The sequence below is a fragment of the [Flexibacter] sp. ATCC 35208 genome (genome assembly GCF_001975825.1).
Taxonomy (GTDB): domain Bacteria; phylum Bacteroidota; class Bacteroidia; order Chitinophagales; family Chitinophagaceae; genus Chitinophaga.
The window spans coordinates 1-57671 of the sequence record NZ_MTKN01000050.1 but is presented as its reverse complement, the minus strand read 5'-3'; the positions used below and the strand labels follow the sequence as shown (position 1 = coordinate 57671).

50 protein-coding genes and 1 riboswitch (1 of these 51 running past the window's edge) are annotated in these 57671 nt (G+C 41.6%); of the genes, 26 read left to right on the top strand and 24 right to left on the bottom strand.

The features are described 5' to 3' along the window. A protein-coding gene (locus BW716_RS25765; RefSeq protein WP_083727500.1) for an alginate export family protein crosses the window boundary here: on the top strand, positions 1-26 show its 3' end. The gene continues 1357 nt to the left of window position 1, outside the view; the window shows 26 of its 1383 coding nt (coding positions 1358-1383); its start codon lies off the left edge, out of view; it ends in the stop codon at positions 24-26. Positions 27-90: 64 nt separating this feature from the next. Here BW716_RS25765 and BW716_RS25760 read toward each other — a convergent pair whose 3' ends face one another. Continuing rightward, positions 91-990, bottom strand: coding sequence for an AraC family transcriptional regulator (locus BW716_RS25760; RefSeq protein WP_083727498.1), 900 nt, complete (start codon positions 988-990; stop codon positions 91-93). A 168-nt stretch (positions 991-1158) separates the two neighbouring features. On the opposite strand from BW716_RS25760, the gene BW716_RS25755 reads away from it, so the two are divergent. The 4 genes from BW716_RS25755 to BW716_RS25740 all read left to right on the top strand — a co-directional run bounded on the left by BW716_RS25755 (position 1159) and on the right by BW716_RS25740 (position 5244). Further along, positions 1159-2649, top strand: a complete 1491-nt coding sequence (locus tag BW716_RS25755) for a UbiD family decarboxylase (protein ID WP_083727496.1) — start codon at positions 1159-1161, stop codon at positions 2647-2649. A 63-nt stretch (positions 2650-2712) separates the two neighbouring features. Next, complete coding sequence (locus tag BW716_RS25750) at positions 2713-3432, top strand: DUF554 domain-containing protein (protein WP_083727494.1); 720 nt, start codon at positions 2713-2715, stop codon at positions 3430-3432. A 137-nt stretch (positions 3433-3569) separates the two neighbouring features. Continuing rightward, positions 3570-4148: a UbiX family flavin prenyltransferase gene (locus BW716_RS25745; RefSeq protein ID WP_083727492.1), complete on the top strand. Its 579-nt coding sequence runs from the start codon at positions 3570-3572 to the stop codon at positions 4146-4148. A gap of 28 nt (positions 4149-4176) precedes the next feature. After that, on the top strand, positions 4177-5244 hold the full coding sequence (locus BW716_RS25740) for an L-dopachrome tautomerase-related protein (protein WP_083727514.1): 1068 nt from the start codon (positions 4177-4179) through the stop codon (positions 5242-5244). A gap of 331 nt (positions 5245-5575) precedes the next feature. Here BW716_RS25740 and BW716_RS25735 read toward each other — a convergent pair whose 3' ends face one another. The 4 genes from BW716_RS25735 to BW716_RS25720 all read right to left on the bottom strand — a co-directional run bounded on the left by BW716_RS25735 (position 5576) and on the right by BW716_RS25720 (position 9891). After that, positions 5576-6466 carry a dienelactone hydrolase family protein gene (locus BW716_RS25735; RefSeq protein WP_083727490.1) on the bottom strand — a complete coding sequence of 297 codons (891 nt, stop codon included), beginning with the start codon at positions 6464-6466 and terminating at the stop codon, positions 5576-5578. Between the two features lie 33 nt (positions 6467-6499). Next, positions 6500-8836: a TonB-dependent receptor gene (locus tag BW716_RS25730; protein ID WP_143709032.1), complete on the bottom strand. Its 2337-nt coding sequence runs from the start codon at positions 8834-8836 to the stop codon at positions 6500-6502. A 178-nt stretch (positions 8837-9014) separates the two neighbouring features. Further along, a complete protein-coding gene (locus BW716_RS25725; RefSeq protein WP_083727486.1) occupies positions 9015-9593 on the bottom strand; it encodes a TMEM175 family protein in 579 nt (192 codons plus the stop codon). A 43-nt stretch (positions 9594-9636) separates the two neighbouring features. Beyond that, positions 9637-9891, bottom strand: coding sequence for a DUF5616 domain-containing protein (locus BW716_RS25720; protein ID WP_083727484.1), 255 nt, complete (start codon positions 9889-9891; stop codon positions 9637-9639). Between the two features lie 755 nt (positions 9892-10646). Here BW716_RS25720 and BW716_RS25710 point away from each other — a divergent pair. The 7 genes from BW716_RS25710 (at position 10647) to BW716_RS36275 (ending at position 20727) form a co-directional block, all read left to right on the top strand. Next, the gene (locus tag BW716_RS25710) at positions 10647-13043 is read left to right on the top strand and encodes an outer membrane beta-barrel family protein (protein WP_083727480.1); all 2397 of its coding nucleotides are present in this window, start codon (positions 10647-10649) and stop codon (positions 13041-13043) included. A gap of 465 nt (positions 13044-13508) precedes the next feature. Continuing rightward, positions 13509-13811, top strand: coding sequence for a hypothetical protein (locus BW716_RS36280; protein ID WP_143709031.1), 303 nt, complete (start codon positions 13509-13511; stop codon positions 13809-13811). Between the two features lie 64 nt (positions 13812-13875). Beyond that, positions 13876-18189, top strand: coding sequence for a CusA/CzcA family heavy metal efflux RND transporter (locus BW716_RS25695; protein ID WP_083727474.1), 4314 nt, complete (start codon positions 13876-13878; stop codon positions 18187-18189). A gap of 1 nt (position 18190) precedes the next feature. Further along, positions 18191-19336 (top strand): efflux RND transporter periplasmic adaptor subunit, encoded by a 1146-nt coding sequence (locus BW716_RS25690; protein ID WP_235643949.1) that lies wholly within the window; start codon positions 18191-18193, stop codon positions 19334-19336. A 28-nt stretch (positions 19337-19364) separates the two neighbouring features. After that, positions 19365-20141 (top strand): Crp/Fnr family transcriptional regulator, encoded by a 777-nt coding sequence (locus BW716_RS25685; RefSeq protein ID WP_235643948.1) that lies wholly within the window; start codon positions 19365-19367, stop codon positions 20139-20141. A gap of 2 nt (positions 20142-20143) precedes the next feature. Further along, positions 20144-20410 (top strand): MFS transporter, encoded by a 267-nt coding sequence (locus BW716_RS25680; protein ID WP_083727472.1) that lies wholly within the window; start codon positions 20144-20146, stop codon positions 20408-20410. Then, positions 20383-20727, top strand: coding sequence for an MFS transporter (locus tag BW716_RS36275; RefSeq protein ID WP_143709030.1), 345 nt, complete (start codon positions 20383-20385; stop codon positions 20725-20727). Before BW716_RS25680 ends, BW716_RS36275 begins: the two co-directional genes overlap by 28 nt. On the opposite strand, the gene BW716_RS25675 is transcribed toward BW716_RS36275, so the two are convergent. Then, entirely contained in the window at positions 20669-21022 is a 354-nt protein-coding gene (locus tag BW716_RS25675; protein WP_083727470.1) for a helix-turn-helix domain-containing protein, read from the bottom strand. The genes BW716_RS36275 and BW716_RS25675 overlap by 59 nt on opposite strands. Before the next feature lie 99 nt (positions 21023-21121). Between BW716_RS25675 and BW716_RS25670 the strand changes: the two genes are divergently transcribed. After that, the gene (locus BW716_RS25670; protein WP_083727468.1) at positions 21122-21865 is read left to right on the top strand and encodes a glucose 1-dehydrogenase; all 744 of its coding nucleotides are present in this window, start codon (positions 21122-21124) and stop codon (positions 21863-21865) included. Between the two features lie 208 nt (positions 21866-22073). Here BW716_RS25670 and BW716_RS25665 read toward each other — a convergent pair whose 3' ends face one another. Continuing rightward, the gene (locus BW716_RS25665) at positions 22074-22364 is read right to left on the bottom strand and encodes a hypothetical protein (protein ID WP_083727465.1); all 291 of its coding nucleotides are present in this window, start codon (positions 22362-22364) and stop codon (positions 22074-22076) included. A 128-nt stretch (positions 22365-22492) separates the two neighbouring features. Between BW716_RS25665 and BW716_RS25660 the strand changes: the two genes are divergently transcribed. Further along, on the top strand, positions 22493-22855 hold the full coding sequence (locus BW716_RS25660) for a DoxX family protein (protein ID WP_083727463.1): 363 nt from the start codon (positions 22493-22495) through the stop codon (positions 22853-22855). A gap of 127 nt (positions 22856-22982) precedes the next feature. Then, positions 22983-23705, top strand: a complete 723-nt coding sequence (locus BW716_RS25655; protein WP_083727461.1) for a metallophosphoesterase — start codon at positions 22983-22985, stop codon at positions 23703-23705. 151 nt (positions 23706-23856) lie between these two features. Here the strand turns inward: BW716_RS25655 and BW716_RS25650 are convergent, their stop codons facing one another. From BW716_RS25650 to BW716_RS25600, 11 genes are all read right to left on the bottom strand, one after another. After that, on the bottom strand, positions 23857-25200 hold the full coding sequence (locus BW716_RS25650; protein ID WP_083727459.1) for a PepSY domain-containing protein: 1344 nt from the start codon (positions 25198-25200) through the stop codon (positions 23857-23859). Position 25201: 1 nt separating this feature from the next. Next, positions 25202-27298: a TonB-dependent siderophore receptor gene (locus tag BW716_RS25645; protein WP_235643947.1), complete on the bottom strand. Its 2097-nt coding sequence runs from the start codon at positions 27296-27298 to the stop codon at positions 25202-25204. 154 nt (positions 27299-27452) lie between these two features. Beyond that, a riboswitch (cobalamin riboswitch) is annotated at positions 27453-27640 on the bottom strand. Positions 27641-28103: 463 nt separating this feature from the next. Further along, the gene (locus BW716_RS25640) at positions 28104-29414 is read right to left on the bottom strand and encodes a dipeptidase (RefSeq protein ID WP_143709029.1); all 1311 of its coding nucleotides are present in this window, start codon (positions 29412-29414) and stop codon (positions 28104-28106) included. A 224-nt stretch (positions 29415-29638) separates the two neighbouring features. After that, the gene (locus BW716_RS25635) at positions 29639-30277 is read right to left on the bottom strand and encodes a hypothetical protein (RefSeq protein ID WP_083727453.1); all 639 of its coding nucleotides are present in this window, start codon (positions 30275-30277) and stop codon (positions 29639-29641) included. 3 nt (positions 30278-30280) lie between these two features. Continuing rightward, a complete protein-coding gene (locus BW716_RS25630; protein ID WP_083727451.1) occupies positions 30281-34777 on the bottom strand; it encodes a DEAD/DEAH box helicase in 4497 nt (1498 codons plus the stop codon). Positions 34778-34795: 18 nt separating this feature from the next. Further along, entirely contained in the window at positions 34796-35518 is a 723-nt protein-coding gene (locus BW716_RS25625) for an HNH endonuclease (protein ID WP_083727448.1), read from the bottom strand. Continuing rightward, the gene (locus BW716_RS25620; protein WP_083727446.1) at positions 35515-36828 is read right to left on the bottom strand and encodes an AAA family ATPase; all 1314 of its coding nucleotides are present in this window, start codon (positions 36826-36828) and stop codon (positions 35515-35517) included. Before BW716_RS25620 ends, BW716_RS25625 begins: the two co-directional genes overlap by 4 nt. Positions 36829-36840: 12 nt before the next feature. Beyond that, complete coding sequence (locus BW716_RS39070) at positions 36841-37005, bottom strand: type I restriction-modification system subunit M N-terminal domain-containing protein (RefSeq protein ID WP_083727444.1); 165 nt, start codon at positions 37003-37005, stop codon at positions 36841-36843. Next, complete coding sequence (locus tag BW716_RS25610; RefSeq protein ID WP_083727442.1) at positions 37002-37295, bottom strand: helix-turn-helix domain-containing protein; 294 nt, start codon at positions 37293-37295, stop codon at positions 37002-37004. The genes BW716_RS39070 and BW716_RS25610 overlap by 4 nt, the downstream gene beginning before the upstream one ends. Before the next feature lie 714 nt (positions 37296-38009). Then, positions 38010-38549 carry a YdeI family protein gene (locus BW716_RS25605; RefSeq protein WP_083727440.1) on the bottom strand — a complete coding sequence of 180 codons (540 nt, stop codon included), beginning with the start codon at positions 38547-38549 and terminating at the stop codon, positions 38010-38012. A gap of 38 nt (positions 38550-38587) precedes the next feature. Continuing rightward, complete coding sequence (locus BW716_RS25600) at positions 38588-40081, bottom strand: alpha/beta hydrolase-fold protein (protein ID WP_083727438.1); 1494 nt, start codon at positions 40079-40081, stop codon at positions 38588-38590. Positions 40082-40125: 44 nt separating this feature from the next. On the opposite strand from BW716_RS25600, the gene BW716_RS25595 reads away from it, so the two are divergent. Together BW716_RS25595 and BW716_RS25590 are read left to right on the top strand one after the other, a co-directional pair. Beyond that, positions 40126-40689: a Crp/Fnr family transcriptional regulator gene (locus BW716_RS25595; RefSeq protein WP_083727436.1), complete on the top strand. Its 564-nt coding sequence runs from the start codon at positions 40126-40128 to the stop codon at positions 40687-40689. Positions 40690-40849: 160 nt separating this feature from the next. Further along, complete coding sequence (locus BW716_RS25590) at positions 40850-41428, top strand: NAD(P)H-dependent oxidoreductase (protein WP_083727434.1); 579 nt, start codon at positions 40850-40852, stop codon at positions 41426-41428. A 15-nt stretch (positions 41429-41443) separates the two neighbouring features. Here BW716_RS25590 and BW716_RS25585 read toward each other — a convergent pair whose 3' ends face one another. Beyond that, a complete protein-coding gene (locus tag BW716_RS25585; RefSeq protein ID WP_179091266.1) occupies positions 41444-41881 on the bottom strand; it encodes an SMI1/KNR4 family protein in 438 nt (145 codons plus the stop codon). Positions 41882-41964: 83 nt separating this feature from the next. On the opposite strand from BW716_RS25585, the gene BW716_RS25580 reads away from it, so the two are divergent. Beyond that, on the top strand, positions 41965-42939 hold the full coding sequence (locus BW716_RS25580) for an SDR family oxidoreductase (protein WP_083727432.1): 975 nt from the start codon (positions 41965-41967) through the stop codon (positions 42937-42939). Between the two features lie 64 nt (positions 42940-43003). Here BW716_RS25580 and BW716_RS25575 read toward each other — a convergent pair whose 3' ends face one another. Then, complete coding sequence (locus BW716_RS25575; protein ID WP_083727430.1) at positions 43004-43201, bottom strand: hypothetical protein; 198 nt, start codon at positions 43199-43201, stop codon at positions 43004-43006. A gap of 646 nt (positions 43202-43847) precedes the next feature. On the opposite strand from BW716_RS25575, the gene BW716_RS39065 reads away from it, so the two are divergent. From BW716_RS39065 to BW716_RS25540, 6 genes are all read left to right on the top strand, one after another. Continuing rightward, positions 43848-44042 carry a transposase gene (locus BW716_RS39065; protein ID WP_083727506.1) on the top strand — a complete coding sequence of 65 codons (195 nt, stop codon included), beginning with the start codon at positions 43848-43850 and terminating at the stop codon, positions 44040-44042. Between the two features lie 259 nt (positions 44043-44301). Further along, on the top strand, positions 44302-44484 hold the full coding sequence (locus tag BW716_RS39060) for a transposase (protein ID WP_083727504.1): 183 nt from the start codon (positions 44302-44304) through the stop codon (positions 44482-44484). Positions 44485-44875: 391 nt separating this feature from the next. Then, positions 44876-45976, top strand: a complete 1101-nt coding sequence (locus tag BW716_RS25555; protein ID WP_083727426.1) for an AAA family ATPase — start codon at positions 44876-44878, stop codon at positions 45974-45976. 17 nt (positions 45977-45993) lie between these two features. After that, positions 45994-48240 carry a S8 family peptidase gene (locus tag BW716_RS25550; RefSeq protein WP_083727424.1) on the top strand — a complete coding sequence of 749 codons (2247 nt, stop codon included), beginning with the start codon at positions 45994-45996 and terminating at the stop codon, positions 48238-48240. 183 nt (positions 48241-48423) lie between these two features. Then, a complete protein-coding gene (locus BW716_RS25545; protein WP_083727421.1) occupies positions 48424-52530 on the top strand; it encodes an RNA-binding domain-containing protein in 4107 nt (1368 codons plus the stop codon). 202 nt (positions 52531-52732) lie between these two features. Next, positions 52733-53842: a serine hydrolase gene (locus tag BW716_RS25540; protein ID WP_083727419.1), complete on the top strand. Its 1110-nt coding sequence runs from the start codon at positions 52733-52735 to the stop codon at positions 53840-53842. Positions 53843-54011: 169 nt separating this feature from the next. Here BW716_RS25540 and BW716_RS25535 read toward each other — a convergent pair whose 3' ends face one another. Beyond that, a complete protein-coding gene (locus BW716_RS25535; protein ID WP_083727417.1) occupies positions 54012-54560 on the bottom strand; it encodes a hypothetical protein in 549 nt (182 codons plus the stop codon). 111 nt (positions 54561-54671) lie between these two features. On the opposite strand from BW716_RS25535, the gene BW716_RS25530 reads away from it, so the two are divergent. Then, positions 54672-54848 carry an SDR family NAD(P)-dependent oxidoreductase gene (locus BW716_RS25530; RefSeq protein ID WP_083727415.1) on the top strand — a complete coding sequence of 59 codons (177 nt, stop codon included), beginning with the start codon at positions 54672-54674 and terminating at the stop codon, positions 54846-54848. 58 nt (positions 54849-54906) lie between these two features. Here the strand turns inward: BW716_RS25530 and BW716_RS25525 are convergent, their stop codons facing one another. Genes BW716_RS25525 through BW716_RS25515 form a run of 3 tightly spaced genes read right to left on the bottom strand, consistent with a single transcriptional unit; the run spans position 54907 to position 56889 of the window. Continuing rightward, positions 54907-55482 (bottom strand): DinB family protein, encoded by a 576-nt coding sequence (locus BW716_RS25525; RefSeq protein WP_083727413.1) that lies wholly within the window; start codon positions 55480-55482, stop codon positions 54907-54909. A gap of 45 nt (positions 55483-55527) precedes the next feature. Next, complete coding sequence (locus BW716_RS25520; RefSeq protein ID WP_235643946.1) at positions 55528-56019, bottom strand: DinB family protein; 492 nt, start codon at positions 56017-56019, stop codon at positions 55528-55530. A gap of 60 nt (positions 56020-56079) precedes the next feature. Then, a complete protein-coding gene (locus tag BW716_RS25515) occupies positions 56080-56889 on the bottom strand; it encodes a helix-turn-helix transcriptional regulator (RefSeq protein ID WP_083727409.1) in 810 nt (269 codons plus the stop codon). Positions 56890-57077: 188 nt separating this feature from the next. Here BW716_RS25515 and BW716_RS25510 point away from each other — a divergent pair, with 188 nt between their 5' ends. Further along, positions 57078-57467: a VOC family protein gene (locus tag BW716_RS25510; protein WP_083727407.1), complete on the top strand. Its 390-nt coding sequence runs from the start codon at positions 57078-57080 to the stop codon at positions 57465-57467. Positions 57468-57671 lie beyond the last annotated feature (204 nt).

Here is a 57671-nt window from a genome sequence, read left to right as displayed (position 1 = left end):
ACCTGTATAGTGTATTCAGATTCTAATTTAACCATTACCCAAAAGCCGCTGCTTATCCTGCAGGGAAAAGCAGCGGCTTTTAAAATGATCTCAATCCTGTTCTATTTTAGCCAGCGGAATTTGTTTGCGATACTCATTAGGTGTTAGCCCGGTATGTTTTTTAAAGAGCCTGGTAAAATAAGAAGGATCATCAAAACCCAATTCATAAGCAATCTCAGAAATATTGGAATTGAAATGATACAAATGTGCCTTTGCTTTTAGTATCAGTTCCACCTGTACCACCTGTAGTGCCGACATTTGTTTGAGTGAGCGGCAGATTCGGTTCAGGTGTTTGGCGGTAATGTGCAGGTGATCTGCATACACCTGTAAACTCATGAACGGACTCCTGGAAACCTTAATGAGGTGCTGAAATTTCTTGAAATAATACAAGTTATTATTGTGCCCGGATTTGAGCGAAGGCTGTTCGTTGGAGTAACGATAGAATTGCAATACTAATAAGTAGAGCATGTGTTCCAGGATAATCTCTTTCCCTACTTTAGACTCATTGAATTCATTATGAATTTTATTGAATGCCTCCCTGAATGGAGGCAATGCATCTCCTTTCAATACAAAGATGGTTTCCAGTGCATGCAGAATATTCGGATACCTTTCATGCAGTGTCTCTGTATAAAAATCAGAGAAGGTGAGAATACGGCCATCTATATGTGCACCGAAATGAAAACCGTGAATACTCAGTGGAGGAATGAAACACATAAAAGGTGCTTCTAAACAGATTTGCTCATCAGCAGTATAAAAAGTAGCGTACCCACTTTCGACAAAAAAGACCTGGTACAATGAACTGTGAAAATGTGCGTCTACTTCCCAGTTGAAATCCTTACTTCTGTTTTCAATTGTTTCACAAAAAATATAATTCTCTTTGTGCGTGTTCTTTTCCCTATATAGCCCGGAGTAATTGATGAACTCATGGTGCTGAATGCTGTTCGCGTGCATAGCATACGTTTGAAATTCAAAATTAAGTGCCCCATGCGCCTTCCATCCTGACCACGGACAGTCAATGGACTGATTTTAATCCGGTTCGAATTGTCCTATTTAATAAGTCAATAGTGCAAGCATGGCGATTTTTGATGGCTGACCTTTGTTTTATAAAACAATAACACAATGAGTCAGGAAAACAAACCAATAGCAATTGACGACTTGCGGAGTGCATTGGAATTACTGAAAACAATTCCACAGCAATATCATGAAACAGATGTACTGATCGATCCAAATGCCGATATGGCAGGTGTATACAAACAAATAGGTGCAGGTGGTACCGTACAGCGTCCTACCCGCCTTGGCCCTGCCATGATGTTCACGAATGTAAAGGGTTATCCTGGTGCGAAAGTACTGGTGGGTCTGCTGGCTAGCAGAGACAGAGTAGCGGCTATGCTGGGTGCGCCAAGCGTAGAACTCGGCAAATACATGGGTCAGGCAGTCAAGAATTACATTGCCCCGGTAGTGGTACCCAATGCAGGTGCTCCCTGCCAGGAAGTAGTGTACAAAGCTACCGACAAGGATTTTGACCTGAGAAAGATCCTGCCGGCTCCAACCAATACACCTGAAGATGCGGGTCCTTATTTCTGCGAAGGACTGGTATTAGGCTCAGATCCTGAAACAGGCCACAGTGATGTAACTATTCACCGCCTCTGCGTACAGGGCAAAGATTCCATCTCTATCTATTTTGCACCAGGCAGACACATTGATGCCTTCCGTGAAAAAGCAGAGAAAGCTGGCAAACCACTGCCTATTACCATCAACATGGGCCTTGATCCTGCTATCATGATCGGCTCCTGTTTTGAAGCGCCTACCACACCATTTGGCTTTGACGAACTGTCCATCGCCGGTGGTCTGCGCAAGAAACCAGTAGAACTGGTAAAATCCCTTACCATCAACCAACATTCTATCGCGAAGGCCGAAATCGTAATCGAAGGTGAAATTCTGCCAAACGTAAGAGTCGTAGAAGACCAGAACACCAACACGGGTCACGCTATGCCTGAATTCCCAGGTTATAACGGTCCTGCGAACCAATCACTGCCACTGATCAGGGTAACAGCGATCACCACCCGCAAAAACCCGATTATGCAAACGTTGATCGGTCCTGGTGAAGAACATACCAGTCTGGCAGGCATTCCAACAGAAGCCAGCATTTACAACGCTGTAGAAGCTGCATTGCCTGGTCTGCTGAAAAACGTGTATGCACATACCTCCGGTGGTGGTAAATTTATGAGCATATTGCAAATTCAGAAAACCAAACCAACAGACCAGGGCCGTGAAAGACAAGCTGCGCTGGTAGCCTTTGCTGCTTATTATGAATTGAAACAGGTGATCCTGGTGGATGACGATGTAGACATCTTTGACAGCAACGACGTATTTTGGGCAATGACTACCCGTTACCAGGGCGATATCAGCACCATCTTTATTCCAGGTGTTCGTTGTCACCCACTGGATCCTTCACAGGACCCTTCATTCGATCCTAAGATTCTTGGTAAGGGTATTTCAACCAAGACTATCTTTGACTGTACCGTTCCATGGAATTTGAAAGACAGATTCAAACGTGCGCAGTTCAAAGAAGTAGATGCAACGCCTTATTTACCTGAGTGGTTTAAATAAACGGATGAAAAAAACCGGGCTGGCTGAAGGTGCTCCTTTGGCCAGCTCACTAAAAAAAATCATATGCTAACCGGACCAATTATAAATTCCGTCGCAACATTAACCGGCTCCATCATCGGGGCTACCATGGGAAACAAAATTCCTGAACGTCTCCGTCTTGCACTTCCTATGACATTTGGTGCTGCTTCTATGGCATTGGGTATTAATTCAGTGGTCAAGGTGAGCATGCTGCCACCAGTGATCCTGGCGCTGCTGGTAGGTAGTGCGATCGGTGAACTGCTGAAAATTGAAAAGGGGATTGAATGGGCGGCTATCCGTGTCAACGGACCAATTCAGAAGATCTTCCCAAGACAAAAAACGGATGAAGATCCGCAGGCTTTCCTGCAGAACTTTGTGGCTGTACTGGTACTCTTCAGTGCAAGTGGTACAGGTATATTTGGGGCATTGAATGAAGGTATTACACATGATCCAACCGTATTGATATCCAAAGCGATGCTGGACTTCTTCACATCCGCCATATTTGCTACTTCTCTGGGCTTCATAGTGACCACCACTGTCATTCCGCAATTCATCATTCTCTGCGGACTTTACCTGCTGGCTGGTGTGATCCTGCCTTTGACCACTCCACAGCTGATTGCTGACTTCTCTGCCTGCGGCGGCATTATCATGTTCGTAACAGGTTTCAGGATCTGCGGTATTAAGAAATTCCCTATAGCTAATATGTTGCCCGCGTTATTGCTGGTAATGATATTCTCACATTACTGGAGGTTACTCTTCCATTAATTTATTTATGAGGGTGTATCATACATAAATGAAACTCCTGAGAAACGCATAAAATAGAATCTGGCTCCATATCAGGTATCCGAATTAAAGAAGGGTGTATCTCACTTTTGATACACCCTCTTAAAAAAGAAAGCATAATGAAAAAGAGAATCATAATAGGTATCAGTGGCGCTACCGGTCTGCAATACGGTATCCGTGCACTGGAACTGCTCAAAGAACAGGATGTGGAAACACACCTGGTGGTAAGCAAAGCGTCGGAACTGGTAAGAACCTACGAAACCGATATGAAGCATGAAGAACTCATGTCTATGGCCGATGTAATTTATCCTACAGCCGATGTGGGTGCCGCTATTGCCAGTGGCTCTTTCAAAACCCTGGGAATGCTCATAGCCCCCTGTTCTGTAAAAACGATGTCAGAAATTGCCAGCGGTATTACCAGCTCCCTCTTATCCAGAGCGGCCGATGTGGTACTGAAAGAAAGAAGAAGACTGGTATTGTTATTCAGGGAAACTCCTTTACACCTCGGCCACCTGAGGAGCATGACACAGGTAACAGAGATGGGAGGAATTATTATGCCTCCTGTGCCGGCCTTTTATCTGCGACCACAATCGGTCGATGAAATTGTAACCCATACAGTCGCAAGAGCACTGGATCTTTTTGGATTTGATATTGATGTGCCAAGATGGAATCATGATCATAAGGCACAACTTCATTAAATTTGCTGCATCAATAAATGCAGAACATATGTCGAAATTGAATTTTCTGTTGCTGGGAATGTTCCTGGCAGCGTGCAACAGTGGACAAACGAATAAAAATACCACCGATACAATTGCTACTTCATCCGCACTGCCACAATTGGAAGAAGTATTCGCTGACTCCGCTTACCAGCTTACTGGCGTAGCGGTGGCCAAAGATGGCCGGTTATTTACCAATTATCCTTACTGGGCCGAAAAACACGCTTATTCCGTGGTAGAAGTGGTGAATGGTAAGCTCGTACCTTATCCTGATACCACCTGGAATAGTTTTAAGAAAGGAGAGGATGGACAGAACAAATTTGTCTGTGTACAGTCCGTCGTAACAGATGATCAGGGGTTTTTGTGGGTCGTAGATGCCGCAGGTATCAATTTAGGACCTGTCTATCAGGGAGCCAATAAAGTGTTGAAAATAAACCTGGCTACAAATAAGATAGATAGGATCTATCATTTCCCCGAATCAGTGGCTGGTAAGGATAGTTACCTGAATGATATCAGGATTGACAATGTGAATGGTTATGCATATATGACTACATCTACCAATGGTGGAATTGTAGTGCTGAATACGAAAACAGGAGATTCCAGGCTGGTATTGCATGATCATTATTCTGTGCTGGCAGAAAAAGGGTATCACTTTGAAATGAATGGTAGAACGATGGTTGTGAATTCAGATGGTATCGCCCTTACCGCAGATCAGCAATGGTTATACTACAAACCATTGACGGATGATAAACTGTACCGTATTAATACCAGTCTGCTGCGGAACTTTAAGACATCTATGAAGACCTTGCAGGACAGTGTAAAGGACCTGGGTAAGTTTGTAACCACAGATGGAATGATCTTAGACAAAGCCGGCAATCTCTACATGGGTGACCTGGAAAAGAGCGCCATCGTGAAAATCACACCAGATCTGCAGATGCATTATATCGCACAGGACAAAAAGCAGTTATTATGGCCGGATAGTTATAGTATCTCTGCTGATGGTTATTTGTATATTTCCTGTTCTCAGATCACTTATCCTCCCACATTACCATATAAAATATTTCGGTTGAAATTATAAAGAGATTTTCCCACTCTTAGCCAGATAGCTTATGCCGCTTGTAGGTGTAAGCTATCATAAAAAAGAGGCCGTATCATAAGTGACCCGATGGCGCTGAGAATTTCTTATACAAAAATTTTCTCCATCAGGTACCCGGGTAAATTTGGGGTGAAAGTTATTTATGAGTGGTTATGTTTGAAAAAGGAAACATGGCTTCGAGATGAAATGTAACTTTAACTACAAAATCTCTGAGCCATGTTTACAGCCTCCTTTTTATTCGGAAACCTGATGGAGATAGTCAATCCCTGCAGTAATTCTGAGGAGGTTTATTTATTTTTTATACAACTACTTTTTATGATAGCTTTGCTTTGAAAAAATCTATCGTTCGCTTCCACGCCAACTCTGCCGCAGTCTTGTCATACCTCGGCGTCGTATCATTATGGAACCCATGATTCACCCCCGGATATACATAAGCCGTATACTCTTTCTTTTCCTCTTTCAGTGCTGCCTCATAAGCCGGCCATCCTTCATTCACATGAGTATCTAACTCACCAAAATGCAATAAAAGCGGCGCCTTGATCTGCGCTACCTGATCGCGTGAGGGCTGTGCACCATAAAAAGGTACAGCAGCTGCCAGGTCGGGTACCTTCACCGCCATCATATTCGCAATCCATCCCCCAAAACAGAACCCTACCACACCCACTTTGCCATTACAATCTTTATCGCTCTTCAAATACGCAAAGGCAGCAATAAAGTCTTCCAGCATTTCATTCTTATCTCTCTTCGCCTGCAGTTCACGTCCTTTATCATCAGCGCCCGGATATCCGCCTAATGGCGTCAATGCATCCGGTGCAATAGTAATAAACCCTGCCAATGCGGCACGCCTCGCAACATCTTCAATGTAAGGATTCAATCCCCTGTTCTCATGCACGATAACTATACCACCCAATGGCTTTTTTGCATCTGCTGGTCTGGACAAAAGAGCTTTGATACTACCGCCTCCCTTAGGAGAGTTGTAAGTAATATACTCCGTCTTTAGTCGCGGATCATCTGGTTTTACCTGTATATTATCCTGGTAGTTAGGCATCAGAAAGCTCATCAGTGCAGGCACTGTGATGCTCCCTACTGCAAATACAGAAAGCTTGTCGATAAAGTCCCGTCTGCTCAGGCGATTATGGGCATAGTCGTCATACAGATCAAAGACTTCCTGTTGAATATCCTCTTTCTTGATGTTATTGCTCATATGGATGAAGGTTTATCCTTTAAATTTAAGATATTATCTGAACTTAAAGGCGACCGTCGTACTGAATCTGCGTGGCATCATCTGACTTACATAGCTACCCCAGTATACTTCATTGGTGAGGTTGTCCATTTTCAGGCTGATACGGTAAGCAGAACGCTCATAACTTAATACGGCATTTAGTACAGTATAAGCAGGAAGATAGAACTCACCGGAAGAACGGGACTGCGTTATATACGCCTTACCGTTATAGTTACCGCCGATCCCTAATCCAAGGCCGCGTATTGCTGTGTTTAAAAAATGATAGCTTACCCACAGATTCGCCATCTGAGCAGGACCAGTCCATTGATGAAGGCCATCTACATCAGCATTTGTATTGATGGTATAGATATCATTGTACGCATACCCGGCAATGATGTTCAGTCCTTTGACCGGATTGGCAATCAATTCCGCTTCGTATCCCTTACTCAGTTGACCACCATCCTGTACAGAATAGCTATCAGCATTCGTACGGATCACGTCATCCACCTTGATGTGGTAGTAGCTGAAGGTGCCATTCAGTTTGCCATTAAAGAACTCCATTTTTACACCGGTTTCCCATTGGTTTGCATGACTTGGTTTGAAAGAACTGAATTTACCATCAGGTTGTTGAGTGGGTGCATTATTGCTGAAGCCGTTCATATAATTACCAAATACTGACAGGTGTTTAGGCACCAGCTGATATACCAGCCCTAACTTGGGAGAGAGTGCAGTCTGGTTATATTTGCCGGTAGTGGTATCGTTATTGGCATCGTAGGTACCATTGTTTACAAAGTGGTCTACGCGCAGACTGGCCATTACCAGCAGTGCATCAGTAATGTTCAGTACATCGGATGCATACGCGCTGTAGATGCTTTGTTCACTCCTGCTTTTAGAACTCGGAACGGTTGCCAGTGCCGCCTGTAACGCAGGTACGGTCAGCTCATTATACCTTGGATCATGACCTGCAATTGTCACCTGGTCAAAACCATATACGCTGGCAGAAGTAGCGTTCGTGACACCATTCAGGAAGTCCAGCCCTATTACGAGGCGGTTGCGGAGTTTACCTATTTTAAAATCACCATTAAAGTTTTGCTGTACTTCGGTATAATTATATTGGCTGTGCTCATAACCTGGATTGCGGGAAACGGCGGTATCACCTAAAATACTGTTCCAGCTCCAATAGCCCTCTACTTCAGAATTGGTATGAGAGAAGTTCGTCTGTGAGGTCCACTGATCATTGATTTTGTAGTTTACCCCACCATTTAAACTTACAGAAGGCGTTTTCCCATAGATGTCGTTGCTGCTGTAAGATCTTTTCCAGTTTACACTCAGCAGTCGTGGATTGGTTTTGGTAAAGGAGGCCTGCGGAAACAAACGGTTGAAGTCGTTTGCTTTCTGGTTATATATTTCTGCATCCAGTGTTACAGTAAGTCTGTCACTGGCTTTATATACAAGGGATGGCGCAATGAACAGGCGCTTTGTAAAGCCTGCATCCTGAAAACTACCTTCATCGTGGTAAGCGATATTGGTGCGGAGTAGCAGGTCTTTTTCCTTGTTCAGTGGCGTGTTGAAATCGGCTGTTACCCTGCTCAGACCAAAGCCGCCGAGGGTATAAGTGATTTCCCCATTAAAGGTCTCATACGGCTTCTTTGTCACCCTGTTCAGCAGACCGCCAAAAGAAGTAAGGGAACTACCAAACAAAGTAGCGGAAGGACCTTTCAGTACTTCGATACGTTCGATGTTGGCAATTTCAATACTGTTAGCTTTGTAATCCTGCAAGCCGTTGCGCAGGTAACTGGTGGTAAAGAACCCTCTCAGGTTAAAGGAGTTGGAACCATTGACCAATGCCTGGCTCACGCCGGTTACATTTTTCAACACATCATTGTAGCTCACGATCACCTGGTCCTGTAGTAATTCCTTTGGTACTACATTGTACACCTGCGGATTCTCCAGGTTCTTCAGGGGCATACGGGCGATGTTTTCAGTTTCCTTCTTTGCAAATTTATTATAGCCTGAAGAGACGGTGATTTCCTGCAGTGTGTGATTATCTTCTGAAAGAGAGAAGTTGATCGTCACGGTTTGATCATTGGCTACTTCTACCTGTTGGAATTGTGCTTTCAGTCCTGTAAAACTGGCCACTATTGTATACTTACCGGTTCTGATATTATTCAGCTGATAATGTCCCTGCCGGTCAGCAGAGGTGCCGGTATTACCGGGTTGGAGGGTGATGTCGACGAAAGGGGCGGGCTTACCGTCGGCAGTTTTTACTTCACCTGTGATGGTGCCATGTTGGGCCATGACAGTGAGACTGCAGACAGAAAGTACTGCCACAATAATTGTGCTTTTAAGCATGGATGTAGTATTATAGATAATGGTATATAATGCGCTCAAAATTAGGTTGGTCAGAATAGTTGCATACAAATCTGGCGGTGCCAAAATTAGGCAATAGGGTGTCTGCCGGTTTACGCATTCCGGAAAAATTAAGGAGAAGAATAAATCGCTTTTGAGCGAAGAAATTTGTAGAAATTGATTAATGCTCTTTTAATTTATTTTCTATTCTCCTGTCAGGGATGAACCAGATAACGGCTATGAGCACATAAAAGAAGATACTGATAATGGGGTAGAACCAGGCTACAGTGATACCAGAAATATACAGCGCAATAGAGAGATAGGTTTTGTAATCGCTTTTATAGGCATCTTTGAGCCGGGAATCAGGTCCTTCATGTTTGATAATAATAATTGTCAGCAACTTCCACGAGGCGCCACACATCAAGAGAATAAATCCATAGAATGCTACAGGTAGCGAGGCAAAATGGTTCTCATCCATCCATCCGGTAGCAAAAGGTAGCAGGGAGATCCAGAAGAGCAGATGTAGATTACCCCAAAGGATAGCACCATTTACTTCTTTAACAATGTGGAAGAGATGGTGGTGGTTATTCCAATAGATGCCTACATAAATAAAACTGAATAAGTAAGAGAGCGCGATGGGGAGGAGGGGAATAATGGCGGCGAGGTTGGTGCCGTGGGGGATCTTGATTTCCAGTACCATGATGGTGATGATGATGGCGAGGACACCGTCACTGAATGCTTCAAGCCTGCTTTTATTCATTGTGGTTTCTTACTAAATTACAGATATTTATCCTAATACCGGTTTACCGGGCAGATACAATATGCTTACCAGCCAAATAATCCTGTTGTATCATATACGCACTCAGATTAAACCATGCCGTACATTCATTCAATACAAATGCATCGGCACTACATGCCCACACCTTGTTGTCAATCAGGTATTGATCGGGATGTTGATGCAGTATAATCTCCCAGTGAAATTCATGTTGTGCCGCCAGCTCATAACAATACGTTTTTAACTTTCCACTATTGGATACGGGTGAGTCAAAAACCCACACTACCTTTCTTCACGAGTTCATACCGGTTGCCTACCAATGCAACAGCTGCCTTGGCAGGGTAATATCTTGCAAAAGAGCCAGGTGGCTGCGGATGCGATGATGGAATTATTATTAAAAAGTTGTAGTATCAAAAATAAATAAACCTTCTTAGAATTACTTCAAGGATTAACTATCTCCATCATGTAGCCGAATAAAACATTCATGAAAGAGGAAATTTACCAACGGGGAATGAAAACCATTTTCGGATACAAAGAGGTCGTATCATCTACTTATGATACGATCTTTTTTTATTGCGGCAGATCTTTTGTATATTCTATGAAGGGGGTAAAAAAGGGTTTGCAGAATATCCAACTATGGATAAAAACTGTATCTTTTCAGAGTAATGAAATTTTTAAACAGCATATTACGTCTTCCATTCTTCACAGCGTATTATTATTATATTCCTCTTCGGGAGAGGTATGCGTTGATGCAACAATCAGTTCTTTGAAAATATTGTCATCATCTTCTTGTTTAAAAAATAATTTTCATGACGAATTGTCCTTAAATGTCTCTTGTTTGACAATAAAGTACGATGAATTTTATATTGTATATGCCGATCCGTTATGTAAAAAAATAAGTGTAGAAATTTCAACATTTATTTTTAAGTTTATTGGTAAGTTCAAATGATAAGTGCAACAGGTCCTATACATCGACCATGAGAGTTTGTTTTCCTATTGCCAAGAGCGAAAAATTAATATCAACCATTTTTAATAAATATGTTTTGCCGCAGATTACGTATAGTTATTGTAATTCTATTTTTCTTTCATGTTAGCTTATCATATGCACAAATTACACTTAAAGGAAGGATTTTAGATAGTTCAAGTAATGCAAAAATTGAATTGGTAACTGTGAAGCTAAAGTCTGCTAAAAGTGCTACAGCCATTATTTCAAGTGATAGTATGGGCAATTATTCATTTTATCAGCTAGTTGCTGGTAATTATATGCTTACATGTTCATTCCTCAATTATACAGAAAAAACCATTGCTTTATCATTATCCAGGGATACGGTGATCGATATTACATTGACACAGGTTTTAAAGCAATTGAAGACTGTGAATATTAATGGTAGGAAACCGATTGTAGAAAGAAAAATAGACAGACTTGTATTTAATGTAAGCGACAATATGAATGCTATAGGGTCGGACGTTCTTGAATTATTATCAAAGACTCCTCAAGTGAAAGTGGAGGGGAATCTCATTTCAATTATTGGTAAAGATGGCGTTACGGTAATGATCAATGATCGTCCTTTGCAGATGTCCGCAGAGGTGCTGGCTGCTTATCTAAAATCCTTATCGGCGGAATCCGTGGAGAGTATTGAAATAATGACAAATCCTCCATCTATTTATAGTGCAGAAGGTAGCAGTGGAATCATCAATATTATTTTAAAAAAGAAAAAGGAAATAGGATATACGGGTGTAATGAATGGAAATTTCCGGAAAGGTAGATCAGAAGGAGGGCGTATAGGGCTTAATATGAACTACAACCGGTCAAAATTTAGATACTTTGGGAATTTTAGTCTTTCCAGGGGAGCTCAGGTATCCATTAGTACCAGTGCAACTTATTATTCGGCTTTAACAGAGAAGGATAGCAATAAAATAAAAGAGTTGTCACAATATGTAAATACCCAGATTGGTTTTGATACTGATTTATCTCCTAATGATCAATTGGGAGCTTCTGCTGGAATGTTTTTTTCTTTCCCTTATCAAACGAGTGTTGCGAGATCTGTTTTTTATAATAATGAAAGTTTTAAAACGGATTCAGTTAGTAATCAATACAATAGTAGCAAGGTGAGTTATAAATCTTTTTTAGCCAATATTCATTATGTAAGAATACTGGATACCATTCATCATAGCAAAATAGTAATTGATTGGGATTGGAATAAGACTATTTTTGATAGGCCCAATATTATAGATAATACGATGTATGATTCTACTGGTGAACAAATGTCTGATCGATATTCCAGAACTATCTCCAATAATAATGAGTCGTCAGATTTTTATTCTCTTAATGGGGTAGTATTTTTTCCTGGAGATGGGCGAGAGCTTTCATTGGGAAGCAGGTTGAATTTTATCAATAATAACAATGATGTTTTATTAATCATTAGCCATCCATCATTCAATACTAGTGATATTTTTAGTTTTACTGAGAATACGCAGGCGTTATTTATCAATTACAGGAAGAAGATTAGTGAACATTGGACAATACAATCAGGTTTGAGGGGAGAGAATACGCAAACGAAGGGGCATTCTTATGGAACAATTGATAGCATAAATACCAATCATTATTTTAAGCTTTTCCCAACTTTATATATTCAGTATACGGTTAATGATAAGAATGTTATTACCGTTGATTATGGCAGGAGAATAAGCAGGCCTTCCTTTAGTGCATTGAATCCATATTTGCGATACTTTACCCAATATGAAGCGATAGAAGGTAATCCCTTACTAAAGCCTTCCATTTCCAATAATTTTTCTCTGTCTGAGACTTTTAATAATAACCTTATACTAACGGTACAATATAGTTATACAAATAACAAGTATGACATGATAAACATTGTACAGGAAGATACAAGGTATAAAGCTGGCAAGTTTTATAATTATTTATCAAAACGATATTTTCAGGTAAGTGCTAGTTATTCTGTTGATATGATAAAATGGTTACAAAATCAGAATGAGATGAATGTTTATTATGAACATTCAATATCTCATCTGGCACTTACTGCACCAATAACAGCGGGATGGGGTGCTACATTCAATAGCCATAATACTGCTTTTTTAAATGGCAAAAGGACTATATCTGGCGGCTTTGATTTTACTTATCAGTTTAAGGATGTGAGTGGAATTGACAGGAGTGGCAGTTATTATTTTTTCAATGTCTCAGCGAGATATTTGTTGTTGAAGAGTAAGTTACAATTGGCACTTGATATATACGATCTGTTTAAAACAAAAATTGTTACATATAGTGAGATCGTGAACGGAATTTTGACCACCAATAAGATAAATAGTGATAGCCGGAGGGTCGGAATAAATGTGAGATACAATTTCGGCAATAATAAACTAAAGAGGGGCCAGGCACATTCGGAGGAAAATAATAGCGGTAGGATCGGGGGATAGGCCTTAAAAAATACACACTTAATCAACCAAATTATTTGACCTGCTGTCATGTCATATTTTTATTATGACGTATATTGAAAAGGATAAAATAGTTACGTTTACATTGCCAGCTAAAGATTATCATTTACAAAAGCAATACCGGCAGGCATTAACCGATATTAAGTGTGAATTGATTGTAATAGAGAGAGCAGGAAGTGCTGTGTACTTTACAGTCGTTGGCCGGACCTTGAATTGCATGAAAAACTTACTATCGTTGAAGCAATTACAGATGAAATAGTGGTAGGAGAGGAGGATTTTTATGTTAAATTGGCATACTTACCAAAGCATTCTTTTTTTGATAAAAGCGGAACAAGGCAACACAATCACACCCATGTGTGCTTTCACATAACCATATAATACCGTAACCTACACCAATAAATACTTCAAACTACCCCAATAATAAGATTTTTACCTATATTTACCCCCATGAAATTCTTGCTGGTTTTCATACTATCTCTCATCGTTCTCTGCGAAACCATCATACCTTGCTGTGTATGGGATAGCTGTGCGCAGGAAACCACCACCACCAGCAACTCAAAAAAAGACAAAGGCGAATGCTCCCCATTCACCGCTTCCTGTTCCTCCTGCACATCAGGTGTCATATTAGCAAAAGTAACCACACCCGAATTCTCCATCACCATACCTCTCGTTAAGCATATTGCTGCTTACCAGTCTATGCGGGCTACTCCTTACACCCGTTCATTATTACAACCTCCCCGGCTGGCATAATCACCCTCCCACATTATACAATTTAATGCTGCATGGCACCCTGCCATGAGACAAACTATTTATTATGTTAGATAAAGTCATCAGGTTTAGTATACACAATAAACTGGTGATTGGATGCCTCACGGTCATACTCATTGTATGGGGTGTGTGGAGCGCACTGCGCCTGCCCATCGATGCCGTACCAGACATTACCAATAACCAGGTTCAGATTATTACAAATGCTCCTACGCTCGCCACCCAGGAGGTAGAGCAATTCGTATCATATCCCGTTGAACAAAGCATTGCCAACCTTCCCGATCTGATCGAAATCCGTTCTATTTCAAGATTTGGTTTATCGGTCGTGACCGCCGTGTTCGACGATAAAGTAGATGTGTATTTTGCCAGGCAACTCATCAATGAGCGCCTCCAGGAAGTAAGGAACCAGATACCCGAAGGTGTCGCCATGCCCGGGCTGGCGCCTGTAAGCACCGGTCTGGGACAAATTTATGAATATGTATTACGCCCTAAAAAAGGGAGTGAACATAAATACAATGCCGCAGACCTCCGTTCTATGCAGGACTGGATTGTAGCCCGCCAACTCTATGGCACACCGGGCATTGCAGAGGTCAATAGCTTTGGCGGTATGCTAAAGCAATATGAAGTAGCTGTAGATCCTGCCCGCCTAAAGGCCATGAATGTAAGTATCTCCGAAATCTTTACCGCCCTGCACCAGAATAACCAGAATACCGGTGGTGCTTATATTGATAAAAAGCCCAATGCCTATTTCATCAGGGGTATTGGGTTGGTGACTTCGCTGGAAGACATCGGCAATATTGTAATTAAGAATCCCGCAGGCATTCCTGTCTATATGAAGGATGTGGCGAATGTGAGATTTGGCAGTGCTATCCGCTATGGGGCCATGACCCTGAATGGAGAGGAAGAAGTAGTAGGCGGCATTATCATGATGCTGAAAGGAGCAAATAGTGCAGAGGTAGTAAAGCGGGTAAAAGCAAGAATGGAGCAGATTAAAATGGCCCTCCCCGAAGATGTGATCATTGAACCTTATCTCGATCGTACGAGTCTGGTCAACCGCGCTATCAGCACCGTAGAACGCAACCTCGTTGAAGGCGCTTTGATTGTGATCTTTGTACTGGTATTGTTTTTAGGAAATATACGTGCAGGTATCATCGTCGCATCTGCCATTCCATTATCTATGCTTTTTGCATTGGGATTGATGAATGTATTCCATGTATCTGCAAACCTGCTAAGTTTGGGTGCCATTGATTTTGGATTGATTGTAGACGGTTCGGTCATCATTGTTGAAGCGACCCTGCATCACCTGGCCCGGCGCACCAGCCAACAAAAACTGACACAGGTAGAGATGAATGAGGAGGTATTTATTTCTGCTTCTAAGATCAGGAACAGTGCCGCTTTTGGAGAGATCATCATTTTGGTAGTATATATCCCTATCCTGACACTGGTTGGCATTGAAGGCAAAATGTTCCGTCCCATGGCACAGACTGTCGGCTTTGCGATATTAGGTGCCTTGCTGCTTTCACTGACTTATATTCCTATGATGTCGGCGTTGTTTTTGCCAAAACAAATTTCACAGAAGGTCACCTTTGCCGATAAGATGATCGGGTACTTTCAGCGGATATATAGCAGGGCATTGGACAAGGCTATCCGGTTTAAGTATGTAGTGGTGAGTGTGGCAGTAGCGCTGACAGTGATGGCGGTGATCTTATTTGCCAGAATGGGCGGGGAGTTCATTCCGCAATTGCAGGAAGGCGACTATGCTTTCCATTGTATCTTACCACCGGGATCTTCTTTGAGTCAGAGTATTGAAACCTCTATGCAGGCCTCCCGGCTATTGAAAACGTTTCCCGAAGTAAAAGAGGTGATCGGTCGTACCGGGAGTGCGGAGATCCCTACCGATCCAATGCCCCCAGAAGCGACTGACCTGATCGTAGTGCTGAAAGAAAAATCAGCATGGACCACCACGAAAGATTACAATGAACTGGCCCACATGATGGAAGAAAAGTTAGCACAGATACCCGGTGTGTTTTTCGAAGCCAACCAGCCTATTCAAATGCGTTTTAATGAGCTGATGACGGGCATCCGGCAGGATGTAGCGGTGAAGATATTTGGTGAAAATATAGACACCCTTGCTGCAATTGCACCTAGAGTAGCTGGTGTGATACAGGGCGTGAAAGGGGTATCCACCCCGCAGATAGAGCAAACGACAGGTTTGCCGCAGATCACCATTGAATATGACAGGATCCGTATTGCCAATTATGGATTAAACATCGCTGATATCAACAGGATAGTCAGTGCTGCCTTTGCAGGTGAAGTAGCTGGTTCTGTATTTGAAAATGAGCGGCGGTTTGACCTGGTTGTAAGACTGGATAGTGCACACCGAAGCAGTATTGATGATGTGGCCAATCTCTTTATTCCATTGCCAAATGGCAACCAGATCTTATTGAGTCAGGTAGCAAATGTATCATTCAAAGATGGTCCGGCCCAGATAAGCAGAGAGGCGGCAAGACGCAGGATCGTGATTGGTTTCAATGTAGTAGGCAGAGATGTGGAATCTGTAGTGGAAGAGATACAGGACAAACTCGCAAAGTATCAATTGCCTACAGGGTATTACTTTACCTATGGTGGTACTTTTGAAAACCTGCAACAGGCATCTGCCAGATTAAGCATAGCAGTGCCTGCGGCGTTGCTGCTGATATTTGTATTACTCTACTTTACATTCCATTCTTTCAAGCAGGCAGGATTGATCTTTACCGCCATCCCGATGTCTGCCATTGGTGGTGTACTGGCCTTGTTGACACGGGGAATGCCATTTTCTATATCAGCAGGTGTAGGTTTCATCGCCCTGTTTGGCGTAGCCGTATTGAATGGAATTGTATTGATCGGCACCTTTAATCAGCTGGAAAAAGAGGGCGTGACAAATGTATTGGAACGAATAAAGAGAGGCACGATGGAACGATTACGACCTGTGTTGATGACAGCCACCGTAGCCTCTTTAGGGTTCCTGCCAATGGCATTATCATCCGGCGCAGGAGCGGAAGTACAGAAACCACTGGCCACCGTGGTGATTGGAGGATTGCTCTCTGCGACAATATTGACCCTGATCGTATTGCCTTTATTGTATATGATCACTATGAAGAAAAAGGCCCTGACCATATTGCTGTTAATAGGTTGTACATTTTCCATGAAAGTAAATGCGCAATCACCAATGAAAGTAAATACGCCATTAGGGATCACCCTCCATGATGCGTATAACAAAGCATTACAGCAAAACCTGCAAATCAGATCTGCTGACCTGCAACTGCAAAAAAGCCTTACGCTGAATGCCACCGCTGCGACCATTCCGAATACCGGGATCTTTGCAGAGAATGAAGACCTGCGTCCTACCGATTCAAAAGGGATCCTGAAGATAGGGCTTTCTCAAACCCTGGATTGGCCAGGGCTGTATAAAGCAAAAAGACAGTTGCTGAATGAACAGTCTAAATCAGTTGCATATAATCGCACGATTAAAGCACTGGAAATAAAAAGAGAAGTACAAAGTACCTGGTACGCGCTCTGGTATTATCAAAGCAAACAGGCACTGTGGACAAGGCTGGATAGTATTTATACATCGTTGTCAGCCGCCGCTGTATTAAGAGTAAAGACGGGTGAAAGTGCCGGATTAGATAGTATTGCGGCCATTGCAAAAGCAAGAGAAACCACTGTACAGTTACAACTCATAGATCGTGATCTGAAAGTACAGCAGGCGGTATTAAAAAAACTGTTGAATACAGATACCGCTTATGTAGCAAAAAGTACCGGCATTGAAAAGGTCGCTGTCGATTATGGTGACAGTCTGGATGTAACTCATCCTTTTATTCAACAACAGGAACAGAATATTGCCATTGCCAATGCAGAGATCAGGGTAGCCCGTCAAACCCGTATGCCCGATTTTCAGGGACGTTTCTTCACACAACGCCTGTATGGCATGCGTGATCCTTATTCAGGTTTTTCATTTACTGTCGGTGTTCCTTTGTTTGGAAGAGGTGCGTATCATAACAGCATCAAAGCGGCACAGGTAGAAAAACAATACCAGCAATCCGTACTCGACTATCAGCAACAGGCATTGCAAACAGAGCGTCAGCAGGATGTACAACAGTTGCAAAAGAATAAAGAGCTACTGGATTATTATGAATCCACTGGTTTGAAACAGGCGGATCTGATCATCAAAGCCGCCAACCTGAGTTATCGGGCCGGTGAAATCAGTTTTGCAGAGCTATCGCAATTCCTGACACAGGCCATCGATATACAAAGAAATTACCTGGATGTATTGAATCAATACAATCAGTCCGCAATTCAATTAAACTTCTATTTAAACAGATAAAATGAAGAAAGTATTTTTCTTAATCATATTGACGATATCCGCCTGTGTCCAGCCAAAAGCAACGCATGAAGAGGAGGACACCGCTGAAACGGAAACCAATGTAGCGGCCATCACTCCGGAACAAATGAAAGCCGTCGGCATTGAATTGGATACTGTCAGCCAGAAAAGCCTGGTAGATGCGATCAAGTTAAGCGGCATGCTCTCTGTGCCTAATCAGAACAAAGCATTAGTAACCGCACTGACCAGTGGCATTGTGAAAACGCTGACCGTACTACCCGGTGATTATGTAAAGAAAGGACAGGTGATTGCAACACTCGTCAACCCTGAATTGACAAAGGTGCAACAGGAATTACAATCCACCATTGCCCAATTGAACCTCGCAAAAATAGAACAACAACGCCAGCAGGAATTAGTAGCCGGCAATGCAGCGCCATTAAAAAACCTGCAAAGGGTAGAGACAGAAATCGCGACCCTCACTGCTACGCGAAATGCTTTGCAGCAACAGCTGTCTGCATTAGGGATCTCTGCCTCCGCAGTGTCTGCCGGCAAGATCACCACAATTATCGCCATTACAGCACCTATCAGTGGCACCATCAGCAATGTGAAGGCAGAGATAGGAGCGAATGTAGATGCAGCTACCCCTGTAGCGCAAATAGTCAATAACTCTGAATTACACCTCGACCTGTTTGTGTATGAGAAGGACCTGTCTAAATTGAAACCCAAACAGGATATTACCTTCACATTGACAAATAATCCCGGCAAGACGTACGAAGCAGCGGTGTTTTCCATAGGCACTGCATTTGAAAATGACACCAAGACAATTCCTGTACATGCTGTGGTGAATGGAGATAAATCAGGATTGATAGAAGGTATGAATGTAACAGCAGTAGTCAGTACTGGCGCCGTTAAAGGCCCTGCAGTACCTACTTCCGCTATTGTAAGCCATGCAGGAGAGGATTATATTTTTGTGATGATAAAAGAAACAAAAGAAGGCTATGAGTTTGAAAAGTGGCCGGTAGCAAAAGGTGTTTCTGATGTGGGATATTCCGCTATCACTCCTGTCAGAGAATTGCCTGCGCATGCCAAAGTGGTGACCAAAGGGGCTTTCTTTGTGTTGGCAAAACTGACGAATAAAGGGGAAGAATAGTATGTTGTAAATTTTTAGCATGTAGCCCATGCTAAAAATTACCCTATTATTATGCTGCACCGATGCTTCTTTAAGAAAAGCAATATATGCCCCGCCTCCCGCAGGTTTGCAGATACTCATTGGCAAACCGGCGGTGACTGGGCGTATCACCCCGGAACAAGCCTCACTACTGGATAAAAGAATAAGTTGTCAATTGGTAATACAGGTTGTCTCTGCTTACCCTAACTTTGCAGGAATGGAACTACTCATTACGTACCTGCTTCAATTTGGGTACCTGACTGAACAACAGATCGCGCAAATCAAAAGTAAAGCACAATGGAAAAAGCTGCCCAAAGGAGCCAGTTTCTCCGAAGCCGGGAAAGTATCCGAAGAAATAGGTTATGTAACCGAAGGGGTCTGCCGTATTTGTTATTATAACAAAGCAGGAGAGGGGCTCACCCGATATTTTGTATATGAAGACCGTTTTGCGGCCGACTTCAGTAGCTTTCGCGATGAACTGCCTGCCTCAGAATATATAGAGGCTGTGACCGATTGTGAATTGCTCGTGTTCTCAAAAGCAGATTTCAATTACCTCGACAAAGTGGTTCCCGGCTGGAAAGATATCTTTGCAAGGATCACAGCATCCGTGTTGGAAAGTAAGATGAAAGCCGCCGGCAATATGTTGGTACAGGATGCGCAATCCCGTTATTTACATTTTATAGAATACTACCCGGGGTTAGCGAACAGGGTGCCACAGGCAATGCTCGCATCTTATCTGGGTATTACTCCCTCGTCGTTAAGCCGTATCAGAAAATCCCTCCTTTGATCATGACCGCCAGTAATAGTTTCAGATGGATCATGGCTGTAACCAGCCTTGCTTTCGTAGTTGCACAATTAGATGTTTCCATCGTAAATATCGCCTTACCCGAAATCGCAAAGACATTCAAAGCTGATATGAGCATACTGCAATGGGTGATTGATGCCTATGCATTGGCCTTTGCAGTATTGATGTTGTCAGCCGGGAACCTGAGTGATTTGTTTGGCGCTAAACATGTATTTCAGTGGGGATGTTCATATTTTGCGCCGCCTCTGTAGGCTGTGGATTTGCAGGTACAGCAGGAATGCTGATCGTATGGAGAGTATTGCAGAGTGTTGGCGCAGCTACCATGATACCCAGTTCGCTGGCCATTCTGAATCAGAGCTTTGCCCATATGCCGGATATTCGTGCAAGGGCGGTCGGTTTGAGGACGGCAGGGAGTGCCATCCTGCATGCGATCTCACTGAGTGTGTATGTGGCAGTGGCGGGTACATTTGTTTTAATCGCCCTTATTTACCTGAAGCTGAAAGCGGTCATTAAACCTTACCCATTACCTGTATTCTGTGGGTATTGCCCCAGTGAGATAATTCTTTGATCACAGTTTCCAGGGTAAGACCATATTCAGTAATGACATAGTTTACACCCACCGGTTTATTATCAACCACCTCTCTGCGCACCAGGCCATTCAGCTCAAGTAATTGCAGCTCTTTAGAAAGCATTTTAGGGCCTATTCCTTCGATGATCATTTGCAGATCGACAAATCGTTTTGGTCCAAAAGTCAGGGCTGCCATGATCCTTATTTTCCATTTTCCGTTTAGAATATCAAGGGCATCCTGGATGCCTTTCATGCGTTGCATACATGCTGATAATACGGGTGCGCACTTTTCCATATCTATTGATTATTAAGTAGTTGATACTTCCCTTTGGGAAAGTACTGTATTTTGTAAAGATACAGCATCTACATTTGTCTGCATAAAAACGTAGTACAAATGGAATTATCATTGAAAGGAAAAGTAGCCGTGGTAACGGGTGCATCCAAAGGTATTGGCGCAGCCATCGCGAAAGGATTAGCAGCAGCCGGCGCAACAGTTGTCGTGAATTATGCAAACAGCGCTGCGGATGCTGAAAAAGTAGTGAGGGAAATAGGTACTTCGGCCCTGGCTATTCAGGCAGATGTGAGCAAACCTGCTGATGTGAAAAGGTTGTTTGAAGCAACACAGCGTGCTTTTGGGAAGGTCGATATTCTCATTAACAATGCCGGTATTTACAAATTTGCGCCCATTGAATCAGTAACCACAGATTTCTATAGAGAACAGTTTGACATTAACGTATTGGGACCTGTGTTGACTATACAGGAAGTATTGAAATACTTTCCTGCAACAGGGGGGAATATCGTAAATATCAGTTCTTCTGCCAGTGAAAATCCGATGCCCACCACCAGTATTTATGCCGCATCAAAAGCGGCACTGGATGCATTGTCTGTTGCCCTGTCCAGAGAACTCGGCCCTCGTAATATCAGGGTGAATACCATTGCTGCAGGGCCCACGGTAACAGAAGGCGTAAAATCCCAGGGTATGCTGGGTACCGATGCAGAACAATTTATGATCAGGTCTACGCCGTTAGGACGATTAGGGCAACCGGAAGATATTGCTGGTATTGTGACATTCCTTGTTTCTGATGCGGCCAGGTGGATTACGGGAGATAGAGTTAAAGCTTCAGGTGGGTTGCAATAATTTGAGATGCATTAATTTGGTTTGCAACAATTTGGTTTGTAATAATTAGGTATGCAATAATTAATAAAGAGCAAGGACATTCAACCCCTTGCTCTTTATTTTCTGAAAATGATTTTCATCTCCGTTGGTGAAATTCCGTCTTCATGAATGTTTTTCTGAAAATGATTTCATCCCTATCGGTGAATTGCCTTTTTCATAAATAATTTATTTACAGATTATTCAGTAATTCCCTCGCCTGGTTCAACTCCCAATCCAATTCTTCCGCCTCCTCATCTGTCAGGATCGCTTCTATCGCACGTTCCAGGTTCTTGCCGGCAGCTTCCTCATCACCTATATTGAAGAAATATTCACCCAATACCACACTGCTCCTGACCACATGTACCTGATCATCATTTTGCATACTGTTCAGCAGTACTTTTTCCAGCAGTTGCAGGGCTTCTTCTTCCCGGCCCTCATCCAGCAGCCGTATGGCTTTGTTATATTCTAAATTTAGTTCCATGGCACAATTTTACTTAATTTTTATGAAATGAAAATGCCCGGTTCTCCCTTCATTTTGTCTAACCCAGGGGAATGATCCTTTCCTTCCGTCACTCTTTGCCCACCTTTTGATCATAAAACAATAACGACATGAATCATAAAGTAGTAAACGCCATCTATTGGACAGGCATCGCCCTCACATCATTATGGTTTGGCACCAGTGGTATTTGTGAACTCACAAACAATCCGCTGGTATGGAATATCACCTTACAACTGGGCTATCCACCACATTTTATTTATATACCGGGTGTAGCAAAATTATCTGGTATTGCGGTGCTCCTCATTCCCAATAAGTTGAACAGGTTGAAAGAATGGGTTTTTGCAGGTATGTTTTTCGATATCATTTTCGCCTTCGGATCTAAATTAGCTGTGTTGGGGGCGGCTGCTACTGTGGATGCCGTCATCGCATTTATAATGGTCGGGGTCACGTACCTCATGTTTCGTAAAAGATGAGGGGGTATCAAAAGTTAGATACACCCTTCTTTAATTCGGATACCTGTTGGAGCCAGATTCTATTTTATGCGTTTCTCAGGAGTTTCATTTATTTATAATACACCCTCTTTTTTTATACCTTTAAACTATGAAAGCATATATCACAGATAGTCATTTAGGACAGGAATTGCAGACAGGGAATGGCATCAGTTATATCAATAATCCTACGGCGCATACAAAGAACTTTAAGATGATTTTAGATGATGTAGCAGAAAGAGGAATTAAAGAGATTGTATTTGGAGGGGATATCGGGTCCCTTGAAATGAATAAATGGTTCTTTGATGTAATTGCGCAGAGAGGATTTTCATTGTGGATGGTATTGGGCAACCATGATACCTTTGCAGCAGTGAGTCAATATTATCCTGAGCCTGCAAATTATATCAAAGAGGATGCAGCTGTCAGGTATATTATCTTAGATACTTCTGATAATAAAATTGATGTGGAGCGTTTGAGTTGGTTAAAAGAAATGTTAAATACAGACAAAGAAATAGTTCTTTTTTTACACCATCCTGTGTTAGCGATCAATACGCCCATAGAAGGATTAGGTGCTGCGCTGAAAGGTCGGGATGAATTGAAGGATTTACTAAAAGGGGCGCCTAAAAAAATAACAATTTTCTGTGGCCACTACCATATGATAGACGAAACTGAAGAAGATAATATTTACCAATATACAACACTAGCCGCCTCTTACCAGATAGGAAAAGAAACGGCTGATGTAGAGATTGATCAAAGTGTATGTGGATATAGAATAATAGATACGACTGGTGGAAATATTACTACAGAGATGGTGTTACTTTTGACACTTCCGTAATCTCACCCGTAGAGGAAATGGAGTGGTCAATTGGGCATACCGTGAAGTGATCGGGTAGACATACAATGGAGTGGTCAATTGAACATACCATGAACTCGCCAATTGGAAATATTAATGAAATAGTCAGTCAGACATATTAAAAAAGCAGGGATCATCTAACCCCTGCTTTCCTTTTTAACCATTTCCATGTCAATACCGCCCCTGTCACACTGACCATTGTTCCACCCAGCATTAATATCCACACGACTACATCCCACAATGGTCTTTTATAAACCAAAAAACTAAAATCAAGACTGTGTAAACCATGATACAACCACCGCTCCACCCTTGCGCCATTATCCTGTTGCAGCACCAGCTGGCCGTTGCTGAGGTCTATATAAGACCAAATCTCACCATCTTTGACCCTTAAAACAGGGAGTCGCTTTTCATATTTACGTGAATAGTAATAGTCATCGTAAGTAGTCAGTATTTCCTTCTTACCTTTTATATGAAAGATACTGCTATCGAATCGTTCAAATGGTCTGCTATCCGTTTTGCCAGCATCCAGCAGCTGTGTATGCTGGCCATCTTTCCAGCCAAGGTAATAAGGTTTTCCTTCCACCTCTATGAGCTGGATTTCTTTTACATCCGAAAATTTTCGGGGCAATACAACAAAATTATCCTGGATAGTAGTCTTTGGTTTTGTGTTCTTTCCCAAAGGCAGCGGACTCATTGAAAACAACCCACTCAATACCCATGTAAATACAAACAACCCAAAGATAAATCCAGTATAATGATGATACTTAAACCATACCTTTTTATAAGGACTGAATTGCATACCCCGCTTCCTTTTATACCTCACAAAACCCATGATAATGCCTGCCAGACACATAATGGTGCCCATCAATGATACCCATATCACCACCTGACTCCATAGTGGCCTGTTCCTGATCAGTAGAGTCGGATAGATCCAGTGAGGAATAGGTCCCAGCCATGCCATTAGTCTTTGTCTGGCATTCACCATCTGTACCACTTCGGCGGTATGCATAGATACATATACATAATTGCCGGCAGCATCATCCATTTTAAATTTATATACATCAGGCAGATAGCCCTGCGAACGATGCGCTGCCATCCACTGATCTATTTCATGTAAGACCTCTACAGATGCCGGTTTGCTATGCGCAAAGGCAGTGGCGATCAGGCTGGCTAATGCCGTATCTACTCCCGGTAGGGTATCGCCATTATCAGCATAGATCACCTGCTGGTCGATCCTGTAAACAGGTCTGTCCAGCAGCATGCCCAGTCTTACACGTTTTGCATTTTTGATCTGAGGCGGAATAATATGACATTGCTCCAATTTAAGCACCGGCAAACGTTGTAAGCGCTGTTCATATTTCATCGTCGGATAAGTAACATACATCATCATCATCCCGGATAAAAACCAAACGACAAACATTCCACTCAGCGCAAACCCCAGGTACCGGTGTATGAGCAATATTGCTTTGAACTTCATCTTATAAAGCGTACTTCAGTGTCAGCAAATAATTGCGCGTAGCACCCGGATAAAACTGGTTGGAATAAATGGCGTTGGCAAAGTATTTCTCATTCGCCAGATTGTTTACATTCAGACGCAGTCCTACCTTGCCAAACTGGTAACCCAGTGCGGCATCGATGGTGGTGTAAGCATGTAATACATAGGTGTTGGCACTATTGGTATAGGTATCGCTCATATAGTTGGCACCTGCACCAACGCTCCAGCCTTTCAGCTGATAGTTCGCCCACAGATTCGCCATATGTTTAGGTGCCAGTGCTACGATATTGCCAGCTACACTATTGGTCAGTGACTTGTCAGCATAAGGAAGGTATTTGGCAAGAGTAAAGGTATAGCCGGCATTCACGTCCAGTCCTGCCAGCGGACTACCCTGCAATTCAATTTCGTATCCTTTTGATTCAGCAGCACCTACACGTTTGTAACCACCACCGGCAATGCTTTCTACCTGGTTGTTCTTTCTCATATAGTAAAGGGAACCATTCACAGACCAGTTACGTGTAATGTCATAACGGGTACCTACTTCACCCTGGTAACCGTCTTCCGGTTCGAAGGTTTCGCCATTGTTGGCAATCCTTCTGCTTGGCTTGAAATAAGTAGAGTAGGAGCCGTAGACAGACCATGCTTTCAATGGCTGGTACACCAGACCTGCACGGTAAGTGAGCGCAGTGGTAGGGATCTTTGTCTCCGCACCTCTCTCTGTTACATTCCTGTTTTTATCTACCTTGTTGGTGAAATATGTACCCCGGAAGATATCGTAGCGTAAGCCAACAAGACCTTTCAGTTTGTCGGAAAGTTTTATCCACTCCTGGACATACAGCCCATGAACAGTTTCTTCTGAAGCCTTGTATTGATAAGGCGTATAGTTGATGTAGCCCTGGTTTAAGATAGGATCCTGTACAGCAACAGTGGCGTACAGACCATCTCCATATATGTTGGCACTATACGTTTTGCGATCTAAATTACTGTAAGAGTAGCCTGCGAGAATTCTATGTTCAACCTGACCGGTATGCGTGTTGTAAGTCAGCTCCAGCTGATTTTGCAAAGGCCTGGTCAGGTGATTGAAATACAGTGGAGAAGTACGTGTCAGTGAGTCGAGAGTCTCATTGAAGGTCAGTTCTTCAGTAGATAAATAGTCGATATTATCATCGGAATAGGAGAGTTGATCCGAGAGCACCAATGCATCGCTGAACTGGTGAGTATAGCGCAGCTGATAGCTGGTGGTGGTGTTCTTTAGAAAATCGGCCGGATCGTTGTAGCGGGTATTTACGTTCATACCGGGAGCTGGTTTGCTACCTGTCAGCATAGGGATACCGGCGTCAGTAGCGTAATGATCTTTGTTGGCGCCAACGGTGAGGTAGAAGTTATCGTGTGCAGTAGGTGTGTATTCCAATGCGAGGTATGCATTGTTGGTATTCACAGGGGCATTGCGATAACCATCCGTAGCAGATAATCCTGCATCAACGCGGTATAAGAGGTTTTTGCTCAGCGCACCACCGGCACCTACGCGCATTCTGCGGGTATTAAAGCTGCCATAGGAGGCGGAGAAGTCTGCTTTTTGCTCCGTAGTAGGGCGTTTGCGCACCAGGTTGATAATACCGCCTAATGCAGAGTGGCCGAAGAGTACAGAGGCAGGGCCTTTCAGCACTTCGATCCTTTCAATATTTGCGAGATTGGTGCTGGGCGCACTGGTGCTGATGTTGTGACGTTCATCTCTGACACCGTCTATCAGCAATACAAAGTTGTTAAAACCACGGATGGTGAAGTGCTGGAAACCGCCGTAGGTGTTGTTTGCACGTACCCCGGTCACGTTTTTCATGGCTTCGCCCAGGTCGTCAGTACCTCTTTGTTCGATGGTTTTGAAAGAGACAGCAGTCGTGGTCAATGGCAGATCCCGGAGAGGGACATTGATCTTGTTGATGCTGGAACGTTGGGCATGATTGATGGTGACTTCAGATAATTGTTTGACAGTACTGTCAGAAACAGATTGTGCCTGAATGGTGGCGACGGACAGTGTACATGACAGCAGAATACCGGCGAAGGCGATGGTAGATGTTTGCATTGATAGAGTTGATGAAGAAATAATAATTCTCCTTGACTTTACCATGCTTTGGTGGGGAAGGGATGGAGGTGTGGTGTAAGCACACGATGGTCCGTAAGTGAATACACTCCGGATCTAAAACTCCAAACCTTGACGTTGCTTCAGTCCACGAAAGCATTGCCAGCGTAAAAAAGGCAGGTCTCCTGACTTGTAACATTGCTGCCGTCCTTCCCGATCATATCGATCAGTGGACATTGGTGGCAGCAACTGTGATTGTTACTTACAGTTGCGGGACAGTTCGTGATTTTCACACGATTCCCTATTAATCTGCTGTTAAACAGAACCTTTTTTAGGTGGGGAAAAGAAAAGAACTTAAAAACGGGGCGAAGATAGGGATTTGATTTAAAATAGGAAGGAATTAGTGGTTGAGGTGAATGATGGTTTGAAGGAACTTTCGGTAGGGGGGATATTGGTTGGAGGGAATTATTGGTTTGGGGGAATGATGGTTTGGAGGAATTTTCTTAAGGGGGATACTGGTTAGAAGGAATTAGTGGTTGGGGGAATGATCGTTTGAAGGAACTTTCGTAAGGGGGGATACTGGTTGGAGGGAATTATTGGTTTGGGGGAATGATGGTTTGGAGGAACTTTCGGTAGGGGGGATATTGGTTTGAATGAATTATTGGTTTGGTAGGGATTTTCGTTTGAAGGAACTTTGGTTTGGTAGGAATACAGACTTGAAAGAATTACCGGTTTGGTAGGAATGCTTGTTGAAAGAAACCTCTCAATTTGAAAAGAAATATTACCCCATTTTTCAGGGGTAATACCATTATTTTTTTGTAGCAGCATCAAATACACGGCAGAAATTACCACCACCTATTTTACCTATTTCTTCTTCATTAAAACCTGTTTTGAGCATTGCATCCACCACTGCGTAATAGAAGCCTACATTTTGATCAGCCCATGCAAGATTGGTGCGTTCGCCAACACGTGGTTTTTGCGGGCCATTATCTTTAGGTTTGTTTTGATCACCATCGGGGCCAACTTTGTGCTCGCTATCTGGTCCGCTTTTATGATCTCCATCGGGGTCGCCTTTGTGCTCGCTATCTGGTCCACCTTTATGATCGCCATCAGGACCTCCTTTGTGCTCACCACCTGGTCCTCCGCCAAATCCAGATTGAGCACCGGGCTTGTGATACGGAGGCGTCATCTTCGTATCCGTACCGATACACACATGATCCACTCCTACAATATCCACCAATGCCCTGATATTCTGTACATACTCCAACGGCGTATCCGCCAGATGCGTCCACACGCCAATCACGCCACCTGCATCTGCCACTACCTTCGCATTCTCCTTGCTGATGAGCCTTTTGTACATCATCTTCGCCATCCCGGGATTATTTCCCAACTGTGTATTCAACCCTGTATGAGATATAAACACCGGTTGTGTAGCCACCTTCAATGCCATAGCCACCGTGTTCCCATCGCAATGCGCGAGGTCTACCAGTATACCTAACCTGTTACATTCCCTGATCACATCTGCACCAAACTTAGTCAGCCCACCAAACGCAGGTTCATTTGTATACACATCACCCAAAGGTACAGATGCATCGCTGTCGTGTAATAAAGTAAGATGACGTAATCCGCGTTTATAACCTACTTCCACTCTTTCCACCTTTCCTTCCAGCCAGTGTGCGCCTTCAACAGACTGAATCACAATCGGCTGTTTTTTCTTCTTCGCTTTGCGCAGGTCCTCCATGTTCAGGGCCCGTTTCATCTTGTTCTTAGCCAGTTCAGCATCCATAGCTGTCAGGCCATTCAGAAAGCGATCATACGCTTCTCCGTTAGGATCTAATTTCTTGTAGTCAACCGCAAAGGTCATGCAGATAGCCGATAAACCAGAGCGTTTCATTTCTCCTGCCAGGTCAATATCGGGGCCAGGAATATCTTCTTTGATCAAAGGAACGTCTACGTGATTATGTGTGTCAATTCCGTAAGTAGCTGCTACGATAGCTGCTACACGAGGATCTATGTCACCGATAGCCCATGATGATAAAGGGTTTAGCATCATGGCTGCCCCTGTCCCGGATATGGCGGTTAGGAACTCCCGCCGGGACCATGCTGAAAGAGATTTCATTGTCATTACCAGTTAAGGGGACTAATTTATAGAAAAGGAGGTAGTATAGAATGGTAAAACAGAAGATCGGCAAATGCCTTATTTTACTGGTATTTCCATAATTATTCAGGATGTGAAATGCGGATACTTTTCAAACTTTTATGTGTACAATTTAATCATTGATGGTTTTCGCTGCCAGAATCCGGGGGAGTTTTTCTTATGAAAGATGCGGTATTTTGCTCTCATTATTTTTTAAGTACGAAGGTAATGATGATGGCTACCACAACCAATGCCCATGTGATATAGGTAAGTGTTTGCTGCTTTTTGGCAGCGGTATCTACAGCCGTTTGCAAGGTCGTTTTCAATTGTTCCAATCCGCTTTGCAGGGTGGCACGGGTTTCTTTTTGGTAATCCTGCATATCCCGTAAACGGTCGGCAATATTTCGTTCTATACCATCCAAACGGCTTTGCACCGATTGAATGGCGGCCATAATACCGGCTACATTGGCATCCAGCTTATCTAACCTTTCAGGAAAGTTGATTTTCTCCACCCGTTCTTGAAACGACTGCACTGTTTCTTTCAATTTGGCAAGGGCTTCCTGCTCCAGCTTTACCTGTTGCTGAATTTCGGTGGTTGTTTTTTGTAGCTTTTTGTTTTCGTCTGTAAAACCAGAAAGCTCCTTTGCAAACAGTGTTTTTAGTTCCTCTTTATGCTTTGCATCGTTGCTTTTAACCTCCTGCAACAACTCCACATGCTTTTGCGGAATTGCTTTTACAGTTTGTGTTACCTGCTGAGCCGTTTCTACATGCTTGATTGCAGGTTCTAATTTTTCAATTTCCCGATGCAGTGTTTCCAGTGCTGTTAGTACTTCCTGTGATGCCATATATTAAGATGGTTGAGTCAAAAAATGTTTATTGAAATTGCTTGTCCATGTGGCGTAGTACAATGCGTAATAGTGATCTTCTATGTCGCTAAATGCCTCTTCTACATCATAGTTCAGCACATGGCCGGCAACGGTGTTTTTAAAATGAATGATGAATGCCTGCACATTTAAGTCAGGGTCTTCATTATGCTTCCAATCTATTAAGCCCCTTACCAATTCTTGCTTTGCTTCATTGATTAATTCTCTTACCGTATCTGCCAAAATGAACAACGAGAATGATTTGAGGATTCTGAATTGTGGCTTATCAGGGTTGCTGCGAAGCATACGCATAGAAGAACCACGCAGGTGTTTAATGTTGCTGATGAACTCACCTGTTTCTTCATTGCTAACGAGGGCAATGTATTTTTCAATGGTTTCATCCACCGGCAATTCATCATCCAAATCATCGGGCATAGAAGCATCTAAATCGCCACTTCGGCTACGTTCTATGAATTTGCGTCTTGAATACTTTGCATTGAAGTAGTAATAGATTTCATCTTTTACGTACTTGTTTTGCTCCAATGGGTCGGCAATATTGATGGAGGTTTGGCACAGCCTTACCATATCGTCAATGGCCTGTAAACGCTTTTCTTTGATTTTTCCGTAGATGAAATCTGTGAGATATTCCAAGCATTTACTGATGACAGTTGCTTTCCCTGCTTTTATCTCTTTGTTGGCAGCTTTCTTCAGTTTTTCAATTTCCCTTTTAGCTACATTCTTAGAAGTGTATCGGGAAATTAATTCTTCCAGTGAACGGTAATAATCCGGGTCAGTCTTTTTTGTGAACTTGATAGTGTATAGCTTATTCTGATAGTCGATGGTGTATGAATCGATGATACCAATTGATACCAGGCGGTAAATGGCTTTGGCAGTATCATCATGGCTGCGGGGTATAAAATAAGCCCTCTGTAGTTCCAATGACTGCTCATCTTCCAGATTCAGTACCCGCTGCAATACCTGCTCATTTTTTATGTTCAGCGATTCAATAAAATCGGGATAATCCAATCCATCAAAAACAGCATCCTTCAAAAGACCACCTACCGAGGTCGGTGAGGTAAGGTTTGCAGCAATCAGTTGCTGAATAGCGGCTGTAGCCAACACTTTTTGTAAATGTTCCTGATTGAGATTAAAGTATATTTTAGACTTTGCCCTCTTGGAATAGAAACGGTTGGTAAAGGGAACAGGTAATGTTTTGGTATCACCTGTAGCCATTTCTGCCAACATTCTTTCCAATCCCATTTGCTGCTGAGTATTCACTATTACCTGGTCGAGCCATGACCTAAGATTATCAACCCCGGTAACGGCAGTGAAAGGTAGATTTGTCTTTAACCAATCTACCAGTTGGTAACAGAATGCATCATTACCGAAATCGTGGTATATGCCTGTGTTTTGATTGTCGATAAATACATACCCGATGCTTGTACCATTGACTGTATTAATGAATATGCGGTTATGATGTTTTGGCCCTCCTAATTTGATGGCAAATTGTACATCATCTGTTCCAAACAATTCATTGAGCTGGTCAATGAGTATCTGGAGTTTCTTTATATTCGGGTAGGTTATCCTGCTTCTCAGTTCATGAATCATTACCCTTTCTTTCATCTGACCTTTAAAGGAGTTCTTATGGAAGTACATGAGTACATCCTTATCCAAATGATAGGGTTCTTTAGGCTTGGATGCAATGCGTAGCTGGTCATTGTTAAACAGAATTACGGAGGCTGAAACCTTGCCATCACGCCCTGCACGCCCTGCTTCCTGTACAAATGATTCAATGGACTGTGGAATGTTGATGTGAATGGTCATTCGCACATTTGGCTTGTCTATACCCATGCCAAACGCTTTAGTAGCCACCATCACAGATTCCTCATTATCCTTGAATAGTTCGAGGTGATGGAATGATTCTTCATCTACTTTATCGGAATTATCATCATCGCCACTTCCCATGAAGTAGCCTAAGGTTTCTGAATTGTAAAAGTGTATTGCCTTTTGATTGTCCTGTTCAATAAATACATATCCCGGATTATCAAATACGCCATGCGAATTGTAGCCATTTCGTATGCCTAACCAGCCTTGCCTATGTGGCATAAATACAATCAGCCCATATTGATATAGGGTTGTATCATCCTTCTTTTGCACAGCAAAAGCATCTGTGGGAATATGGAGATTTTTAAACAATATGTCATTGTATTGCTTCAGGGCTTCTGTCTCACTGCCTGCCTTTTGTAGCCATTCCTGCCTTGTGGTAATGGGCAAATAATTTTTGAAAGAATGCTCAATTATTTCATGAATTGCCGAAGGCTGATTAAAGGTTTGCAAAACCGTTTGCTTGTCGCCTATTAAACCAAAAATGGCATCCTGCTTTTTCCCCCCAATGCTCTCCCTGATAGCTTTCTCGATCAGATTATCTAAGCCTTCATAAGTGTTGGGTACTTCTTTTACGAGGTAGTTGATTTCATCTCTTACACTGTTTTCAAAACGAACCACGGCATTGCCATCATCTTCCTTTATGTTTAACTCTCTTTCAATATCTGCCAACACATCAAATGAGGCAGTTGCGGTTAATCCAAAAAGCGGAATAGAAATGCCACTGTAGGTAAGGCAGTATTCCTGTGCATTGTCGCCCAGGTTTAAGTATGGTGTCCTGAAATCATGACCCCACTCAGAAACACAATGCACTTCATCAATAACAGCATAAGCAAAACAATGCCCGTCCTTTCTTGCATTATCAAGTGCTTTCCTGAAATCGTCAATCACAAAACGTTCAGGCGAAACGAATAAAAATTGTAACTGGCCTTTCGCCAATAATTCATGTTGATTGAAATTCCTTTCGGCAGTAGTAAGGGTAGAGTTTATAAACTCACACTTATCAATGCTCAGTTCTTTCAAACTATTGTACTGGTCAATCATCAATGAACGAATCGGATCAATAACAATGGTGGTACCGGGTTGCAGCATGGCTGCCAACTGATAAGTAAGAGACTTACCGCCACCGGTTGGTAATAAGCCAATGACAGATTTGAGTTGCACTGCCCGATTGAGGATAGGAAGCTGACCTACGCGGAAATCGAGTTTGCGGAAGATGTCCTGCAATAATTTTCTAAGCAGTTCAGATGTTTCAGCAATAGGCTCAAAAACTTCATTCTGCAACTGGTTTACCAATGGCCTGTACAGCACTGAAGGTGCTGATATTACTCCCTTGTTGGTTTTATAGTGTATGTAATGAGCATTGCGAATGATAATTGCATTGTGCGAAGGAGGCAAATCATCTATAAATACAGACAATCTCCGCAATACCGAAATATCAATAACAAGTTCGAAATCCGCAGGATTTAAAGCAGTAAGCGGAGCTACTGATTTGCCATTATGCAATGGATGGTCCATAAATTCAGGCGAAGTGAATACTTGCACGTCGAATGCAGGAATATGAATTTGTGTTTGAGCTAAATCATTGAGGGTATTCAGCAATAACGAAAGGTCATCTAATGCTGCCATTGCACATGGCAGGTCTCTTTCGACAACAGCTATTTTTATCTTTGGCCTTGTGATTGCAGCATCGTAATTAGCCATTAAATATTGAAGCACCACCCTTTGAAGCCTTGCAATACCAAAGGGGGCAAGGCATAAGGCAGTATGATTGCTCAATAAATAATCATCATTGCTGTAGTTATCCTGTGCTTGCTGTATAAATTCTTCTGCTTCGATTGTACGAATAAATTCTTCTACATCTTTGTAAACCCTATCTTCGGTAATGTGGCTGATGTTTCGGGATAGCTGAGCAATTTCAAAATCTTTCAGGTCGTCTAATAAATCCGTGTGGTACTTTTTGCCATCGACCTCAGTAACATAGGTCTTGTGGTGCTTAATTTGTACCTGACTGGTTTTGCTCTTGGTAAAATCGTAAGGTATTTCCAGGCTAAAATCAACCCTCCCCTGATTGTTGTCACGGGTGAATGAACTACGGGTTCTTTGCTTTTCTAATAGTTGTGCCAGATATGCCTGTTTTTCAGGCAATAGTCTTAGCAGAAAGCTGCGTTCAAAACTGCTGTCAACATCACTCACTTTTAAGTATTGGCTTCTGTTCTTTGCTCTTGGGTCAATTGTATGTAATGACTTGAAAAGCGATTGGCCGTGTTCATTATCTTCACCCACATTTACGAAAGGGAATGCTATCTTACCTCTGACTGTGTTATCATGCCTTTGTGTTACTGCTAATTTATCAGCAAAGTATCCTTCCAAATAAACACTGGCCAAAGTGGGCAAGCCTCTTGTGATAATATTGGATGCAACAGCGAATATTGATTGTGGATTTGCCGGTGTTTCAAGATTAATAACGGTTTGCACTTCAAAAGTGCTTAGCGACCTTAGCAAGCCATGCAATGCAGGTACCTTCTCATGCCGCTTTGCGTAAGCGTTGAGTGCATCTCGAACTGATTCTAATATGTAGCCAGCTTGTAATTGCATGTTTTCTATTACGTAGGTTTAGATGGGGTCAGCAATATTGGCAGAGTTACGGGGAATAGGTTGATAGCCATTGGCCGGATCAAAACAATTTGTTGCAGTTCCAGTAAAGATGTTAATGAGTGCTTGCCTCACTTCTTCATGTGCACTAAAAACAGAGTACCAAACAGAAAAGAAGCCCTTTTGAGATGCAAACTCAGCAACTTCAACTGGCGACAATTCCCCACTTTCAAATTTGGGTAAATACTTGACTGCCCACTCCCAAGCGACTCTCCTATGTTTCCATCTTGTGTCGTTTTGATTAAGATTTGGGTATTTAGGATTGCCTGGTATCTTATCTAACCCGACCAAATTCAGCATATTTTCTGCATGAGTAAAAGAAGCTGTACCATCTAAGTCTGGGTTGACTTTGACATAACCTCCTTCTTCATACTTGAATGAAAGAAAGGTGTTATTCCGATGAGGGAAATGCATAATTGTTAAGTCAACATTCCTATTTGACTTATTGTCCTTTCCATTACATCTTCCACATGCCACCAAAAAATTATTCCAATCGTGTGAAAGTGTGTTATCCAGATCTCTGGAAATTACATGCTCAACCTCAAGGTCTGAACTAAAAACTTCGCAATAACTACAATAGCAACCCAAATGACCTTCAAGGTCTGTTTTAGCTTTTGTGTGTGGATTATATGATTTAGGATTGCCACCTTCCTGAGGCCATCCAATTTTAGTTACTGGTCTCATAAATCGTTAGCTTGTCTTTCTATTCGTAATGATGCGACAAAGGCAGGGTCATTCGAGAAACGTTCCTCCAATTCATTCAATTTGTTTCTCAAAATCGCTGTTTCTTTATCTGTTATGCTTGTCTTACCTTGTTTTATTAAGGCATAGTATTCTTCAGCAACCTTCTGCATTTCTAAAAATGCTTCGCTACGTGGCACATCTTCAACACCCATTTCATTTGCCGCAACATCCTCTATCCCTTTCATGTCAGGGTCTCCATCCTTTTTAATTTGCTCATCAAGAATTATTAATTCTTCAGACTTCAGCGATTGAACAATAAAAGGTGAATGTGTGGTTACAACAAATTGGATATTGGGGAAAGCTGTTTTCAAGTCATTGACTACATGGCGTTGCCACTTGGGGTGAAGATGCAAGTCCAATTCATCAATCATGACTATGCCAGTTGCTTCATCAATCGCTTTTTCTTCTTTAAATCCATTCAAGACAATACAACGATAAGCCAATTCTGCTACCATTTCCGTGAAATAATGAACACCATCACTATGCAAGCTAAGCGGTAAAAGATTGCTTTCTTCGTCATCTATTTTCACTTTTACCCACAATTCTCCGGCACTAAACTCAAGCTGGCTTATGTATGGGTTTGCTTTCCTTATTGCAGTAAAAAAGGCACCTTTTGTACCTGTGTATTCCTTCTGCTGCTTTAACAGCATATCATAACGACCCAGCCATTCCGGGTAATGAAATTTAACGGCTCTCATCTCATCCCAATCCTGATAACCTTCACGGAAAATAACCCGACCTAATTTTTGAATGCGACTCTGTGGGGTAACACGACCTGCACCAACGGCACGAGAAATGCCCAAAAAAGCAATTAGAGGCAAAGGGATTTTATCGTTACCTTCTTTGGTTACTTCATGATAATTGGACATTGCTATATCCTTAATACTCCCAACATCTGAATGCTTGGTTGTTGAGGAAGATTTACCTTCCAACCATTGCCTCCGCCATGTTATAGGATTATCACTGCCTGGGAATGTTCCTGTTGCTTCTACTTTGACCGGGAACTGAGGTACAAGTTGATAATCTGATTCAGTGAAACGAATTTCATCTTTGTGAATATGCCGTGACTTTACCTCTGAGTTTGGGATGCCTAAAAAATAAGAACCACTCGCCACACGCAAGGCATTGAGAATGGTTGATTTGCCTTTACCGTTAATACCGATAAAAGCTGTAAAATGCCTGTTCAGGAAAAAGGTTCGTTCCTTTCCAATATTCCTGAAGTTTTGTATAGTGATGCTTTCTATATTCATCGTTTAAGCAATTTAATAACAGGTTTGGCTTCTCTCCAGCAAAGCATCCAACCTGCGTAATACCGTGAACGGAAGTATAATGTCTCTGTATTTGCTCCGTGTATAAACATCTCGAAGCACATCATCGGCAATACCCCAGATAAAATTGACTATTTGATTATGTTGGATATGGTTCATTTCTTCTTTTTAATCTTTCGTGAAACAGATTTTAGAGCCTCATCAGCCATGTTCTCATCTTTGATTACATCAAAAACCTGATCTGCAAGCCAAAGGGTAATGAGTTCATCCTTATCAGCTTTCAGAATTTCCGCAAGCAAAGGGATCTGCTCTTTCTTCAAATGGCGTTGCCCTTTTTCAATTTTACTAAGCTGGGCGGTATCCATTTCAAGTAAGGGAGCAACCTGCCGCAAGTACAGTTTCTGCTTTTCCCTCAAGGCTCTAACCCTATTACCAAATTGGCTTTCCATTGTATTTTTTTGACTTGTCAATAATTGGCTAATATAGAAAAAAAAAGAGAATCCCTGACAACAATAGGGAAATACAGCTAAAATGAAGGATTTTCAGGTAATAGTCTTGCTTCCCCCTAAGTATCAGCGCCCGTTTGCAGAAGTCGGCCCCTGCCTTCGTTGTCGAACAACAATTGGAATAGTCCCGTTGTGCTTTTGTTGGCCGCGGTGAACAACATTTTCTCAGGCGGCTTATTGGGCTTCTCTGCACTTGCATCTTTGCCTTTCTTTCCGTTTTACTCCATCATTTCCAATTCATGCTGCTGCTTTATCAATTCTGCTTGCTCTCTCAAATACTTATGAATTGGCTTGGCCAAATGCTTACAGTGTAACAATCTGCTTGCCTTTAGGCAACGTTGGTTTTTGAAGTCATAGTTTTCATCAATTAATTTCTCCTCAAAACGTAAAAATCTACTTGGGTCTTTGATTATTTCAATGTAAAGAATAATTCCCTTTTTTCCTGTACGGAAATCAAATGCTTTAACCTTAAAATGTGCTTCATTTAGTTTGTCAGTAACCTGCGAAGCAGGTGCCGGCGTATTAATTTTTTAGCCGGGACAAGAAAATATTCTTGTGGTAATGGGTCGTTGAATTAGATTTCATTTAGTTCAGCTGCTATGGTTTTCGCTGCCAGAATCCGGGGGAGTTCTTCTTCTGAAAGATGCCGTATCCAATTTAATCATTCATCCCTTTGCCCGCCAGAATCTGCGGAATGTATTTCTCTATCCTTGCCTCCCTCGTTTTAGATTGTTTAGCCCCTGAAAAGAAAAACACATATGCCTTTTGTCTGCCGGGAGTGAGTGCCTCAAATGCTTTTTTAAATTTCGGTTGTTTTTCGAATTGTTGTTGCAGCTCTTCAGGAATATTAACCGGCGTATTCTTTGTATCCACTTTCAACCCTGCTTTCTCCACTTCTATAGCTTCGTAAATACAAGCCTTTAGAATAGCTGCCACCTGCGTGATCTCTTTTACATTCGTAAATCTTGCCTGACGGCCTACCTGTGTATTCTCGCCGGTTTTGACGAGTATTCCATCAGGATCGGTAAGCAATGCACCCTTAAAAAAAAGAACGGCGCAATAGTCTTTAAATCCCTGTATGATCACTATGTTTTTACCTTCGTAATCAAAGCAGGGCTTACCCCATTTAATGGCTTCATTAAGGCCACAATCCTGTATGATCTTTCTTAGTTTTTCAGTTTCTTTCTCCCACATCATTGGTTGTAGTATTTAAAAGCTAAAATAGCTTCAATCAGTTATAATGTAAATATAGTAATTAACCTCTCTAACACCGCTGTGTTATAAAAAGGAAGTGATACCGGATTGATCTGCTTTAAACTTGATGGCGGCAGATAAGCTAGCTTTAATCCAAAGTCTGCATTGTGATGTATGTAATTTATCCGGTATGGATAATAACCTTTTTCCAACGGTACGATATAAGTATACGTGAACTCGCTGTAAGACCCTTTCCAGCAGATCAGTTCCTGACCATTCAAATAGAATTGTGAATCTGTATCAGCATTGAATACAAATACATAATAACCGGCTTCTTTCGCTTCCATCCAGCCGTTTACTTCTAAGTTAAAATCATTCTTACGTGGGAGGGTTAATTTATCTTTGATGATCCCTTCCAGTTTTGGTTTTTTCTGATCCTCCTCATAATACTTATAACTCGTCTCTGCTCCTCCTTTGGCCGTTGCTTTCAGGGGTTTGCCAGTTGTGAATACACCTGATTTTACTTTATCATAGCGTGCGCGGTTAGTAAATTGCCTGATCGTCAGCTTCGCTGCATCATCAATATTCACTATCCCTTTCATAGCAGGAGAGGAGATCGCAGGGGTTGTACCATCCAATGTATACCGCATATTCGTTGTATCTCCAAAAGACCAGACATTGATAGGTTGTCCTTTTACGACCATCCCATTCATCGGATGAAAATCAATATTGTTTTTATTCCAGCCGAAAGTGAATTTCAATCCATCATAGGTACTCTTTAACCGGATAGAACTATGTGTCTCATCCGTATATTGAATCACCTTCCATGTCAATCCTGCAGGTGCTTTTTGATGGAGTATCGTATCTATATCGGTTACCTTCATAGCTTCCGCTTCTTTACCCAGTCTGCCACTGATGAATAAGGTATGATTTGAACCCGCTAATGCCGTCAGTTTCTCCGGGGCTATTTTAGGTATATAGCCATGGTCCCACCACAGGCTGGGATCAGCAGCAATGTATGATTTGAATACCTCTGGTGCTGTCAGTAATGCATTGATCACAAATAGTCCACCCAGTGAATGCCCCCATAGGGTATTATCTCCATTAGATGGATAATTCTTATTGATATAAGGAATCAATTCATCTTTGAGAAAATGCAGGAAGTTGTTGCCACCACCCGAAGTAGGCCAGTCTTCCACATGTGTGGGTGTAAGGTCTTTGTTACGATCAATGCCTAATACACTTACCACGATGGTAGGTGGTACACTCCCTTCACCTTCTATAAAACGTTGTACATTGTTGATTAGACCGGTATTCCAGTTGCCTCCGTCTAAAACATATAATACGTCGTACTGCGTATTGCTTCCCGGCTTGTAATCTTGTGGTGTAAATACCTGGATCAATCTTTCCTGTTGTAAGATGGTGGAATAAATAGAGTCTATTCTATTACCTGTATATATTCTTCTTACGGTATCCTGTGCCTGTACCCCGCCGGCAATAATGAGGATAGCAAAAATGAGAATCCTTACTTTCATGGTGGTTTAGGTTAATCTTCCCTAAGATATGTACATTTGTATATATGGAGAAATACCTGGCGTCATTTAATTTACTGTCAGCCGCTGAGATCAATTACCTCGCGGGCAGAGGGCAGACTAAGACACTGAAGAAAGGAGCGTACTTTATCAAAGAGGGCAGTGTATGTCAGGAAGTCGCTTTTGTAAAATCCGGTTTTTTCAGGTCATTTTATCATAACTCTGAAGGGGAGGAGATCACCTATTGCTTTACGTTTGCTGATTCGTTTGTGACAGCGTATTCTTCTTTCATTAGTCAAACTAAGACCTTTGAGAATATTGAAGCATTAACCACCACTACGATATTTACCATTCCACGGGCAGACATTATTCAGCTGGAACAAACCAGTATTAACTGGGCCCGACTATTTAAAATGATGGCGGAGCAGGAGTATATGAAGTTAGAGCAACGGTTTATTTTATTCCTGAAAGAGAGTGCTGAATACCGGTATAAAGACCTGCTTCATAAATATCCTGAATACCTGCAGTTGATCCCATTGGGATATTTATCTTCTTACCTGGGTATTACCCAGCGACATCTTAGCAGAATACGAAAGTCAGTCATGAATTAGACAAATGTCCTTTTTATTGTTTGTTACTGGTCATCTTTGTAATATGAAAAATGTATTATCAACAATGGGGCACCCTGACCCGCTAAGCAGAATACGAAAGTCAGTCATGAATTAGACAAATGTCCTTTTTATTGTTTGCCGCTGGTTACACCTTTGCCTTATGAAAAAGGTATTAATCATCAATGGGCACCCTGACCCGCTTAGTTACAATCAGGCGCTATTCAATGCATATAAAGAAGGAGCTGCCAGCGCAAATGCGATCATTTCATCCATCCATATTGGCGCTTTACAATTTGACCCTAATCTTCGATACGGTTACCGGCAGCGAATGGAGTTGGAACCAGATCTGTTGGATGCGATTGAAAAAATAAAAGCAGCGGATCATATTGTATGGGTGTTTCCTATGTGGTGGTATGGTTATCCTGCAATCATGAAAGGTTTTATTGACAGAACATTTTTGCCGGATATCACCTTTCAGGCAGTACCGGGAAAACCATTTCCCCGGAAATTATTAAAAGGTAAAACGGGCCGCATTATTATAACGGCAGATACACCGGGATGGTATAATCTTTTATTCATGCATAGCCCTGCATTGAACCAATTTAAAAAAGGGACATTGCAGTTTTGTGGTATCAATCCGGTAAAGGTGCATTACATCGCCCCGGTGAAAGACGCGACTCCTGCATTCCTGCAAAAACATATTGATAAAGTATTCAGATTGGGAGCAGCGCTTAAATAGCATGTTGCAAAAAGATCACTTAGAAAATCGCAAGAATGTTTTCAGGTAAACAGATAGATGGTCTGCCAGTTTGCGATAAGGATCTTTCTCTTCCTGTGGTGGACTGTATTGGTATACAGGCGGGTCATTTCCTTCATCGAGTCTGAAAAACCAGAACTGCCCGGTTACAGCTGAACCACTGAAAGGGAATTGGTTTTTATCCTGCATAAAGTCAGTACCATCTTCTTCCGCGTTTTCCCTTGCCATATCATGTAGTGCCTGCATACCATCATACGAGCCATCACTGAAAGCGACGATGTTGAACGCAGCTGAAGGGCCCACAATGCGGATGAGTTCTCTGAATGCTTCAGGAAAGGGTGCACCGTAAAGGGTTTCTAATTTTTTAATAGTTTTTTCGTTGGATTTGGTCGTCTGGTAATAGTCGGCTACAAAGCCGAGGTATTGATACTTCATAGAATAGGTTGCGCTACAAGTTAATAAAAAAAACGAACAGTAAAGACCGCTGCCATTGGCCTGGCTTTTGAGGTCACAATCGTATGGAAAACAAAACGATCGTAATAACAGGAGCATCCAGTGGCGCAGGTAAAGCGACTGCCCTTGAGCTGGCTCCGGAAAGAGTAAACCTTGTGCTGGCCGCCAGAAATGAAGTAGCCTTATTGGAACTGGGAGATGAATGCCGGGAGTTAGGCGCTGATGTACTGGTCCTGCCTACTGATGTGGGAGATCGCACTGCGATGCTGGAACTGGCGCAGAAAGCCTTTGAATGGAAAGGGCGTATCGATGTATGGGTGAATAACGCCGGTGTACTGGCAGCAGGAACTTTTGACGAAACACCGTGGGAAACTCATCAGCAGGTCATCACTACTAACCTGCTTGGTTATATGAGCGGTACCCATGCTGTACTGCCATTTTTCAAAAGACAGGGTGCGGGTATCCTGATTAATAATATTTCCATTGGTGGTTATATTCCCGTTCCTTATGGCAGTGCTTATACCGCCAGTAAATATGCACTCAGGGGATTTTTTGAATCTATCAAAGGGGAGCTGGCAGCATGGCCGGATATTCATGTGGTAGATCTGTATCCTGCCTTCCTTGATACGCCTGGTATACAGCATGCGGCAAACTATACAGGGAAGGTATTGAAAAATGCACCGCCGGTATCTGATCCTAAAGTGGTGGCGGAAGCTGTGAAGGCATCTATCTTACGGCCTTTATCGAATAGGTATCCGGGTGGAGTGCCAAAGTTGTTTAAGTTGGGGCATGCACTGGCACCTGAACTGATGGTGAAGTTTACGGGTTTATTGATGAGGGGGTATTTTAAAAAGGCGGATCCGATTGCAAAGACAGATGGGAATATATTCAACACAGTAGATTATTCAATGAGTACGAATGGAAACGCAAGGCCACGGTTGGCAAGGAGTACAAGGCAGCAGATTGCGGTTGGGTTGGTATTCGCAGGAGTGGGGTTGCTGGCGATAAAGTTATTGACACGGAAAAAGAAGTTGGTATAAAGAGGGAGACTCATAAATAAATGAAGAGCCCTCCTATATCGTTTTATATGTAATAGTTAAGATTTTAAGCCGTCACAACGAATTGGCTGGCTGCTATTATAGATAACCTCTCTTTTTCTAAATATTCTCTCTTTACCACCTCTGCATACTCATTGATTACATTCCTCGCAGCCAATGCATCAGGTGTATCCATGGTTTCTAAACGTCCTTCATCCCTTGAACGGTCAAGAATTTCTTTGAGTCTATCTACTTGGATTGCCATATTAGAAACATTTAAGATTATTAAAATAAAGAGAAAACGTACCTAAAGGTAATGAAATTCGCATTAATTCCCTACTATCCGGGTTTGCATAGAATATCTGATTATGAGAGTTGACGCATACTGAATTGCTCCCGTAATGCTTCAATTATGATAGACGGTAAGACTGGCTTGTAATCCTGATACTGCAAAAAATACTCCATGTGCTCCAAACGGTGTCTCAGCGCAGCTAATGGTTTCTGTATCCTGAGAGGAATGTGGAAATCCTTCAGCAATAAGCTTGACACCATAGGTTTTTGCACTGGTAGCAGTCGTTAAACAAAGAAAGTCATGACTTGTGAGTGCTTTAGGTGAAATCATATTTCTTCCAACAATTTGAGGAATTGTCGGCCTTAAAACCATAAATCCAAGGTAACGCGCTTGTAATCCTTCTAAATCCCTATTTTCTCTTAGAGCATGTTTAAAAATTAGGAGGTAGGAATATTGAAAAAGACGAATCGATCAATTAGTTTGGATTTACGAGATACAAACTATGAGACCGAAGTATGCATTATTGCCCGATTCGCAATGGCGAGTTATAGAAAAATTATTAACAGACAAAAGGAAGCGTAAATATTGTTTTCGAAACATATTTAATGCTATTTAATGGATTTGCAGAACGGGTACTCAATGGCACAATCTAAGCGGTGAATTTCCTTACCGGCAGATAGTTTACTATTATTTTAATAAGTGGAAGAAGAATGGATTCTTTGAGGAAGTTATGAGAAAGGTTGTTCGAAAGCAACGAATGAGACAAGACCGAAATTATGCTCCTTCAGTATCAGCCATCGATAGTCGAGTATAAAAAGGAGTCCATTTATAAATATTGCAACTGGCATTGATGGTGGAAAAAATATTAATGGCCGAAAATGACATCTTGCTTTTGATAGCTTTGGCTTACCAATAGCTATCAGTGTAAGTAATGTAGATGTTCATGATTCCATGGGTGGATATGACTTATTATGGAGAATAGAAACAGTTAGTTCCAGAATGAAGCTGATTCGTACTGATAAAGCGTACAGTGTGAATTCACTGATACTGTTGAAAAATATTATAAATGGAACATTGGAATTATCCAGAAACCACCATCCGTAAAGGGTTTTATTCCAAAAAAAGGTAGGTGGCAGGTCGAACGATCCTTTTCCTGGCTGAATTTTTTCAGGAGGCTAGATAAGGATCATGAGAAGCTACCTGAATCATCTGTTGCGTTCATTCAGGTAACATTCATTAATATTCTTCTAAAATGAGTCGTTCAGAAATTTAAACATGTTCTTAAATCAATAATAGATCGCAAAAATTTCTCTTCTTTCCAGCTTTTTGCGATAGATGTTAGGTTAGGAATACTTCTTGAAAAAGGGCTTTTAAACACTGTTTGGCCGATAAGAAACAATTTTAAAAGGTTAGATGATTTTCAATTTGGTATATTTTTGTGATGTGTCGTTGTGTTATCTTCCATATTTTTTAATATTAATTAACTGATTTTCAATAATATAATATTATTATGGAAGATTGTTGCTACAATAAGTTTAAAATATTCCATAATTTGGATTGGGATTACAGTCTCTATATGTTACTTTTGACAAACATTGGAAGAGGTGAGTATAAAACTTATCTCCTCTCTTCCGAAAAACTTAACGCATGGATGCTATAATAAAAGAATTAACGAATGATTTTGTTCAGTTGGCAAGGATCGCCCTCACAGGAAGGCAGCAAGATATACAATTGCTCATTCATCGGGCCTCAAAGAAGTTCAAAACATTGAATCCTGAATTAGCTGAATCCTTGATTGCATTAATAAAGGAATCGCCAACTCGGATCGCTCCTTTACGAAAAAGAGCCGAACCCCCCTTGCCCGTCGATTTGGATTCACGTTTACAGTTGCTAAGAGTGGAACAGGGAAATTTGGATTCTGAGCCAATTTTATCGGAGGATATTAAAGCGAGTTTATATCAGTTGTTATTTGAACGTAGAAATACGCAAGCATTATTTAACCATGGCTTGGTTCCTACAAAATCAGTATTATTTAACGGACCTCCCGGCGTGGGTAAGACAATGGCAGCTAAATGGATAGCAGCTAAATTGAACAAACCGTTGTTGGTACTTGATCTTGCAGCAGTAATGAGCAGTTTTCTGGGACGAACGGGTAATAATATTCGTTTTGTTCTGGATTATGCAAAGAACACAGATTGTATATTGCTTTTGGATGAACTTGACGCAATTGCTAAACGTAGGGATGATTCTTCGGAGATTGGTGAGTTGAAACGTTTAGTTACCGTACTACTTCAAGAAATTGACGACTGGCCGTCAACTGGTATCTTGATTGCTGCGACAAATCACCCAGACCTACTAGACCCTGCCGTCTGGAGAAGATTTGAAATGGTTTTAAAATTCAATAATCCAACCATTGATCAAATCGAGCACCAGGTTAGCTATCTATTGAAAGAGCATATAGTTAAAGTTGACGAATGGAGCAAGATCTTGTCCTTTATCTTTAATGGCGCGTCATTTAGTGAAATTGAGCGAAAAATCAATCAATTGCGTAAAAGTGTCGTTGTCGAAGGCAGTTCATTGGAAGAAAAACTCGAACAGCTGATATCATCCAATGACGCCTTAAGTAAAGAGCAAAAAATAGAATTGGCGAGAATATTATATGACAGCGGAATTGTTACTCAACGTAGGGCTCAGCAACTAACTGGGGTAGCTAGGGATACCATTAGAAAAAATTTAAAAAAGGTTTAATTTGTTAAAACATCATCATGGCAAAGATTAATTTTCTTTTAGGCAAGGGTGAACGCTTAACCGAAGACGTTCGGGTTATTAGTGGTGGAGGGGATAAAGCCTCTCCCTACACGTTCTCCGAAGCAAAGAAGCGGCTTCAACCTATGCTTCGCAATGTTGTAGAAAAGATAGAAAATTTGCCGGATGATGCTTGTCCTAATGACTATGCGATTGCTACAATTACACTAAATCCAGAATACATCGCAAAATCTTATTACCCATCTGAGTTATTACGAGCTGTGGGATTGGAAACAGTGGGTAGTAAGCCTAAACAGATTTTACCAGCCAAGCGCAGCAAAGGACGGAAACCTGAGCTTTCGCTTACCACCGAAATATTTGTTTATGGAAAAAGAAAGGCATTTCGAAAATGGGCTAAAGAGTTTTCCGAATGGAGCGAATATCAAGATGGCGCAGCTCAAATTATTGAAATCGAGGAAATCTCTTTTCCTGAACCATCTAATAAGATTAAAGATTTTGAAGACGATGGAAGTCGAGTGGTTTTTGAAGTAGTATTACATATGAACGAAGCAATTTCTGAAAGCTTTCAATTAGGAAATTTCAGAGAGTACCTTGAAAAATTGGGTGTTTTCACAAGTTTTGATCGGAGATTTTATGCAGGGGGGCTATGCTTTTTAGAGATAGAAGCAGCGCCAGATTTGGCAACGCGGGTAGCTGAATACAGCCTGATTCGTGTAATGAGAAAAATGCCAGAACTTCGCCTGCTAAGACCCACCATTAGATCTGTAGGATCAGAGAATAGCGTATCTATAGTGCTACCTGAAGTTGGTCCGATGGACCCGACAATAAAAGTGGCTATCTTTGACGGTGGAATACCCGCAGATCATGAGCTATGCAAATGGGCAACACCTTATGAGTATCCAGATATGCTTCCAGCCTCGGATCAGTTGTTAGCACATGGTGTCGGTGTAACCTCTGCATTTCTTTTTGGTCATATTGACCCAAGGAAACCACTACCAAGACCTTATTCATTTGTTGATCATTACCGTGTACTGGATGATACTTCAGGTCAGAACCCATATGAATTATTCGAAGTTCTAAATCGTATCGAAGACATACTAAGAACCAATCGATATGAATTTATCAATCTAAGTTTGGGACCATGTTTGCCAATAGAAGATGATGAAGTGCATGCCTGGACTGCTGTATTAGACGGCTACCTTTCAGACGGGGAAACTCTGGCGACCATTGCTGTTGGTAATGACGGTGAAGGCGATCCACTTATCAGGGCTAATCGCGTGCAGGTGCCTTCGGATTGCGTAAACGCTATCGCGGTAGGAGCCTGTGATGTTCCGGATGCTAATTGGCAACGTGCACCTTACAGCTCAGTGGGCCCAGGTAGAAGCCCAGGGTTAATTAAGCCAGATCTTGTTGATTTTGGGGGTTCAATTCAACGACCTTTTTTGACCTTGGATCATACAAATGGCCTTAAGTTAACTCCTACAGGTGGAACGAGTTTTTCATCTCCTTCAGCCCTTAGACTTGGATCAGGAGTTAGAGCGCATTTTGGCAATTCTCTAAATGCACTAGCCATTAAAACACTTTTAATTCATTCGGCAGAACGTGTCGATCTACCAATGTTTGAGGTTGGCTGGGGACGTATTGCTCGTACGTTGGATGATATCGTAGTTTGTGAAGATCACATAATGCGTGTAGTATTTCAGGGGAGTATTAGCGCCTCCAAATACATACGTGTTCCTATTCCGCTACCAGCAGGACAGTTATCCGGCAAGGTTACGATCAAGGCAACTCTTTGTTATGCGACTGATGTCGATCCCCATCACCCTGGTAATTATACAAGAAGCGGATTGGAAGTGACTTTTAGACCAAATAGAAATAGCAAGAGAAAAGTAAAGGAGGGAGAAAATGAGCCGCTTCACGCATCCAGTAAAACATTCTTTGGCAACTCTGCTAAAGCGGCACAAACGGAAGACGAATTGCGAAGAGATGCATGGAAATGGGAAAATTGTATACATGCACAAAACCGTTTTCTTGGTAAGAGTTTGGTTGAGCCAGTATTCGATATACATTATAACGCAAGAATGGATGGCCATAATGATACGAAAAAACAGGAGTTACAATATGCTTTGGTGGTTACAGTAGAAGCCCCTAAGGTGACCGATCTGTATGACCAGGTTGTTCGCCGATATGCTACTCAATTAGAGCAACTTCAACCAGTTATTGATATACCAGTTCGGATACGGTAATTACAGTAAATGGTATTCATAGAATAACTGGCAGCATAAGCTGAACTCTTGTTCAATAGCAGCAGATGGAAAATAAAGTTTATCGATTACTGGCAGATTCTCGAACAAATAGAACAATGTCAAGTCGTGAATCACCTAGGGCGGATATCAAAAAATACACATTGTTAAAAATCGCAGGAAAAGATGGATGGTAGTTTATTTGAATATCTATTATCAAGGCCGGAAACCAAGATTATTGATTTTAAAGTCGAGACGTATGATTTTTCTAAAAATAGGGATCATGAAGATGCTAAATTAGTCAAGGATATTTTATCATTCGCGAATACCATCCGCACCGAGACAGCTTACATTATTGCAGGGGTCAAGATTAACCAAGGTAAAAAGGAATTGCTCGGGATCACCGGTATGTTGGATGATGCGAGCCTCCAACAGAAAGTTAAAAGCAAGATCCAGTTAACGCCTCATTTTCTTTCCTATGACTTCCATTATCAAGGAAAGGTTTTTGGTATTATTGAGATCCCTGTACACCCTTATAAGCAGCCACTTTGGGCAACGGTACCATTAAAAGGATGTGAAATCAGCAAGGTTTACCATCGTGTGGGTACGTCTAACACAGAAGTAAAGGCAGGTGAATTTTTGGCGATCATAGAATGGTTGGAGAAATTAAGTGGAGCGTCATTACCACCACCAACCAAACCAGTGATTGAACCCTTGGAGCATTATATACAAAGAACTGTCACGTCTGCCGGCGGCGATACTTTATCGCAATTTTTACTTGACCCCGACCCTTTGGAGAAAGCCTTAGAAAATCATAAAAAAGTTGCCCTTTTAGGATGGGGACTAAGCGGAAAAACTACGGAGCTAAAACGTGTCGGGCATCTTTTGTCTTTAAAAGAGGATAACTATGTATATCTCATACCTTTTAAAGACCATACAGATGAGCCTATAGTAAGCCACATCCCGCATATTGATCGAATAAATCCTGCTAACCTTTTCGTTTTACTAGATGGATTGGATGAAGTGCTGCCTGCAGAATTCGAAACTGCGCGAAGGCATATAGGAAAATTTGTACATGATTACCCGGAAGCAACTGTTGTCGTTTCTTGCCGAACTAATTTTTATGTAACTGATCCCAATGACAATGGACTTGGGACACTTACTAATTTTGAGTCATACAGGCTGAATAATTTAAAGCCTAAAGACGTTGATTGTTATCTGGATGAAAAATACCCCAAAGACAAAACCGCTTTTTTGCAAGAAGTAAGCAAAAAGAAACTTAATGAATTGTTGGCTGTCCCGTATTATCTGGTTAAGTTTTCCGATCAATTTAAGTTGCACCGCAAGATACCGGGAAGCAAAGCCGAATTATTCGGTATAGAAATAAAGGTGCTAATCGCCAAAGATATTGCAAAAATAGAGCACACAGGCCGAGAAGTCTATGAAAAGCGTCTTTTCAATATGTTTAAAGAGTTGGCGTTTATAATGGAGGCAAAAGGGACAAATACCCTATCTACAAATGAATTAGCCGAGATTTTCCCTAATAGGAGTGATTTGAGTTTGGTAATGAGTGCTGGGTCAGTATTTTTTGGTACGGACGGTACACAGAAAATATGGCGCTTTAATCATAATAACACCCAGGAATACCTTGCAGCAATAGTTCTGGTTGATCTTACTTTTGTCCAAATCAAAAGGATAATTGGCAACAGACCTGACTATCATAGGATAAAACCTAGCTGGGTCAATACCTTGTCCTTTTTAAATAGCATTTTAGGGCCTGACGCACCGTTAAAGTACCAGATTACCAATTGGATAGTAAAATGTAACCGGGAATTAGCCATATTGCTTGATCCCGAAAATATTACTAATGAATTTAGATACAAGGTATTTACAGAAATATTCAATGACTTTAAACGCAAAAAGAGGCAGATCAACCGCAATTTTTATAGGATAGAGGATCTTGCAAGGTTTTCCGAATGTATTGCTGTATTTGACTTCCTGCTTTTAGAATTGAAGAGGCATAATAATAACGCCTGCATAGCCAATATACTTAATATTATAAATCACTATGAACTGCAAAGGTATCCTGAATATCAGGATGCCTTTAAGCCACATTACCATAAATATCTCTTCAAAGATCAGTCTGAGCATCAATATTTGGCACTAGTTGGATTTGTATCTCTGTTTAATTTAACAAAAGATGAGTTTGAGGAGGTCTTCGAAAAGCTGCGGGATAATGATAATACTTGGATCAGATACCAACTCTTTATGGGTATCTGGCTGACCAATAGCCAGGACAGGCTTCTTGACTATGTGTTGGAGCAAGCCAGATTCCTGCTGGCAGAAGACAGATTAGATAAACGCAGAAATAATAATGAAATGCGGTTGACGAATGAGTATCGGGAAATTACCAATTGCTTGAAGAGAATCAACAGTGTAAAAGCTTTGACACAACTGTTTATCGAGATCAAAAAGGATTTTCTTGTATTTAAACACTCTATTTATTTCGAAAAAATTTTCGACAGCGTACTTGATAAGGCAGCAAAATACCCGACAGACACTATGCTATTCAATGCCATAGATGATTTATTTTTAGAGTATCATCATGTTATCCTTCATGATAATCTGCTGAAGTCCGTTTTTCCCCGATACTATAAAATGACGGGGCGAGTTGATGCTATCCTTGATTTGTTGTACTCAAAAAAAGAACCTGCTGACTATTCGGTGCGTTATACCATTGGTGCTATGGCAGAACCTGCATTTATAGATTATTTGTTCCAAAAACATCAGGCAGGACAAATTACTTCTGAATATATCAAAACGGTTCACCGATCCATAAAACTTTATAAAAATCCTAACGAAGTATATTTTAGTCGAATATTTAGTCTAAGTGAAAAGTCTGCAGAAGTAGTCAGAGATTTCAGGAAGGAAGAAGAAGATAACCATAGAAACTTAGCAGCACTTTTTGACAAAAATGGATACCTATTTGAAATCAGAAAAATATTCGATGCTTTTGGGAAAAACACGTTGACTAATGAAGATCGATATAGCAACGAGGACCCCGATTATTGGGGTCCAGAATTTTGCGAGGTTGCAAGGGAAGCTCTGGAACTACACGCCCACGGTACAGCTGCCTTGTGGGAAGACATTTCAGCAAGCATCGAAAAGAATTTCGAAATCCATTTTATTAACCGTATTTACGAATATATAGTTAAACATAGCGAGGTAAAACTTAGCGATGCCCAACGGAATCATATTATCTTATGGTGCGACCAACAAGTAAAACTTGTAAAGTTCAAAGGAGCTATTACGCAGAAAACCGCTTTAAAGTGGAAATGGAAGATTGATGCGCTGATATTGTCATTTTTCATCAGGTTACTTAATCTCAGTCATTATGAGGATGACATTTACTTGGATATGTTATCATTTCTAAAAGATGGAGACTCCATCATTGACATCACTGCTTTTGTGGAGGAAACAATTGGTGTTGAAAAAACGAGGATACGCATTCTTGAAAATCTAAATTCTGGAATTTTTAACGGTCAAATAATCAAAGCCCACGTTGATTTCCTTGTTCGCCATGAGCTTACAGAAGCTGTTAATCTGCTTATCCCGTATTTTCAATCAGAAACAAGTGTCGATCGACATCAATTATTAAAAGTATATGTAGATTTGAAGGGTGACATTGAAAAGCTGTATTTCTTATTAGATCAATCTGATCATTATTTTCGAAACAGCCTCATAGAACAGTTTCTCCGGAAAGAAAGCTCAACCATCAGAACTTATTTGAAAGAAAAATTTGTGGCGGAGAAGGATGGGCTGGAAAAATTAAATTTTTCTAAATATTTGATTAGATTACAAGACCTAAAAGCATTAAAATACTATGTCAATTATTTAAAGCAAGCAAACTCGGTCCCGGACGATTCTTCTCCTGTCAATCCGCTTTATAGTCTCCGTGAAAAAAGATTTACTTGGACGATTTTAAATCTTTATGAAATTGCACAGCAACCGCAGTTTCATTCGGATTCTTTTTCTGATCTACGGAGTATTTGTTCGATCGCCCTTCAGAATATTGCACTTAATAACGGAAACTTCCCTTACGTTAAACAAAGAATTATTCTTTGGATCATGGCAAGAAAACTCATCAATAAGTTTAAACCAATGCCGATAAACTTGCTAAAAGATATTGAGTTTTTACTGGAAAATTTCGACAGGCAATTTTATGTAACTAATGTAGTAATGCTATCCCAGCAAGAAGCCATGGAATTATACCATAAAATCGCAAAAAAATAAACCTTGTCATTTCCTGAAAAGGTTTATAAGATTTCTTGAGTGATATAATATTGTGACTATTCTTTAAGCTAGTATATTAGTTTATTGAACTTTAATCTGATTAGGATCCTTTTCTTCCAGCTTACTGCCAAGCGGTTTTGAAGGTGCTATATTATAGAGTTAAATTAAATTTCATAAATTAGGCAATACATCCCTTCAAAAAATGAAACTTAGTACCCATATTCTGATTGTTTGTACACTTTTACCATTCATTGCCTATCCGCAAAAGACACTGCTTGACAGCCTTTTGGCCGATAAACACATTGCTGGTTTTGAAGCGATCACCATTGAGAAAGGCAAAGTCATATGGACGGGTTATTACGGCTATCAAAACATAGAAAAGAAAATACCCGTAGGGCCTAACACAATTTTTGAAGCTGCCTCCACATCGAAAACAGTCACCGCCGCTGCTGTAATGCAATTGTATGCAGCTGGCAAGTTTAAGCTGGATGACGATGTCAATCATTACCTTGATTTTCATCTTGTCAATCCCGCATTCCCGGATAAAGCAATTACTTTCCGACAACTATTACAACATCGATCTTCCATTGATGATAATGTAGACTATCTGCATGAATTTTGGGAAACCAATCATGGAGATCCTACCATTCCGCTGCCTGCATTTATAAAGGATTATTTCACAACACAAGGCAGGCATTATGACAAAGAAAAGAACTTCTACACCTATTCACCCGGTGCAAAAACGAATTATTCCAATATGGGAATCGCATTGCTAGGATACCTTGTAGAAAGGCTCTCCGGCGTGGACTTTACCACATATTGCAAAACACATTTATTCACACCACTTGACATGCCGCATACCGGTTGGTTCCTGCATGATGTAGATAGTAATCAGGTCGCCATGCCCTACCGGTATGTCGATTCTCTGCATAACTACCAACCTTTAGGTTATGGAGGATTTCCTGATTACCCCGCCGGTAGTCTGCATACAAATGTCACACAGTTTGCCCATTTCCTCATTGCCTGGACGGGGCAGGGGATTTATAACAATAAGCAGGTGATAGATAGCAATGCCATCCAAACATTGACCCCTGATGAATTTAACCAGGGTTTTCATACCTGGTCCCAATATGCAACGAATAAAGGCGCTATCTTGTATTGTCATACCGGTTCTGCCAACGGTGTATCTTCATTTATATCCTATAGCCCGGGGAGTAAAAAAGGGATGATCTTTCTCTGTAATGGAGAACTGGAAAATAACAAAGCATGGAGAGATATAATCGATACACTTTATAGTCAGGGGTTTAAATGATAGTCAGGCGAGTAAATAATGGGCCTCTGGACAGAGTAAAATCGGCCTTATGGGGCTGACTAAAAAGTAAAATGAAGGTGTTCAGAATTGCGGAAAAGCAATTTCGGCTCCATCACCTACCCGAGAGGGGGGCCCCTTTTTGGTCAGCCCCATCTTCATTCACTTTTAACTATTCACCCACCTTAAATGATTCCGCCACCTTATCAAATATCGGCCTATACTTCGTCTTCTTATCAGGTGCACAAATCCCTGTAATCACATACGCAATCCCATCAGCAGGAAATACATACGCCATCAGATCCGCTTTCACACCCTGCATTTCCATCGTATAATTATACCACGCACCATGTATTCCATTTGCCTTAATATCCCCATTCGCCACTACTTTTGAACCCGGTAATATTTGTTCCAGTGAAGACAGTGATTTGGTAATATAAGTTTTAAGCGATACCCCCTGCATAGACTCTGTCACCATGTTAATATTGGGATTAGGTACTTCACCCGTTTGCGGAGAGATGATGTAGTAATAATTAATCCCCTGAATTGTCTTACGATCCGTAGTCCATCCTTCAGGCGTATCTAAATGAAAATGCTCACTACCTTTGTTTAAGTTGGTTTTGTTAATGGAGTTTAAAACGTCTTCTGCAGTTTTGGGTTGTTTGTTATTATTACATGCAAAAGCCAGGGTTAAAGCCAGTAGTCCCAATATTTTTTTCATGCTATCTGAAATTTAGGTTGAAGTCTAATACTGCGAAAATAGTATTTCTTGTCATATGACAAGTCCCTATTCTTTCTTTCATACCACCTTTACCGTATAAATAACATAAAAATGAAAACGATATTTATTACTGGCGCGTCATCAGGATTAGGCAGTGCCAGCGTAAAGGTATTTGCTGATAATGGATGGAGAGTAATAGCCACCATGCGAAACCCCGCTGCAGGAGCCGCTTTGGTGCAGTTGCCCAATGTACAGGTAATGCAACTGGATGTCAATAATTTACAATAATTGCAAACAGTGGTCAAAGAAGTAGCAGCCAATTACCCGGTGGATGTCGTGCTGAACTTTAGTTTATTGCTCTCAATGCCTGTGCCACATGTCTTTGTTCATGTGCTATCGTAAAACGAAAAGTATCGCCTAGTGAGAATTTTAACCAGCTACCCAGTGTCGTGGGAATTTTGATGCTTTCAAGATGCACCTGTTTTGCCTGTTCCAGTAGCTGCTTTGTTTTTTCCTGCCAGCTGATAAATTCATTGACTACCTGTTTTGCATCAAGGTTCGCGAGTGGTCTGTACCCCTTTGGGGCCTGCATCTTCATTCCCGGATGACCATCGGCTTTTGGCATCATCATCTTTGTAAAATAATTCCCCAGCAAACCGCTTTTGAATACAGGTGACGGAGAAGGCGGCAGACTACCTGTCAGTTTTCCCGTGATCGCCTTTTCGATGGCAGGAATGTAGAATCGGGCATATGCATTTAGATGGTCCAGGCATTGCGCCGCACTCCATTTGCCTGGTGCAGGCTGGCGCAATAATACTTCTTCCTTTGCAGGCAATAATTGTTCTTTTGCAATGTTCAACAGTACATCTACCTGCTGGTGCAATTCATTTAATAATGTTGGGGTATCAAATTTGCGTGACATAATGTTCCAAATATAGGAATTTGCCCCGACCTGCGGGGCAAATTCCTATATCCTGTAAAAGGTCGCGAGATCAATAGAAGACAGGTTTGTAAATCCCACCTGGCGCAGTAGTGTTACTAACTGCCCACGATGATAAGTAGAATGATTGATGATGTGTGAGAAGGTATGTACAAATGGTAACTGTGCTTCTCCACCACGTGGATACCTGAATGTAACAGGCTCCATCAGATCGTCTGATGGATAAGTGGTTAAAAAATCTTTCATACCAGTCGACGCCTTTTCCCAAATGTCGATCAAATCATGTTTTGTACCTGTAAATGTACCCGATATAAACACGGGTGCAGGATCTTTTGTCCAGAAATCAATCCAGATCTTCTCCGCACTGGCTATGTGTAAGGCTGTTTGTCGTACACTGCCGAAACTACTGGTCACCACCTGTTCCCATTGTGCATCGGTGATCTGTTGCAACCATTCGATCGCTTTATAATTAGCCCAGACATTATAACTGGCTAAGTCGAGGAGATATACTTTATTCATAGACCAAAGGTAGGCCCACATGCAGGTGGTAAATAACAGGCAGGCGTTCTAAAAGTATCGCTATGCGTTCAATTGGTATTGCTTGGGTGTAATACCATATATCTGTTTAAAAGACTGGATAAAACTCGAAAGGTTTTCATAACCCAGTTCATAATAGATCTCACTGGCTTTGCGGTGCTCATGTCGTAGCATCTTTGCCGCTCTTTCCATTCTCTTTTCCAACAGCCATTTATTCGGACTATTGCCATAGATACGTGCAAATTTACGCTTGAATGAAGAAAGACTCATATTGCAAAGAAAGGCCAGTTCTTCCACGGTGATATTACTATCAATATGTGAGGTGATGGCCTGACGGATCGCAAGTTCATCGTCACCTTCATAACGCATGTTCCTGATCTGTTCTAGTTGACCGGGATAATGTATGGCAAGGTATAAGAACAGTTCTTCCAGTTTTATTTTTTGCAACTCAGGATGAAATGATTTGTCATCAGTGAGCATGCAATCAAGAGAACGGACGAAATTGTCTAAAAATTCATCTTTGTCAAATCGTAGAAATGGATGAAGATCTGATTGTTTAGTAGTAGTACCCAACAATGCAGTATGCCGGTTAAAAAAGTCAGACAACAGCTGATTACTGAACAGGATCAGGATACTATGATAGTCTGCATTCTCCGCCGCGATCTTCTCACTCATCAGGCAGTTGCCAGCAGCCAGTAATACAAACTGATGTGGTTGAATTGTGACTTGTGTACCTGCAAAATGAACGGTTTTTTCACCATCCAGCAGGAAGGTGAACATGTTTTTTTCCAGCATGATCTTCGTTCTCGGTGCTGGTGTTTGAGTACGGTAGCGAATAATAGAAACAGGCATACTACAAAGTTAATTAAAACTGCAGCTGAATATCCGGGTTATAGATCTCCATGATATTTTCCGGAGATGCCAGCTCCTTAAACTATTTACAGATGAGGCAGACCTAAAACTGAAATTGTTTGGAAGGCTGCTGACATAGGGTTGTCACCCAGGGCCCTTTATTTTGTACCAGAAAAAACAATTATCACATGATTCTTTCCTCGATTCGTATCATTACTGCTGATATTCAGGGCCTTGTTAAATTTTATGAAGAAGCTACAGGGCTTCCATTTAACTGGTTTACGGAAGACTTTGCCGAACTGAAAACTGCCGGTGCGGCACTGGCGATAGGTAGTACCCGCACGCTTGCACTTTTTGGTGGCAATGTGGCGGAGCCGGCGCAAAACAAATCAGTGATCATTGAATTTAAGGTAGATGATGTAGATGCTGCTTATGAGCGTATACCTGCGGAAACGGTTGTGCAACAGCCTACGACTATGCCCTGGGGTAATCGTTCTTTGTTATTCAGAGATCCGGATGGGAACCTTGTTAACTTCTTTACGCCTGTAAGCGAGGATGCGAAGAAGCGATTTGCTTAAGCAGGAAATTCCATTTTTGCCATTTAAAGATCCGGTTCACGGGTAGAAAGTACCTCCGGAAAACGTTTTATTCAAATAGCAGAAGTAGTTTTCTTCGGCTATTTGAATTTTTGGTATATGGGCCTATCCGACCTTTTCAATACCGGATATTATATTAAAAGAAAAAAATTTCCCTCATCTTTTAAAATGAAGTTGTTTACACTT

What these genes read in the sequence shown, in the direction of transcription:
- BW716_RS25760 (WP_083727498.1), bottom strand. Translation starts at nt 990, where the DNA reads ATGCACGCGAACAGCATTCAGCACCATGAGTTCATCAATTACTCCGGG.
- BW716_RS25755 (WP_083727496.1), top strand. Translation starts at nt 1,159, where the DNA reads ATGAGTCAGGAAAACAAACCAATAGCAATTGACGACTTGCGGAGTGCA.
- BW716_RS25750 (WP_083727494.1), top strand. Translation starts at nt 2,713, where the DNA reads ATGCTAACCGGACCAATTATAAATTCCGTCGCAACATTAACCGGCTCC.
- BW716_RS25745 (WP_083727492.1), top strand. Translation starts at nt 3,570, where the DNA reads ATGAAAAAGAGAATCATAATAGGTATCAGTGGCGCTACCGGTCTGCAA.
- BW716_RS25740 (WP_083727514.1), top strand. Translation starts at nt 4,177, where the DNA reads ATGTCGAAATTGAATTTTCTGTTGCTGGGAATGTTCCTGGCAGCGTGC.
- BW716_RS25735 (WP_083727490.1), bottom strand. Translation starts at nt 6,466, where the DNA reads ATGAGCAATAACATCAAGAAAGAGGATATTCAACAGGAAGTCTTTGAT.
- BW716_RS25730 (WP_143709032.1), bottom strand. Translation starts at nt 8,836, where the DNA reads ATGCTTAAAAGCACAATTATTGTGGCAGTACTTTCTGTCTGCAGTCTC.
- BW716_RS25725 (WP_083727486.1), bottom strand. Translation starts at nt 9,593, where the DNA reads ATGAATAAAAGCAGGCTTGAAGCATTCAGTGACGGTGTCCTCGCCATC.
- BW716_RS25710 (WP_083727480.1), top strand. Translation starts at nt 10,647, where the DNA reads ATGTTTTGCCGCAGATTACGTATAGTTATTGTAATTCTATTTTTCTTT.
- BW716_RS36280 (WP_143709031.1), top strand. Translation starts at nt 13,509, where the DNA reads ATGAAATTCTTGCTGGTTTTCATACTATCTCTCATCGTTCTCTGCGAA.
- BW716_RS25695 (WP_083727474.1), top strand. Translation starts at nt 13,876, where the DNA reads ATGTTAGATAAAGTCATCAGGTTTAGTATACACAATAAACTGGTGATT.
- BW716_RS25690 (WP_235643949.1), top strand. Translation starts at nt 18,191, where the DNA reads ATGAAGAAAGTATTTTTCTTAATCATATTGACGATATCCGCCTGTGTC.
- BW716_RS25685 (WP_235643948.1), top strand. Translation starts at nt 19,365, where the DNA reads ATGCTAAAAATTACCCTATTATTATGCTGCACCGATGCTTCTTTAAGA.
- BW716_RS25680 (WP_083727472.1), top strand. Translation starts at nt 20,144, where the DNA reads ATGACCGCCAGTAATAGTTTCAGATGGATCATGGCTGTAACCAGCCTT.
- BW716_RS36275 (WP_143709030.1), top strand. Translation starts at nt 20,383, where the DNA reads ATGTTCATATTTTGCGCCGCCTCTGTAGGCTGTGGATTTGCAGGTACA.
- BW716_RS25675 (WP_083727470.1), bottom strand. Translation starts at nt 21,022, where the DNA reads ATGGAAAAGTGCGCACCCGTATTATCAGCATGTATGCAACGCATGAAA.
- BW716_RS25670 (WP_083727468.1), top strand. Translation starts at nt 21,122, where the DNA reads ATGGAATTATCATTGAAAGGAAAAGTAGCCGTGGTAACGGGTGCATCC.
- BW716_RS25665 (WP_083727465.1), bottom strand. Translation starts at nt 22,364, where the DNA reads ATGGAACTAAATTTAGAATATAACAAAGCCATACGGCTGCTGGATGAG.
- BW716_RS25660 (WP_083727463.1), top strand. Translation starts at nt 22,493, where the DNA reads ATGAATCATAAAGTAGTAAACGCCATCTATTGGACAGGCATCGCCCTC.
- BW716_RS25655 (WP_083727461.1), top strand. Translation starts at nt 22,983, where the DNA reads ATGAAAGCATATATCACAGATAGTCATTTAGGACAGGAATTGCAGACA.
- BW716_RS25650 (WP_083727459.1), bottom strand. Translation starts at nt 25,200, where the DNA reads ATGAAGTTCAAAGCAATATTGCTCATACACCGGTACCTGGGGTTTGCG.
- BW716_RS25645 (WP_235643947.1), bottom strand. Translation starts at nt 27,298, where the DNA reads ATGCAAACATCTACCATCGCCTTCGCCGGTATTCTGCTGTCATGTACA.
- BW716_RS25640 (WP_143709029.1), bottom strand. Translation starts at nt 29,414, where the DNA reads ATGAAATCTCTTTCAGCATGGTCCCGGCGGGAGTTCCTAACCGCCATA.
- BW716_RS25635 (WP_083727453.1), bottom strand. Translation starts at nt 30,277, where the DNA reads ATGGCATCACAGGAAGTACTAACAGCACTGGAAACACTGCATCGGGAA.
- BW716_RS25630 (WP_083727451.1), bottom strand. Translation starts at nt 34,777, where the DNA reads ATGCAATTACAAGCTGGCTACATATTAGAATCAGTTCGAGATGCACTC.
- BW716_RS25625 (WP_083727448.1), bottom strand. Translation starts at nt 35,518, where the DNA reads ATGAGACCAGTAACTAAAATTGGATGGCCTCAGGAAGGTGGCAATCCT.
- BW716_RS25620 (WP_083727446.1), bottom strand. Translation starts at nt 36,828, where the DNA reads ATGAATATAGAAAGCATCACTATACAAAACTTCAGGAATATTGGAAAG.
- BW716_RS39070 (WP_083727444.1), bottom strand. Translation starts at nt 37,005, where the DNA reads ATGAACCATATCCAACATAATCAAATAGTCAATTTTATCTGGGGTATT.
- BW716_RS25610 (WP_083727442.1), bottom strand. Translation starts at nt 37,295, where the DNA reads ATGGAAAGCCAATTTGGTAATAGGGTTAGAGCCTTGAGGGAAAAGCAG.
- BW716_RS25605 (WP_083727440.1), bottom strand. Translation starts at nt 38,549, where the DNA reads ATGATGTGGGAGAAAGAAACTGAAAAACTAAGAAAGATCATACAGGAT.
- BW716_RS25600 (WP_083727438.1), bottom strand. Translation starts at nt 40,081, where the DNA reads ATGAAAGTAAGGATTCTCATTTTTGCTATCCTCATTATTGCCGGCGGG.
- BW716_RS25595 (WP_083727436.1), top strand. Translation starts at nt 40,126, where the DNA reads ATGGAGAAATACCTGGCGTCATTTAATTTACTGTCAGCCGCTGAGATC.
- BW716_RS25590 (WP_083727434.1), top strand. Translation starts at nt 40,850, where the DNA reads ATGAAAAAGGTATTAATCATCAATGGGCACCCTGACCCGCTTAGTTAC.
- BW716_RS25585 (WP_179091266.1), bottom strand. Translation starts at nt 41,881, where the DNA reads ATGAAGTATCAATACCTCGGCTTTGTAGCCGACTATTACCAGACGACC.
- BW716_RS25580 (WP_083727432.1), top strand. Translation starts at nt 41,965, where the DNA reads ATGGAAAACAAAACGATCGTAATAACAGGAGCATCCAGTGGCGCAGGT.
- BW716_RS25575 (WP_083727430.1), bottom strand. Translation starts at nt 43,201, where the DNA reads ATGGCAATCCAAGTAGATAGACTCAAAGAAATTCTTGACCGTTCAAGG.
- BW716_RS25555 (WP_083727426.1), top strand. Translation starts at nt 44,876, where the DNA reads ATGGATGCTATAATAAAAGAATTAACGAATGATTTTGTTCAGTTGGCA.
- BW716_RS25550 (WP_083727424.1), top strand. Translation starts at nt 45,994, where the DNA reads ATGGCAAAGATTAATTTTCTTTTAGGCAAGGGTGAACGCTTAACCGAA.
- BW716_RS25545 (WP_083727421.1), top strand. Translation starts at nt 48,424, where the DNA reads ATGGATGGTAGTTTATTTGAATATCTATTATCAAGGCCGGAAACCAAG.
- BW716_RS25540 (WP_083727419.1), top strand. Translation starts at nt 52,733, where the DNA reads ATGAAACTTAGTACCCATATTCTGATTGTTTGTACACTTTTACCATTC.
- BW716_RS25535 (WP_083727417.1), bottom strand. Translation starts at nt 54,560, where the DNA reads ATGAAAAAAATATTGGGACTACTGGCTTTAACCCTGGCTTTTGCATGT.
- BW716_RS25530 (WP_083727415.1), top strand. Translation starts at nt 54,672, where the DNA reads ATGAAAACGATATTTATTACTGGCGCGTCATCAGGATTAGGCAGTGCC.
- BW716_RS25525 (WP_083727413.1), bottom strand. Translation starts at nt 55,482, where the DNA reads ATGTCACGCAAATTTGATACCCCAACATTATTAAATGAATTGCACCAG.
- BW716_RS25520 (WP_235643946.1), bottom strand. Translation starts at nt 56,019, where the DNA reads ATGAATAAAGTATATCTCCTCGACTTAGCCAGTTATAATGTCTGGGCT.
- BW716_RS25515 (WP_083727409.1), bottom strand. Translation starts at nt 56,889, where the DNA reads ATGCCTGTTTCTATTATTCGCTACCGTACTCAAACACCAGCACCGAGA.
- BW716_RS25510 (WP_083727407.1), top strand. Translation starts at nt 57,078, where the DNA reads ATGATTCTTTCCTCGATTCGTATCATTACTGCTGATATTCAGGGCCTT.